Raw genomic sequence first — 56,878 nt, 5'->3', positions numbered from 1 at the left:
CTACCGGGAGTAGCGTCGAAGGTTGACAAAACTATAGGAACACCCAATGACTACCCATGTCGTGGCTGGCCGCCGTGCGGCGCTGGTCCGTGTGGCGGCGTATAATCGGCGGCAGATGACTTGGACGTTAGGAAACCATGACCGATAGCATGCAGCAGATGGCGCTCGACACGCTCGGCGCCTATTTTGGCTACACCTCGTTTCGCCCGGGACAGGACCGCATGGTCGATGCGATTCTTGCCGGCCGCGATGCGCTGGGCGTTATGCCCACGGGTGCCGGCAAGTCCATTTGCTACCAGGTGCCCGCGCTCATGCTTCCCGGCATCACCTTTGTGGTGAGTCCGTTGCTGTCGCTTATGGAGGACCAGACCCGCGCGCTGCTCGCGGCGGGTGCGCGCCCCAGTTATCTCAACTCCAGCCTTACTCCGGCCCAGCAAAACACCGTGCTCAAGCGGGCGCGCGAGGGCCGCTACCAGCTTATGTACGTGGCGCCCGAGCGCTTGCTCGAGCCACGCTTTTTGGCCTTTGCGCAGGAGGCCGCGGCGGACGGCGGCATTGGCGTGCCGCTCGTGGCCATTGACGAGGCCCACTGCGTGAGCCAATGGGGCCAGGATTTCCGTCCCGCCTACCTGCAGATTCGTGAGTTCATCGATTCCCTGCCGCAGCGCCCCATCGTGGCGGCCTTTACCGCTACGGCGACTGAGCGTGTGCGCGCGGACATTCAGCAGATGCTCGGCCTGCAAAATCCCGCGACGGTGGTGACGGGCTTCGATCGCAAGAACCTCTACTTTGGCTGCGAGGAGATGGGCGACAAGGCCAAGGCAGCGTGGGTGCGCGACTATGTGATTGCGCATTCGGGCGAGAGCGGCATCGTGTATTGCTCGACCCGCAAGACGGTCGATGCGCTGGCAGGCGAGCTTGCCGAGGCGCTGGGCCCCAGCGGCATTCGCGTTGGCCGCTACCATGCCGGCATGGGCAATGACGCCCGCCGCCAAAGCCAGCGTGCCTTTATTGACGACGATCTTCAGGTGATGGTTGCCACCAACGCCTTTGGCATGGGCATCGACAAGCCCAACGTGCGCTACGTGATCCACAACAATGTGCCCGAGAGCATCGAGGCCTACTACCAGGAGGCGGGCCGCGCCGGCCGCGATGGCGATCCGGCCAGCTGCCACTTACTGTGGAACGGCAACGATTTTCGCATGCGCCGCTTTTTAATCGACCGCGGCGATGCGGCCGACGAGGCGCTCGACGACGAGCAACGCGCGTGGGCGCTCCAAAATCGATATCGTCTGCTCAGCCAGATGGAGGGCTACTGCAATACCACCGGCTGCCTGCGCGAATATATGCTGCGCTACTTTGGCGACGAGGCCGCGGCCGAGCATGCTGCTGCGGCTGGTGCGGGCGCCACCGCCACGGACGAAGCCGAGGGCTGCGGCAACTGCAGCAACTGCCTCACGCAGTTCGAGGTCGAGGACGTCACCGATATGGCCCGCGCTGCCGTGCGCTATGTGGCCACGCGTCCCATGCGTTTTGGCAAGTCGCTGATCGCCGACGTGCTCCACGGCGGCAACACCGAGCGCATTCGCCAGATGCATCTGGACGAGGACCGCGGCTACGGTGAGCTGTCGAGCGAATCGGTCGGGCGCATCAAGGACATCATCGGGCAGCTGTGCGGCCGCGGTTATTTGGCCACCTCGCAGGGGCAGTACCCGGTCGTGGGGCTGGGCCCGCGTGCCGGCGAGGTCGAGGACGAGGCGTTCGCCTTTACCGTTAAGCGTCGCGCGTCCAAGCGCAAGGCCTCGGCCCGCGCCCGCCGCGCGGTGGATCTGCTGCGCGAGGAGGCCGAGCTGGATCAGCGCCCGCGCGTGGGCGACGATGCCGAGCTGTTCGAGCGCCTGCGTGCCTTGCGCAAGGAGATCTCGACCGAGCTTGAGATGGCGCCGTATATGGTCTTTTCCGACAAGGCTCTGCGCGGCCTGTGCCGCCTGCGCCCTCAAACGCGCGAGGAGCTGATCCGGGTCAACGGCATTGGCGAGAAAAAGGCCGACGCCTTTGGCGAGCAGTTTATGGCGGCGATTGAAGAGTTTGAGTCCGAGCATGCACGGGATGGAGCGTAATGATGGCAGCCGATAGCAAGACCGAACGTTCCGAGCGCGCCGAGGTGTCCGCCGTGCCGCTGTACCAGCAGGTTATGGACGACCTAAAGGGCGAGATCGCGCGCGGCGTGTACGCGGCCGGCTCGCGTATTCCTTCCGAGATGGAGCTCGCGAAGTCCTACGGCGTGGGACGCATCACCGTGCGCCGCGCCATCGAGGAGCTGTCGCGTGCGGGGTATCTCAGCCGCCAGCAGGGGAGGGGTACCTTTGTGTGCGCTCCCAAGCTCAAGCGCAAGATTCGCCAGAAGGGTGACGTCCAGAGCTTTACCGAGGGTTGTGCTGCCAACGACATGGTGCCGGGTGCGCGTCTGGTGTCGCGCACGGTGGTCGCAGCGACGCACGAGGATGCGGCGTTTTTTGGGGTGGAACCCGGCTGTGAGCTTATCGTGGTCGAGCGCGTGCGCACGGCCGACGGCGTGCCCGTCATGCTCGAGAACAACGCCTTTGTGCTCGCCGACCATCCCTACCTGCAGACGCTTGCCGATAAAGACCTCGCCGATAACTCGATCTTTGCGCTCGTTGCAGAGCATTCGGGCCGCGCGCCGCTCAAGTCCGATCCCTGCACCGTGGAGATTGCGCTTGCCGATGCTCAGGCGGCCCCGCTGCTGGAGGTGCCGGTCGGCGAGCCGCTCTTTTATATGGAGGCGTACTTTACCGATGCAGACGAGCGCCCCCTGCTGCTCGGGCGCCAAAAGATCGTGGGCTCGCGCTACGTGTTCGACATCTAACATCCACGAATAGAACAATATGGAACAAATTTGCCGCAATGACTTCACCTGCGACAGCTTGCGTGCTATAAATAGGACAACATAGAACGACCGCAGGTACGAGCTGTCGTCGCTCAAAGCCGCCCCACAAGGAGGAACATCAGGATGAACGCACATGATCTGGTTCAGGAAATTATCGAGCGCAAGGGCAAGATTGAGAACGTTTTTTGGATTGCCTGCGGCGGTTCGATGATCGACCTGATGCCGGCCAACGAGCTGCTCAAGCGCGAGGCGACCACGTTTACCTCGACGGTTTACACGGCGCGCGAGTTTTGCCTGATGGCCCCCAAGAGTCTTGGCGAGAAGTCACTCGTCATCGCCTGCAGCCACAGCGGCAATACGCAGGAGGTCGTCGACGGTTGCGAGATGGCGCTGGCAGCCGGTGCCGAGGTCGTGGCCATGACCGACTGCGAGGGCTCCAAGATTGATAACGGCAAGTGGACCACCTGGGTCTACCCTTGGGGCGAGGGCGTGTCGCAGGCCGAGGTGCCGCAGGGCATCGGCGCTCTGATCGCCGCCGAACTGCTCCACCAGCAGGAGGGTTACGAGGCGCTCGCCGACATGTACGCCGGCCTTAAGCAGATGGACGCGCTGCTGCCCGCCGCCCGCGAGAAGGTCAACGCCGAGCTGGGCGATCGCTTTGCCGAGCTCTGCCAGAAGCACAAGTTCTTCTACATCCTGGGCTCGGGCCCCAACTTTAGCCAGACCTACGCCATGGCCATCTGCTCGCTCATGGAGATGCAGTGGCAGCACTGCTGCTACATCCATTCCGGCGAGTACTTCCACGGTCCCTTCGAGGCCACCGAGCCCGGCGTGTTCTACTTTGTGCAGCTCGGATCGGGTGAGTGCCGCCCCATGGAGGAGCGCGCACTTGCGTTCCTCAACACGCACACCGATACGGTCATGGTACTCGATGCGCTCGAGTACGGCCTGGGCGACGTGCCCGCCAGCGTGCGTTCGTTCTTGGAGCCGATCTTCTTCTACGCGATGAGCTGCGAGCTGCGCGCCGCCCGCGGCAAGGTGTTCGACCACAGCCCCGAGGTTCGTCGCTACATGGGCATCGAGCAGTACTAAGTAACGGGAAAACCATTCATCTTCGATTCGCAAGGGCGCAGCGCGAGTCAAAAAAGCGGGCCGAGCCGGGGATTTCCGGCGCGGCCCGCTTGGTATCGCGCTTAGATTCGCGAGGTGTCGCGGCAACCGACGCTTACTTGGCGTCGTAGGCCTCGGCATCCCACCAGTCGAGCTGGGCGATGTTGTCGCGGATGTGCTGGCAGCTCTTGTGGAAGCCCTCGAGCTCGTGCTCGGAAAGGTCGAGCGTGTAGACCTCCTCGACGCCCTCGGCGCCGATCACGCACGGCAGGGAGGTGAAGATGCCCTCCTCGCCATACTGGCCGGTCATAAGCGTAGAGGCCGAAAGCACGGCGTGCTCGTTGTGCAGCACGGCGGCACAGACGCGCGCGGCGGAGTTGGCGACGGCGTACTCGGTGCACTGCTTGCCCTGGTAGGTTACGTAGCCGCCCTTGCGTGCGAGCTCCTCGACCTCCATGTGGTCGAAGGCGTACTTGTCGGGATTCTCGGCCTGAAGCTCGTTAAGGCTCTTGCCGGCGATGGTCGCGGCCTTAAAGGCGGCAAGCTGGCTAAAGCCGTGCTCGCCGATCATGTAGGCGTCGATGGACTTGGGGCTCACGCCGACCTTCTTGGAGATCTCGGTGCGCAGGCGGGCCGAATCTAGGCCGCAGCCCGAGCCGATGATCTTCTTGGGATCGTAGCCGGTCAGGTGCCACAGCTCGGTGCACACGACGTCGCAGGGGTTGGAGATGCTCACGAAGATGCCGTCGAAGCCGGCGTCGACAATGCGCTTGGCAAAGGTGCGCGCGGCGTCGGTGGTAAAGAACAGCTCGCCGTCGCGGTTACCGGCGGCCAGCGCGACCTTGCCGGCGGCGTTGACGATGACGTCGCAGCAGGCCAGCTCCTCGTAGTGGTCGTAGCAGTTGACGATCTTGGTGTTGTACGGGACAAACGAAAGGGAGTCGCGCAGGTCCTGGACCTCGGACGTCACCTTGGCCTCGTTGATATCGCACAGGTACAGCTCATCGGCAATGCCCTGCATGAGCAGGCTGTTGGCGACATGTGCTCCTACGTGGCCCTGGCCGACCACACCGATCTTACGCGTCTGGTACATATATGTATCCTTTCGGCCGAGTTTTTCGCGTCGAACCATTGTAGCCTCCTGCCGTCACTTTGCTAGGCTAAAGCGTCGTAGATTTTTGGGACATGCTTTAATCTCTACTTTTGGAGTGATTTGGGCCGCTGGTGACATCGCCGGGCGATGTGCTCGCGCGGATGGGGCCGCTCGTTGTACCATAACTGCAACTGACTCGTAAGGAGCATCCATGCCCATTCGCATTCCCGACGCCCTCCCTGCTGCCGCGCAGCTCGAGAGCGAGAACATCTTTGTCATGACCGAGTACCGCGCACTGCACCAGGACATCCGTCCGCTGCGCGTGCTCATCCTCAACCTCATGCCCACCAAAATCGCCACCGAGACGCAGATCATGCGCAAGCTCTCCAACACGCCGCTGCAGGTGGAGGTGGACCTGCTGCGTACCAAGACGCACGAGGCCACACACGTGAGCGCCGGTCACCTGGAGACGTTCTACCGCACGTTCGACGACATCCGCGACATCCACTACGACGGCCTGATTATCACGGGCGCGCCCGTGGAGCAGATGCCGTTCGAGGAGGTCGACTACTGGCCCGAGCTCTGCCAGATCATGGATTGGTCCACCACGCACGTGCACTCCACGCTTCACATTTGTTGGGGCGCGCAGGCGGGGCTCTACCATCATTACGGTATCCAGAAGTACGACCTGCCGGCAAAGGCGAGCGGCGTATTTGAGCATTATCTGGTGAAGCCGCAAAGCCCGCTGGTCCGCGGCTTTGACGATCGTTTCTATGCCGTGCATTCGCGCAACACCGATGTGCGCCGCGAGGACGTGGAGGCCGAGCCGCAGCTTGAGGTCGTGGCCGTGTCCGACGAGGTAGGCCTGTACATCGTCAAGTCGACCGACAGCCGTCGCTTTTTTGTCTTTGGCCATCCGGAGTACGATACCGACACGTTGCGTCTGGAGTACGAGCGCGACGTGAAGCGCGGGCTCAACCCTCAGGTGCCGGCGCATTACTTCCCGGGCGACGACCCCACCGCCGAGCCGCACAACGTCTGGCGTAGCCAAGCTCAGCTGCTCTACACCAACTGGCTCAACTACTACGTCTACCAGACCACGCCCTACGACCTGGCCCGCGCCGGCGAGGAGCACTAGGCCGCTGTCGTGGCTGTGGCTGCGGCGGTGGCAGCTGCTATGGCTGTGGCGGTTGCCGTATCTGTTGCCGTGACCGCTGCCGTGTCTGCTGCGTGATGAGCGTGGAAATCCGGACACACGAGCGTGGATAATCGGACGTTTGCAACGTGAGCGTGGATAATCTCCCGTTTTTGGCTCACAAGGGGTCTCAAAGCGGGAGATTTTCCACGCTCATTTTTTGCAGCTGCCGTACCGTCGGCATCATCACGCGTTGAGTACATGCGGACTACATCGCAAACTAGGTAGTTTTGATCCACGGCATATTTTCTTTCAATGAAGTCGGTGGCTTTTGAGGCTCAAAATGTGGAGACAGGGACCTCTGGACAACCGCTCTACCTGCAGATATGGAGCATTGGCCTAAAACATCCAAAACCGTCAAGCATTTGGTCAGCTGCTGGACAGCATTTGGTCAGACTTCGCATGAAACCGTCTGGTACGTTGGCGCCGTTCCAAGAGTTGGGAGGCGACATGGCAAACGCGACGGCGAATCAAAGACTTACAGGCCACATTAAAGCGTGCGAGCAGCAGATGAGCTGCGTGTACGCGCGCACGACGGCGGAGGCAAAGCAGATTGAGCGGCGGGTGGCGGCGGGAAGTCTCGAAGTGGTCATGCCGGGACTGTATGCGCGTCCGAAATACTGGTCCGAGCTCAAGTTTCGGCAGCGTTATCTGCATCGGGTGCGGGCGCTTGCGCAAAAGCACCCCGACTGGACGTTTTGCTCCTATACGGCGGCCGTTGTCTATGGTCTTTCGGTTTCGCATGCCAATTTGACGCACATCCATATCGCCGCGATGCCGGCGCAATCGACGACGCCAGGCTCTCAAGTCGTTCGCCATCGGTATGCTTATCGGACACGGGCCAGCGAGATGGATATTGCCGTGACCGATATCGATCAAACGATTGCGGATTGCCTGGTCGATGCATCGTTTGTCGAAGGGCTGATCATTGCGGACTCGGCGCTCCATGAGCAGCTTTTGTCGAAGGAACATCTCATTGAGGCAGTTAACAAGCTCGGCTTGAATCGCCGCGGTGTTGTGACGGCGCGCAGGGTTGCACGGTGTGCCGACGGCCTGTCGGAAAGCGGCGGCGAGTCCAAGGCGCGGGCGCTGATGATCGAACGAGGCTGGCAGGTTCCGGAGCTGCAAGTTGAGCTGTTCGATCCGGTTGAGCCGGGAAGGCCGTATCGCGTTGACTATTTGTGGCGCGTGGGTGACCGGTTGATTATTGGGGAGTTCGACGGATTCGTTAAAAGCGAGAAGGCGGCGGAGGAGGGCAAGCTTGCAAAGGCGCAATTTGATGAGCGCCAGCGCGAGTCGAGGCTTTCGCTGCTCGATAACTGTAAGATTGTGCGCTTGTGCTGGGATGATCTAAGGGACCCGACAAAGCTCGATCGCAAGCTCAAGGTTGCCGGCGTGCCGCGTGCATGCTGAGGCGGTGGCAGGGCGTTAGGCTGCACGAGCGTGGAAATCCGGACGGATGAGCGTGGGAATTTAGACGCGATTTGGTTGAGCGTGGATTTTCGGACACACGAGCGTGGATTATCGGACGTTTGAATAATGAGCGTGGATAATCTCCCGTTTTTTGCCCCCGAACAGGCCCAAAGTGGGAAATTTTCCACGCTCATTTTTGTGGGGTGCAGCGTGCCAGCCGTTAGGCGCTGATGATGTGGGGTAGCGGCAGGTCGTGGACGTCGGTGGGAACGTGGTCGACACGCTGCTCGTCAAAGGCGATGCCGATGATTTGGCATGCGGGTGAGAGCATGGGCAGGTAGCGGTCGTAGCAACCGCCGCCGTAGCCCAGGCGCGCGCCGGTTTGATCGAAGGCCACGAGCGGCACAACAATCATGTCGAGTGCTTCGGCAGGCACGATAGGGAAGCGGCCGCTGTCGATGTCCGTGGCTGCGAAGGCCCGCGTAGGGTGGCCGATAAACGGGGCCGCGTCCGCGTCGCCGGCAGCAACTGCCCGCATGCACATGCGTTGGCCACAAGCTGCGGCTTCGGCTGCCGAGAGCATGCACGGATAGGCCACGCGCCAGCCGCGTTTGGCGACAGCTGCGGCAAACGCGGCAGGGTCGACCTCGGAACCCATCGCGGCATAGACGGCAACGGTGTGCGGCGCCGCGGCATCCAAGCGGCCCAGCAGCTCAACAAGCCGCGCGCAAATGACAGCAGACTTCGCCGCCCGCAAGTCCAAATCAAGAGCATCGCGCCGAGCAATCACCGCCCGCCGCAACTCAGCCTTGTCCATCCCGGCTTCCTCTCCCAAACCTACCAAAAAGGGACAGGTTTATTTTGGCAGGTTTTATCTGGGCAAACACCCAAACCACCACACAAATCATCGCAAGGGGGCAGTTCATGGAGACCTTCGTAGTGGTTTTGACGAAGAGCGGGTGTTCGCGGCGGTTTGTCTCGATCTGTAACAGTAACTCGGCAAAATTGGACTTAGATGTTACAGATTGAGACAAAGGGCCGGCGTCATCCGGAAACGTCTCGATTTGTAACATCTGGAGCCGATATTGCCGTCTAGATGTTGCAGATTGAGACAAACCGCCGCGGTGGGCTGCGCCGCCCCACTCAAGCCGCAGAAAAAGGTAGATTTTCAAGCATGTTCCAAAAATCTACCTTTGTGCGTTAGCCCATCAGGTCGACTACGTTAAAGCCGGCGTTGCTCTTGGCGATGACGTCTCGGCCGCCAAAGACGCAGGTGGGCGACTCGGCTGCGATGCGCGTTACGTCGGTGCCGAGCGAGCGCAGCTCACCGGGCGTGGCGGCGAGCATCTGGGCGCGACGCTCCTCGCGCGCATGCGGATCGAGCCCGGCCAGGTAGGTCGTGTTGCGGCGCTTGGTGAGCGCATAGGGCTTCACCGGCGCGTCCATGCCGCTCACGCAGCTCACGATAAAGCCCTCAAAGGCGGCCTCGTCGGGCTCAAAGCGGCCAAGCCATGCGCCTGCACGCTCCACGCGCTCAATCGAAGGGTCGATCGCCGGGTCGCGGTAGGTGTAGAACGCCGTCTGGCGCTCGCCGGCTGCGCGGAATCCGCAGCCGTATGCACCGCCCTTCACGCGAATCTCGTTCCACAGGTAATCGTAGGAGAGCGCGTTGGCAGCCACGGCCCAAGCGCCTGTCACGTCAAGCCTCAGGCGACGCGGGTCGCACGCGCTTGCCGCAAAGCAGATGTCGCTGGGGATCACGAAAGCCTCGTGGCGGTCGCACGGCGCCGGCACCACGAGCGCGTCGCGGCCGGCACCATCGCCCGCGCCAAGCCCTAGGTTGCCCGCGGCATCCCAGTACGCGTCAAAGTCCTCATCGCTGCCGGTAAAGCTCGCCATGCAGCCATCGGCCACAAAGATGCGGCCTGCCAGCTCGGCAAGCTTGGCGCGCAGGTCGTCCAGGCGCTCGTCAAAGTGGTCGAGCAGATCGCGCAGGAACAGGTAGAAGTCCACGCCCGAAAGCTGCTCGCGCACCACGGCCGAAGGCGAGCTGTAGCTCATCGCGCGACCGAGCGCCGCCGAGTGACCGTTGTTGATAAAGCCCTGCTCAAGCCCAATGCGAATCTGCGTGAGCACGTCGCGCACGCGGTCGGCGTCGGCATCTGCCAAAAGCGTGCTCGACCACACCTCGCGCGGCAGGCTCGCCAGCGCACCGATCTTCTCGGACAGGGCACCGGCGCTCACCAGCAGGTAGGGGCGCGCGCCGTTTACGTCGGGCTGGGTCATGACCTCGGTCGTAAAGCTCAAAAAGCCTAGCTTGCCGGCGAGCAAGTTGTCGAGTTCCTCGGCCGAGTGCTCGCTCGTGGGCAGCTGCTTGAGCAGGCGGCAGAGCAGCGTTACATAGGGCAGGTCCTCAAACGCGACGCAGCTCAGGTCGAAATACTGCATGGCGTAGGCCAAACGGTTGGTAGGGATGCCGTGGCGCAGGCAGGGGATGGGCGCGGTCGTGTCTACGACCAGCGGCGGCTCGGGGCGCGCCTCGCCAATGTCGGACACGCGCAGGCGCGGCAGCGTGGCCTTGGCCTCGGGCGTGTCCTCCGCCTCCTGCGCGGCACGCAGCGCGGCCGTGCGCTCGACCACGTCGGCCAGCTCGGCATCGGTCATGGCGTCGCGTTTGGCTGCCAGCTCGGCGGCTCCGGCGCCCTCCGAACCCTCGGCGGCATCCACCGGTACCAGCTCGACCAGCGCCATGTGGTCGTTTTCCAGCACGAGCTCGCGCAGCAGGTCCTCAAAATAGCTGCCGTCCAGCTCGCCGCGCAGTTCCTCGTACACCGGACCGTACTTGAGCGCCAGCGTTGCAGCATCGTCATCGTAGAGCCAGGTGCTCAGCGCGTCGCACGCAATGGCCACGCCGTCAGCGATACCGTAGTCGCGCTGGCGCAGGTCGTATTCGTTGCTACTGATGATAGCTTCCAGGCGCTCGCGCGGAACGCCGTGCTCGCACAGGTCGCGGCAGGCGTCCTGGAACACGCGACGCAGCTCGCGCGCCACGCCGGGCTGCGCGTTTTGCAGCATGATGAGCTCGTAGGGCTGCAGGCTCTCGGCCGCGGTATAGCTCACCACGTTGCCGCCCAGGCCGGCGGCCAGAATGGCCTTCTTAACTGGCGCCTCGTTGGAGCCCAGCAGCGCCTCAAACAGGATATCCGCCGCGATCGTACGCTTGCGGTCGAGCGCGCTGCCCAGCACAAGGCCCAGGCCCACCAAGGCGTTCTCGGGTGTGGTGGACATCTCGATGCGTTTGTACTCGCAGGTCACGGGTGCCTGCACGACCAGCGGATTGGGCGCCAGCATGGACGGGTCCTCGCCGGCGGCAACGGCTGCGTCCATGCGGCAGCTCGCGGCACTCGGCTGCGACAGATAGCGCTCGTCCAAAAAGGCCAACGCGCGGTCCACGTCCAGGTCGCCGTAGAGCGTGATGTAGGAGTTGGAGGGGTTGTAGTGGCGCGCGTGCGTGTCCAGGAACTGCTCGTAGGTGAGCGCGGGAATCGCGCGCGGGTCGCCGCCGCTTTCGTGCGCATAGGCGGTGTCGGGATAGAGCGCGGCGTTGACGGCGTCGTCCAGCACGCTCATGGGGTCGGACAGCGCACCCTTCATCTCGTTGAACACCACGCCGTTATAGCGCAGCGTGCCCTCGCGCAGGCTGGCGGGGTTGCCGTCGCCCTCGCCCCCGGCGCCCTCTGGCAGGTCCAGCTCGTAGTGCCAGCCCTCCTGCTCAAAAATGGTGGGCTTGGTGTAGATGGCCGGGTTGAACACCGCGTCCAGGTACACGTCCATCAGGTTATACAGATCCTGTTCGTTGGTGGTGGCGACGGGGTAGATGGTCTTGTCGGGGTAGGTCATGGCGTTGAGGAACGTCTGCATAGAGCTCTTGATCAGATCGACAAACGGCTCCTTGACGGGGAACTTGGCCGATCCGCACAGCACCGAGTGCTCAAGAATATGAAACACGCCGGTGGAATCGGCCGGCGGCGTCTTAAAGCCAATGGCAAAGGCCTTGTTCTCGTCGTCGCACGCCAGGTACAGTAGGCGAGCGCCCGAGACGGTGTGGCGAAGCACGTAGGCGTCCGAGTCGAGCTCGGGTACGGTCTCGCAGCGCTCGACGGCAAAGCCGTGGCAGGTAGTGCCGGGCACCAGCAGTGCGGCGGCAGCGGCGCGCGGGTCGGTTGAGGTGGTGGGCATATGCAGTCTCCTTTGACGCCCTAGCGGGGGCGAATCGAGTCGAATCCCCGAGAGTATACCCATATGGGGCCTTCGACCAATCTGCCGCACGAGCGTGGATTTTCGGACAAACGAGCGTGGAAATTCGGACGCCCGCCAAATGACAGTGGATTTTCGGACGAAATCGGCCGTCAAAAGTTCAAAAACCGTCCAAATATCCACGCTCGTGCGTCAACTACGTGTCTCTCACCTCACATTCATTTCTACGACGAGGGATGACTGAGAGACAGACAGAAGATAAAAATCAATCGGCTTATCGGATGCATATACCGCCATCAGATTGAAGCTGTATGCGGAAATGGATGGACTCTACACCGCTTACGCAAAATAACCCCTCGTTTGCTGAAACATTATAGGAAATGGCGTGGAGTGCTAAAAAGTTCTAATACAATATAAGTCATTTATCTATAAGCTGCTGATTCCTTGTAAAGGTATGGTTGATATGGTTGAGGCAAATAGCGTTATCCCCCTGTACAAACAGATTGTTCGTGCGCTTTCTGATTCAATCGCCAACGGCACGTACCGCCCGGGAGATAAGCTTCCGACCGAGGCGGAGCTGATCGAGCAATTTGGCGTGAGCCGAATAACGGTTCGCTCCGCAATTAAAGAAATGGAAGATGCTGGGCTTGTTGAGAGGGCCCGCGGCAAGGGCACGTTCGTTTCGTCGGACACGCAGATGTATGCCGCGGACGACCGTGAGAGCTTTACCCATTCGTGCCAGCTTGCGGGCAAACAGGCGTCTACCAGGGTTCTCGAAATGGGCTGGGACTTCCCAAGTCTGCGAGACGCGAAGTTCCTGGGCGTAGACGATACCCAAAAGGTATTGCGTAGCCGTCGTCTGCGCCTTGTGGATGGCAAGCCCACGATGCTGGAAACCAATAGCTATTCCGCTGCGCTTTCTTTTTTGGAGCATGAGTCCCTCGATGATTCGCTGATGGCGGTACTCGATCGCCAGGGGATCAAGATGGGTCCCAACACGCGTACGCTCGAGGTCTGCTATGCGAGCGAGCTCGAGGCGGCATACCTTAACGTGGAGCTGGACTCTTCGCTGCTTCTGTTTGTCGATAGACGTTATGCCCCAAGTGGCGAGCCGCTTTTCATCTCCCGTCAGGTGTACTGCACCGAGCGACTGAAGTTCTATTTGTAAATTAGAGATAGATTGGTCGATTTACCGACCAATTGTTACCGTTCGCGGATTTGGAAAATAGACACACCACGTAGGGTAGATTGCTAATATACTTTGTTATGACAATATAGTACGTCCTATTGGTATTGGAGAACTATGAATAAGATATTGCTAGCGAGTCATGGTTATCTCGCCCAAGGCATGAAAAGCTCTCTGGAGATTCTGATGGGCACCAACGACCGAATCGAGTGCCTGTGCGCCTATGTCGATGACGATTCAAGGGACGTCGCGGCGTTGATTGATGCATGGATGGAGACGAGGGACCCTGCCGACTCTTGGTTTGTCGTGACTGACATCTTTGGCGGCTCTGTAAACAACGAATTCATTCAGAGGCAGACTGCCGGATCGTTTACGTTGATCGCCGGAATGAACTTGCCGCTGCTGGTGGAAATGGTTACACAGCTGGACTCTCTGGATGCGGACAAGGCCAAAGCCGCGGTCGAGGGATCGCGTTCGTTTATTCAGCTTTGCGAGGCGGCGGACATGCTTGCCGGCGCCGAGGAAGAAGATTTCTAGTTAGTTCTGGTTCGAGCCCTAGCTAGGGGTCGCACCTGTCATTCCCTTTATCACGTGCGGAGATGATAACGATGATTAAGCTTACGAGAGTTGATTACCGACTGATTCACGGCCAAGTTGCCATGTCCTGGACTCACGCTTTGGATGTAGATTGCATTCTGCTCGCCAGCGATGCTGTGGCAAAAGACGACATGAGGAAGGCGGCCTTGAGGCTCGCCCGCCCCAGCGGCGTTAAACTCGTCATCAAGGATGTTGACGCTGCTATCGAGGCGCTCAACAGCGGCGTTACCGACAAGTATTCGCTGTTTATCATCGCTGAGACGATTGAAGATGTCTATCGTCTCGCTAAGGGTTGCAAAGACATCAAAGAGATCAATCTGGGTGGAACCCGAAAGACCCCCGAGACCACGCTTCATCCGACCCCTGCAATCTTCGCGACCGAGAAAGATGCCGAGCATATCCAAGAACCCCTGGCGGTTGCCGTGGCCATCGAAATCCGTCAGGTTCCCAATGACGCTAAGGTGTTTGCCAAGGACGTTTTTTAGCCGAAAACATGCTGGTGCTCGGTATTTATTGAACCGATACTCTATGTCTAAGCCCGTCGATCATTTGATCGACGGGCTTTTTATTGAAGAAAAATCAAAAAAATTTGAAATAGTTCTTGCATAGTTAGTTATATAAAGTATTATAACGTCATGGGATGAATGAAGGGTTCATCCAAGTGAGTTAGGAGTAAGGGATGTTCAATTTCGATGAGCCTCGTTACGAGAAGGTTGTGAGCGATGCCCTCGCTCTCCGTCCTCAGATTGAGGCTGCCGTGGACGAGGTCTGCGAGCAGGGTTATTCCAACATCTTCTTCATTGGCTGCGGCGGCACCTGGGCCCACACGCTCCCGATGAAGTATTGGGTCGAGACCACCACGGCCGACGTCGACGTCCACTGCGAGATCGCCGCCGAGTTCCTCGCGTGCCCGCCCAAGACCTTCAACAAGGATTCGGTCTGCGTCTTCTCCACCCGTACCGGCACCACCCCCGAGATCATTGAGGCTGCCAAGTTCTGCCAGGAGCAGGGCGCCCGCACGCTGATGTATGTCTCCAACGACAACACCCCGGCCACCGAGTACGCCGATTACAAGTTCTTCAGCTTCGCCGAGGACGACGTTCTGTGCGAGGCCATCTACACCTACCAGATCACGCTGGTCGCCCGCTTCCTCAAGAACGCCGGCGCCTTCCCCAAGTACGACACCTTCATGGAGGAGTTCGGCAACATCGCTCCGTTCCTCATCAAGGCCAAGGACGCCCAGGACGAGCGCTGCGCCGCCATGGCCGAGGACTTCAAGGACACCGACTACCACATGGTGATCGGCTCCGGCATGCTCTGGGGCGAGGCCTACGACTACGCCATGTGCATCCTCGAGGAGATGCAGTGGATCAAGACCAAGTCCATCCACGCCGCCGAGTTCTTCCACGGCACCATCGAGCTGTGCGAGGAGGGCACGAGCCTCATCATGCTCTACGGCGAGGACGACACCCGTAAGCTTATGGACCGCGTGGACAACTTCACTCACATGCTCGCCGACGAGAAGGGCGTCAACGTCCGCGTGAACAAGTTTGACACCGCCGAGGTCGAGCTGCCGTTCAGCGACCCCGAGTTCCGCAAGATCGTCTCCCCGATGGTCACCTACACCATCACCGAGCGTCTGAGCTGCCATCTCGAGCACGTCCGTAACCACCCGCTCACCACGCGTCGTTACTATCACCAGATGAACTACTAATCCTCTCAAATTGCTGCGGTTGTCTGCAGGCGAGCTGCGCAGAATGCCTCGCCTGCAGACCTATTTCTGGGGTTGATCGAAATGGTTGTCCAGTATCTTCTAGTTGCACTGGTCGCATTTATTGCGTCCATGGACGAGCAATTATTTGGCATTACGATGCTTGGTCGTCCGCTGTTTACGAGCCTGTTTGTCGGCTTGATCCTTGGCGATGTCCAGCAGGGCGTTATCGTCGGCGCTGCTTTGGAGTCCATGTTCATGGGCGCCATCATGGTCGGCGCGGCGGTTCCTCCCGAGGTCTATGCCTCCGGCGTGCTTGGCTGCGCGTTTGCCGTCATTACGGGTACGGGCACGGCAACTGCCGTCGCGCTCGCCCTTCCCGTCTCCGTCTTCCTTCAGGTGTGGCGCAACTTCTGCTACGCCGTTCCGGGTGCCTTTGCCTGCAAGAAGATTGAGACCGCTCTGGCAAATCGCGATCTTGCCAAGGCGAATCTGTACCATCTGACTATCGTGCCGCTGTCGATTGGCATTCCGTCTGCACTGCTGGTGTTTGGCTCACTGTTCTTTGGTGCCGACCTCATCAACAATGCGCTCAACGCGATTCCGCAGTTTGTGATGGACGGCCTCAACGTTGCATCCGGCGTCATGGTCTGCATCGGCTTCGCACTTCTTATCAGGACCATGGGCGATAACAAGCTCCTTCCCTGGCTGTTCCTGGGCTTCATTATGGTCATCTATCTCAAGATGGACGTGGTCGGCGTCGCCGCAGCTGCCATTTGCGTCGCGCTGCTCCTGGCCTTCCGCGAGGGCTCGTCCGGTCCGCAGACGGTTGCTGCAGATGAAGAGGAGGACTTCTAATGGCTATCCAGAACACCGACCTCAAAGAGGCCAAGAAGGACGCGATTATGACTCCCGATATGTATCGGAGCATGTTCCTTCGCCAGTTTACGAGCCAGTGCTCGCAGTCGTACGACAAGATGATGGCAATGGGCTTCATGTACACCATTCAGAAGCCCCTGCGAAAGATCTATCCCAACGACGACGATTACTATGCGGCGCTCGATCGCCATACCGAGTTCTTTAACATCACGCCTCATGTGCTTCCGTTTGTAGCCGGCCTAACGGTTTCGATGGAAGAGCAGGCGGCTGCCGATAAGAACTTCGACACGTCCTCGATTAACGCCATGAAGGTCGGCCTCATGGGACCGCTTTCCGGCATCGGCGATTCGTTCTACTGGGGTACGTTCCGCGTGGTTGCCGCCGGCATTGGTATTGGCATCGCTTCGACGGGCAACCCGCTCGGCCCCATCGTGTACGCGCTCATCTACTCCGTGATTAACTTTGCAACGCGTATCGTCGCCGCCCATCTGGGTTACGACTTGGGAACCAAGTTTTTGCAGCAGTCCGAAGAGAGCAACCTTATGTCTCGCATGACGCATGCTGCCGGTGTCCTCGGAATGACCGTTATCGGCGCCATGATTGCGGCACAGGTCTCGCTGTCCACGGCTTTGACCTTTGACGTGGGTGGTTCGGAGATTGTCCTGCAGGATCTGTTCGATTCGATCTTCCCCGGTCTGCTGCCCTTGCTGGCAACGTTCGCTTGCGTTGCCCTCTATAAAAAGGGCGTCAAGACCATTTGGATCATCTTGGGCATCTTCGCAATCTGCATCATCGGAACGGGCTTGGGAGTGTTCGCGGCGGCGTAATGTTGACTGCTATGCTCGCGCGTTGGATAACTAACTGACCGTTTGAAAACGGGGCTCGGCGTAAGGCCGACCCCGTTTTTTGTTTGAGGGATTTTCCGACCGTCCAATAATCCACGCTCATGCATCACTCACGCATCTCTCGTCTCTCATTCGTCACTAACACGAGAGATAGATTAAAGACGAGAGATAATTACGAGAGATAGCTCAGCAGCAAAGAGACAAGCAACCATGGTATTGTCTCAATATCGATTGTTCCACCAGCAAAAACATGATTTAATGAAGCAGGTAGAGATATCTTATCTCTCATCTTTCACTCATATCTAATACGAGAGATAACAGAAAGACGAGAGATAATTACGAGAGATAACTGAGAGACGAGGGAAATCCGTCTGCGGCATTCTCCGCAGGACCAAGCGAAGGGACGTGCAGATGAACGAAAACGAGCTGGCCGGTTTGCTCGAGTCTTTAAGGCGCATGGGCTCGGACGATCTTAACGTCGAGGTCAAGGAGAGCGCCACGACACTTTCCCGCGACGTATGGGAAACGGTCAGCGCTTTCGCAAACACCGCCGGCGGCATCATCGTACTCGGAGTGAGCGAGCACGCGGGTTTTGTCCCAGTTACAAACTTTGAGACCGAGAAAGTGCTCAACCAATTCGTGGCGGGCATGGGCGATGCCGGCGGTCGCGGAAAGCTGGCCAATCCGCCCAAATACACCATTGAGCGCGTGGAGCTCCAGGGCACCGTGGTTCTGGTCATCACGATTGAGGAGCTCGACCCGTCGAGCAAGCCTTGCTATGTCATAGAGCGGGGCGCTCAAGGTGGCAGCTACAAACGCATCGATGACAAAGATGTCCCGCTTTCGTCGACCGAGGTTTTGGCACTGTCGTCATATGAACGGACGAGTCCTAGCGATCGCGATGCGGTGCCCGGTACGAGTGTGGGCGATCTCGACGAGTCGATGGTCGACCGCACGATAGAGCGTGCCTATTCGCTGACGCCTCGAGCGATGCGCGGTGCGGCGGACAAGAAGACAAAGATGGAGCGTCTGAATTTCCTCGACTTCCAGGGCAATGTTACCAAGGCCGGCCTCCTTGCCGCGGGCGTTTACCCTCAGCAGTTCTATCCCAAGCTCTTCATTGATGTGGCTGTCCACGTGGGAACTCAAAAGGGAGCTGCGGGGCCACTAAGGTTTATGGACCGCACAATCTGTGAGGGAACGTTGGGCGAGATGATCTCGGATGCTGTCGCGGCCGTCGCCAAGAATTTGCGGCGAACCTCGACCGTCCAAGGCGTCTCGCGTGTCGACTCGCTGGAGATTCCCGAGGAGGTTCTGCGCGAGGCAATCGCCAACGCCGTAATCCATCGAGAATACGGGGATCGGTTCTGTGGACAATCGATTGCCGTCGACGTCTTTGACGATCGTGTCGAGGTGACGAATCCTGGCGGCCTTTACGGGGGAAAGACTCGCGAGAACTTGTTTGACGGCAGCTCCCGATGCCGTAACGCGACGCTCGTGAAACTCATGTCGATTGTCCCGCTGCCGGATGGCGCAGGTTCGCCGGCTGAGGGCAATGGCTCGGGCATCCCGATGATGATCGATGCCATGCGCGCGCATGGTCTGGCCGAGCCCCTGTTCTGCCCGGGGTTCGATCGGTTCAAGGTCGTACTTTACCGTCCAAAGATCGAGCCGGTCGATCATGGCGGGGACTTGATTATGACGGCACTCAAGCGCTACGGCGAATTGGGGACGCGCGAACTGGCGGAGCGCACGGGACTCACGGTTTCCCAGGTTAGGGCACGCGTCAATGCGCTCATTGAGCAGGGTGAGCTTGAGCCGACGGCGCCGTCGACAAGCCGCAACCGCAAATATAGACTGTCAGAGCGCGTGGAATAAATGCGTTAGTGGACGAGGCGACCCAATAATCGACCCTCGATTGGCGCCCACTAAGGTAAAGCGGTTGTTGCCCAGTCGACGGTGATGCTAAAGACTCGGCTTACGCCGGCATGGCCCCGAACCCGTCCATCAGGAACAGCCTGAGAACCAGCTTGATGACATTTCCCGGTTTGACTTCAGCCGTGCCAAAGACGCTGCGCTCGGCGAGCTCGCTGCAGTATGCGTAGATATCGCGGATAAGGTCCGCGCCCGAAAGCGTAAACATGTAGCCTGCGTCCGAAAGCGCATTGGGCGCGGCGGGCAACTTGGCCATGTGACAGAACGTTTGCAGGTCGGGCGCCATAACATTCTGGTAGTCGAGGTGGCCGCTGGCATCCTGCGCGGCAAGCTCCAATTGGCGCACAAAATCCAGCGCCGCCGCTAACACAAAGCTCGGCGTAGGCGCATTGACGTCCTGAGTGGTCGCCACAAGCCTGCCCGCCGCCTGCGTGACAAGCCAGGCGACCTCGCGCTGGCAACGCACGGCCTTGCGCGTAACCGGCTTGATGGACGAAGAAGAAACGCTCCCCTTAGGCGGATTCGAAGCAGCCATAAGACCCTCCCATGAACAATCCGGCCCAACAAGCCCGGATGAAACACTTGCTACATCAGTATACAGGGGAGTGGGGTAGCGGGGTACAAGCGCGCCAGCGGCAAACCGAGAGCATCAACAATGTGCCTCCGCTCTATTTGGACGATGGTACGTGGGTCATTAAGTACTCGGTTCAAGCGCCGGGTACCGTTGGTTTTCGAGACCAGAATTACAACCGTAAAATGCTCAACTGCATGGAATGTGACGTCCCAGTCGGAGTCATATTTGCAACCGAGGTGGGCTATAAGGTGCTCGGCCTTGCGTTTGTTGAGCGGTTCGAGCCCGAAAACGGATGGTTTGTTCTGCACGGTCCTGTTCATAAAGGCGGACCGGACCCTCGTTTTGCGCCCGACATGAGTTATCTGAAGCACATACCCGTCGATATTGAGTTTGCCGGACAGGGTGCGACCGACGATGAAATTTGGCTTTGGCGGTCTTTTACGATCGTGCTGTTTGATCGGATCGCGTGGCGATGCAATCTCGCACACGCCTGCCGGTGCATGCTCTTCCTGATTTGTATAGCGAGAGGGGAGCGAACGTGAGCTGGCGAGGCGATATTGCGATGGGGAAGTACGGAAAACTGCCGTGCGCCCTTATAGACAACAAAATGTTTCCGAGCGTAGAAGTTGATTGCGGGTCGTTTGTCGTCGCCTGTCCTTGCTGCGGCTCGCAAATACCGTGCCTCGACATTCGGTTCATCGATGCGTGCGACAGACTTAGCGACGAAGTGAGAAAACGGACAGGCGTTCATATGCCGGTGTATCAGGAGAAATGCCCTGTTTGTGGCCTCGATATCGTGTACGACGCCGGCGACGAGGGATAGGTGATGCGGAGGAGCTGGCTGTGAAGGCATCTCTGTCCCTATAAATAAATCCCCTCACCGAGCTGCTTGTGGAACTTGGCGTGATGGTCGCGTGCCCAGGTAAAGAGCGCCTGGTCAAAGTCGGTGCGCGTGGCCGGGACGCCAAAGACGCCGGCAACTTCGACGCGTACAAACTCCAGTGCCGGCAGCTTGTTGATGGCAGTGAGGGCAAACGGGGACGAGGGCTCCTCGAACAGATAGCGGCTGCCTTGCAGCGCGTCGCAAATGGTGCACGTGTTGCCGAGCGACGGGGCTTTGGAGGCTCGCGCGCCTACGGGCTTGTAGCCGCAGCGCTTATGAAGGTAGTCGCGGATCTCGCCCGGCACGCAGCCAAGAGCGGGCACGATGGCGAGTGCGTTGGCGTTGGCCGTGTCGATGGCAATGTGCCCGGCTTCGTTGGGCGCGTGCGCGATGGCGATGCTCTCGTCGTTATCGGTTCGATAGGGAATGCCGAAGGCCGCGACCGAGGTCTCTTTGTGACACTTCCAGCACTCGCGCTTGCCCAGTACTAGATATATATACGGCGCTGAGGGGTCGGATCGGTCAACACCGGGCAGCCACTCGGCAAAGGGCTCGGGGTTGACGCCGCTGGGTACATACCAGATCTTCTTGGTCCGGTCCCATTTGGCGCCCAGCGCTTTGGCTTCTTCTTTGTGCGAAAAGGGGACATCGAGCTCGGTGCGCATGGCGGCTCCTTGGTGCTGCAGGTGCGAGTGGCTCAAGGATACCGCAGGGCGCAGACATCGCGGCGTTTTGTTGAGAAGTTGCGGCGCGGACTGCTTGGTTACGCCGTTAGATAAATTGGCAAGTAGATGGTCGGCTTTTGACCAGTTGGGCGGTTGGAGCAGCTTGCGGCGCAGTTTTGTGCCTGGCTATTGTTGATGTTGGGGTATTGAATATATTTGGCTGCCATTCGTCAGGTGAATTGTTGTTACGTTGCGATGACGGTTGGAACTGCCAGCGGATTTAGCGACAAAAAACAAAACAGCCCAGAGTACATAGCCTCTGAGCTGCGAACATTTGGTGGGCGTTAGAAGATTTGAACTTCTGACCTCTTCCGTGTCAGGGAAGCGCTCTCCCCCTGAGCTAAACGCCCGATCAAGGGTGCGCAAGCGCGCAAGGGATAATATAACGGAGCCTGAACTCGGTGGCAAGAACATTTTTAAAAATCGCTTACATTGTGGAATTCGGGGGCTTTGTCATATCCATTTCAAAAGAGCCTGCTGCCGCGATTTGACTGTCGCATAATGCAAGGCCATTGCGGTATCGAGCTATGGAAAGACGTCTGCGGAATTGTCCTACCGATAAGCGGACAAGCCTCCAGCTGGTGCCTTCGCCGTGGTAAGGTAAGCCGAATTGTTTCCAGGCTGCTTCGAGGGAATGGAATGAGCAAAGAGCGTGTCGAGCAGGTCGAAGGCGCAGGGGCTTCGGTGCCGATGACCGATATATCGAACATTGATGTGCCCGAGGGCACCGATGAGCTCAGCCGTAGCACCCGCCGCGCTTGGCGCGAGCGCCTGAACAGCGCTTCGACGCGCAAGATGATCACGGGCGTCTTGGCTACGCTGGTGGGCGGTTCGTTTTGGGGCTTCTCGGGCACCAGCGCGAGCTTTCTGTTCGATACCTACCACGTCGACACCTTGTGGCTTATGAGCGTGCGTCAGATTCTCGCCGGTCTACTCTTTATGGCCGTGGTTGTTACGCGCGACCGCGAGCGCCTGATTAAGCTCTGGACCACACCCGCCGATCGCAAGCAGCTGCTGCTCTTTACCGCCTTTGGTCTGCTGTTCAACCAGTTTTGTTATCTTTCGGCCGTGCGCCTGACCAATGCCGGAACCGCGACGGTGCTCCAATGCCTGCAACTGGTCATCATTATGGGCTACACCTGCGTGATCGACCATCGCATGCCTCGCGTGCGTGAGGCCGTTGGCATTGGGTTGGCCCTGGGCGGCACCTTTTTAATCGCTACCGGCGGCGACCCTACCAGTCTGAGCATATCGCCGCTTGGCCTGGTCGCAGGCCTTATGTGTGCGGTCAGCGCCACGTGTATGGCGGTGATTCCCGCCAAGATCCTGCCCGAATACGGCAGCCCCATCGTCACGGGCTCGGCAATGCTCACGGCGGGCGTGGTCTCGTGCGTCTTCGTGCAGCCTTGGGCGCATATGCCGGCACTCGACGCTGCCGGCGTCGAGGCGCTCGCGGTATTCGTGGTTATCGGCTCGTTTTTTGCTTACATGCTCTATATGCAGGGCGTTAAGGACATCGGCTCGGTGCGTGCGAGCCTCATCGGAACTGTGGAGCCGGTTTCGGCGACCATCACCAGCGCCGTTATGCTGGGCACGGTGTTTTTGCCGACCGACCTTATCGGCTTTGCCATGATCATCGTGATGATGTTCCTCACGGTGTAGCTGGCGCCGCCGCCAAGACAGAAAAGGTGTTGTGCCGCATTTTCGCCAATTGACGTCCGTGTCTGGAGTTTAGCTGTCGATGCTCAAAATGCCATAAACTAGTAACGTTATGGATTTTTTCATTGCGACTCAATTGCGAGGATTTCTTTATGGCTGGTAATCACTTTAAGGGCAGCGATAACGGCCGTCCTGCAGTTCCGCCGCGTCCGAACGGGGCTGGTAAGGCCGGCACGCCGGGCGGCGCTGGACAGGGCGGTTCCGGTAAGCGCGTGTCCCCGGGCGAGACGGCGATGTTTACCGCTCTGTACGAGCAGTCTCAAAAGGCGAAAAAGACCGGCCGTGCAAGAGGGAATGTCTTTGCGGGCGGTGCAACCTCCGCGTCGCAGCCGAGCGGGGCTCCTTCGGTACCTGCGAACAACGCAGGTGCTGCCAACGCCGCAAATGCCGCCGGCAACGTTAATGCCGGCAAGGCCGCCAACAATACTCCCTCTGCCGGTGGCGCGGGGCTTACGGGTAACCTTGGCACGATTTACACCGGTGCCTCCGAGACTGGCACGTTCGCCCGCCTGGATGATAGCGGTGCCGAGTTTGCGGGCTCGGGTTCCAAGGAAGATTATTACGATTTTGGCTTGAACTACGGTAGCGACGCTTCGTCGAGTTCGACCTCTGACGGTCTGGTCCGTCATCGCCATCGCAAGGGCGAACGCAAAAAGCGTCACACCGGCGCCATTATTGCCGCTGTAGTCGCGGTGCTTCTCGTTGCGCTTGGCGCAAGCGGCTTTATGCTGCTTAACTCGGCAAAGACCGTAAAGAGTGAAGCGAAGGAGGCCGTCGAGATTGTCGGTGGCCTTAAGGACAAGGTCACGTCGGGCGATTTTTCGACGCTGCCTGACGACGCGAAGAAGATTGATGAGCTTTGCGACAGCATGAAGGCGGAGACCTCGAGCCCGCTGTGGACGGCGGCTTCGTTTATCCCGGTGTATGGCAGCGACATCAATGCGGCCCGCACCATGATCGACGCCCTGTCCGATGTCTCGAGCAATGCGCTGGTTCCCATGGCCGATAACCTTTCGCAGGCCACGCCCGGCAAGCTGTTTCAGGACGGCATGATTAACGTGTCCGCGCTGCAGGCGGTCGCCGATTCGCTTTCCAGCAGCTCGAAGGTGTTCAAGAGCGCCAACGAGAAGATCCAGGGCATTGGCGATACTCATATTTCCCAGGTAACCGAGCTGGTCGATAAGGCCAAGGACGGCTTTGCCACCCTCAACGGCGCGGTTGACGCGGCGGAGAAGGTCGCCCCCGTCCTTCCGCAGATGCTCGGCGCCAACGGCCAGACGCGCAACTACCTTGTGTACGCCATGAACAACGTCGAGATTCGTGCCTGCGGCGGCTTTGGCGGTTCGCAGGGCCTGATTTCGGTCACCGACGGCCAGATGTCGATTGGCGAGTTTGTTCCCCGCATTGGACTCAGCGAGGATGAGGCAGTCGAGAGCGTCGACGAAGAGGATGAGGCGCTGTTCGGCAACCACAGTAACCTGTACAACTCGGGCAATACCTATTCGCCTGATTGGCCCCGCAACTCGCAGCGTGTCGCAGCCCTGTGGAAATCTCAATATGGCCAGGACGTTGACGGCGTCGTGGGTATCGACCCGGTGTTCCTGCAGTATCTGCTGGGCCTGGTCGGTAACGTGTCGCTGCCCGACGGAACGGTTGTCGACGGCACCAACGCCGCAAAGGTCCTCATGCACGATGTGTACTGGAACTATCCGGTCGAGGAGTCGGACGGCATCTTTGCATCCGTCGCCAGCGCTGCCTTCGACAAGATCCTTGGCGGTATCGGCGATGTCGATGTTACGAAGCTTGTCAGCGCCGTTGAGCGCGGTGCCGAAGAGGGCCGCCTGATCGCGTGGATGAAAAACGATGACGAGCAGAACGCTATCAAGGAGATGAACATCGACGCCTCGCTGCCCGATCCGGATGACCCGAGTGAAGATCCCGTTGCTGGTGTCTACTTTAACAACCTGAGCTTCTCCAAGCTCGACTGGTACCTGAATGCCGATACGCAGATTGGCCAGGGCATCAAGAACGGTGACGGCACATGCTCGTATCGCATCACCGTTACCCTGACGAACATCATGACGCAGGAGGAGGCCGGCAAGCTGCCCGACTACGTCGCGGCGAGCGCGCCCGATGCCGCGCGCGACGACGAGCGTCTGAATGTCTCGTTGTTTGCCCCGACGGGCGGCAACATTACTGATCTGACCGTCGAGGGCACCCAGTTTGGTCTTGGCGCCGCTACGTGGCATGGAATCCCCTTCTATTCGGGCACCGTTGACCTGCATGCTGGCGAGACGACGACGATCACATATACGCTGACCACGTCAGCCGAGGCGGGGGACAAGCCGCTTACGCTGCGTCAGACTCCTACATGCCAGGCGGCTCGCGACAGCGCGTCGGCGTAGGGTTTTTCTGGTAGCGCAGATAATCGAGTACCATTTTGGGGCGGACAGGCAATCTGTTCGCCCCTATTTTGTAAGGAGAGCGCATGAAGTACTTTGGCACCGACGGCTTTCGCGGTGAGGCTAACGTTGGGCTGACGGTAGAGCACGCTTATAAGATTGGCCGTTTTGTGGGCTGGTATTACGGCGCCAACCGCGAGCGCAAGGCGCGCGTCATCGTGGGTAAGGACACGCGTCGCTCGAGTTATATGTTCGAGGCGGCGCTGGTGAGTGGCCTGGTCGCGAGCGGTGCGGACGCCTATATGCTGCACGTGATCCCCACGCCGGGCGTAGCACATCAGACCGTGGAAGGCTGCTTCGATTGCGGCATCATGATCAGTGCGAGCCACAACCCGTTTTGCGATAACGGCATTAAGCTCGTCAATAGCGACGGTTTTAAGATGGACGAGGACGTACTGGAGCTCATCGAGGACTACGTCGATGGCAAGAGCGAGGTGCCGCTGGCCACGGGCAACCACATCGGCGCCACGGTGGACTACATGCAGGGCCGCAACCGCTACATTGCCTCGCTCATCGCCAGCGCGAACTTTTCGCTGCAGGGCGTCAAGATCGGCATCGACTGCGCCAACGGCTCGGCGTCCTCGGTGGCCAAGCCGGTGTTCGACGCGCTGGGCGCCGACGTGCGCGTGATCAATGCCGCGCCTGATGGTTTTAACATCAACGTCGACTGCGGCTCCACGCATATGGAGCGTCTGCAGCGCCACGTGGTGGAGCAGGGCTTGGACGTGGGCTTTGCCTATGACGGCGATGCCGACCGCTGCCTGGCCGTGGACGAGCGCGGCCGCGTGGTCGATGGCGACCAGATCCTGTACGTGTGCGGCGTGTACCTGAACAAGCACGGTCGCCTTTCGGGCGGTACCGTGGTTCCGACGATTGCCAGCAACTTTGGCCTGATCAAGTCGTTGGAGCTTGCCGGCCTAAGTGCCGTGACCAGCGGTGTGGGCGACCGTCACGTGTATGCCAAGATGCGCGAGGGCGGTTACAGCCTAGGCGGCGAGCAGACGGGCCATACGATCTTTGGCGATATCGAGCGCACGGGCGACGGCATTATGACCTCGCTGCGCGTGATGGAAGTGATCCGCGCCGAGCGCGAGACGCTCTCGCAGCTCACGGCTCCGTGCAAGCTGCTACCGCAGGCGCGGGTGGCCGTGCGCGTGGCGGACAAGGACGCCGCGCTCGAGAACATGGGCGTGCAGAACGCCATCGCCGAGGCCGAGGCTGCGCTGGCAGGCGAGGGCCGCGTGCTCGTGCGCAAGAGCGGAACCGAGTCGGTTATCCGCGTGCTGGCCGAGGCGCCCGACCAAGCATCCGCCGATGCCGCCATGAAGCGCATCGCCAACGCACTCGAGGCTCTGTAGTTACGCGGCTTTACCAAACCGCGTAACTGCTCGACGCTGCAAACGCCCCTAAGCGGCAATCTGACGTTCAATTTCAAGGGCGCGACCAGAAGGTCAGCGCCCTTTCATTTCACGTCACCTTGCTCGCTTAGGGTCGTTTTCGCTGACGTTGCCAAGACATTGGCGTCAACATGGTTGGCGTTGGCGATGGCGTGCTGGTCAATCCTTACAGCTCGTACAGCGTGGTGAACTTGTCCTGCAGGTAGCTGCAGTAGTAGCGGGCGTCAAAATCCATGCCGCAGGCACCCTTGATGAGTTCCGGCGCGTCCTTGGCGCGGCCCCACTGCCAAATGTGCTCGCCCAGCCACGCGCGGACGGGTGCCAAGTCGCCGCTCGCGCAGGCACCGGTAAGGTCGACGCCGTCGCGGCACATGGCCGGCACAAACATGGCATCGTAGGCGCTACCCAGCGCATAGGTGGGGAAGTAGCCAAACGAACCGCCGCTCCAATGCGTATCCTGCAGGCAGCCGTGCGTGTCGTCGGGAACTGGAATGCCCAGGTACTCGTCCATAAAGCGATTCCAAAGCGCGGGGATGTCCTTGGCCGTAGCCTCGCCGGCAAACAGCATGCGCTCGATCTGGTAGCGCACCATAATATGCAGCGGATAGGTGAGCTCGTCGGCCTCGGTGCGGATCAACGACGGCTGCGCGATGTTCACGGCGCGGTAGAGCGTGTCTTCGTCGACGTCGCCGTAGACCTCGGGCGCGTGACGACGCAGCACCTCGAGCAGCGGGCCCATAAAGGCGCGGCTGCGACCCACGGTGTTCTCGAAAAAGCGGCTCTGGCTCTCGTGGATGCCCATGGAGGTGCCGCCCTCCAGGCACGTGCGCGCATAGGCGGGATTGACGCCCAGCTCGTACATGGTGTGCCCCGCCTCGTGGATGATGCTGTAGACGTTGGAGATGCAGTCGTCCTCGTAGATGTGCGTCGCGATGCGCGCATCGCCCACGGCAAAGCCCTCGCTAAACGGATGCTCGGTAAAGGCAAGCGCGGTGTCGTCCAGGTCCAGGCCGACAAGCTTCATAAGGTCGAAGCTCATGGCGCGCTGGGCAGCCTCGGGCACGTGGGCGTGCAAAAAGTCGGCAGCCGGCTGCTGGCCGCGCTCGCCGATGGCGTGCACGAGCGGCACGACCGTGGCCTTGACCTCGTCGCAAAACGCGTCGAAGCTCTTGGCGGAAAGGCCGCGCTCGTACTGGTCGAGCCAAACGTCGTATGGATCGCGCTTGGGGTCCATGAGCTCGGCCTGATGCTTAAGTTGGGCGACGATTCTATCCACATAGGTCTCAAAGCTCGCCCAGTCGTTGGCTGCCTTGGCCTTGTGCCACACGGCGTCCGCCTCGCAGGTGAGCCTGGTCCAGGCCTCGGCTTCTTCGGTGGGGATGGCACTGGCCTCACGTTGATCGCGGCCGAGCACACGGATCTCGTCGAGCAGCTGAGGGTCGTCGATTTTGCCGCCGGCGACGGTCTCGCGCGCTAACGAGCGTACGAGCTCAACGGACTTCTCGCTGGTCAGCAGCTTGTGATGCTCGCCGGCAAGCGTGCCCATGGCGTCGGCACGCGCTGCTGCGCCGTTGGCAGGAGCAATCGTCGCTCCATCGAACTCGGCAATCTTGAGCAGGTACTCGCGAGTCCACAGCTTGCCTTCGAGCTTGCGGAGCTTCTTGATGCTCTTGCCCGCCTTGGCCTTCTTATCGAGTTTCTTTCCCATACCTATATCCTTGATCTCGCAGGTCGAGCGCCACGGGTGGGCGTGCGGCCAGTTTGCACAGCTACCTGCCTTGTACCCAGTGCGAACAAAACGGAACGCGGCGATGCACACGCAGAATGTGTTATCCTATAGCCCAATGCGTTGACGGAGAGGGTTTTGCCCGCCGCGTCGCCGGCAAGAGAGGGAAGGTCATGGGCTGCGAGCCTTCCTGTGGTGACAAGGGCCAAGCGTTCACTCCCGAGCAGCGACCTCAACGGGCACGCGGCCAGCGGCGGCGAAGCCCCAGTAGGGAAGCCGTGAGCCTCGCGACAAGGGGTACAGAGTGGGCGCGGCGGGCCAGACATCCGCCGGGTCAAACAAGGTGGTACCGCGGAATTCAACCGTCCTTGGGCAATGCACATGCCCGAGGGCGGTTTTTTGTTACCGAACCGGGCCGCGTTTTCACAACGCCAGACGGTGGCAGCCGCCTCGGCAAACGGAGAGCGCGAGAGACGAAAGGGAAGACATGAGTCTGATTGATGATCTGGTCAAACTCGAGGAAGAGGCCAAGGAGCTCGTCGCAGGCGCCGACGACGCAGCCAAGCTCGAGGCTGCGCGCGTTGAGCTGCTCGGCCGCAAGGGCCGCATCACCGGCCTGATGCGCATGATGGGCAAGCTCGCCCCCGAGGATCGTCCCGTGATGGGCAAGCGCGCCAACGAGATGCGCCAGCTGATTGAGGGCATGCTCGACGAGCGCAACACCGAGATGAAGGCCGCCGCCCTCAAGCGCGCACTGGAGCACGACGCCGTCGACATCACGCTGCCGGGCATCCGTCCGCAGATCGGCCACCAGCACCTGATCAAGCAAATCATCGAGGAGGCCGAGGACATCTTCTGCGGCATCGGCTACACCGTCGAGTCCGGTCCCATGGTCGACACCTCCTACTACAACTTCACCGCGCTCAACGCCCCTATGGATCACCCGAGCCGCTCGGCCCGCGATACCTTCTACGTGGTCGACAATAACCCCGGCAGCGTCGCGCACCCCGAGGCCCACGCCCACGGCGAGTCCGACGTGCTGCTGCGCACCCAGACCTCGGGCGTGCAGATCCACACCATGGAGTCGCAAAAGCCGCCCATCTACATGATTTGCCCGGGCACCGTCTACCGTCCCGACACGGCCGATGCCTGCCACCTTCCGCAGTTCAACCAGATCGAGGGTCTGGTCGTCGACGAGGGCATTACCTTTGGCGACCTTAAGGGCACGCTCGACTACTTTGTTAAGTGCATGTTTGGCGAGGACCGCAAGACGCGCTATCGCCCGCACTTCTTCCCCTTCACCGAGCCCAGCTGCGAGGTGGACGTGAGCTGCCACGTGTGCGGCGGCAAGGGCTGCAACTTCTGCAAGCACAGCGGCTGGATCGAGATCTTGGGCTGCGGCATGGTCGACCCCAACGTCCTGATCAACTGCGGCATCGATCGCGAGAAGTACACCGGCTTCGCCTTTGGCATTGGCGCCGAGCGCGTCGCGGCCCTGCGCTACGACCTGCCGGACCTCAGAACGCTCATGACGGGCGATATGCGCTTCTTGAACCAATTTTAAGTTGACCTGTCCCGGCGGCTTCCCGAGCCACCGCACCTTGCCTTTCAATCGTCGGTTGCGTACCTAAGTACGCGGCCCTCCTCTTTCAAGGCAATCTGCGGCACCTCGGAAACCCGTCTCCGTAGCTGGAGTTTTCCGTCTGTTTATTGCAGGCGTTACAGATGAAAGGAGACCAGTTAGATGCGCGTTTCTTACGACTGGCTCAAGACCATGATCGATATTCCGGAGGATCCCAAGACCCTTTCGGACGAATATATCCGTACCGGCACCGAGGTCGAGGCGATCGACACCGTGGGCGAGTCCTTCGACCACGTGGTGACCGCCAAGGTGCTCACCAAGACCCCGCACCCCGATAGCGACCACATGTATGTGTGCTCGGTCGATGTGGGCGACAAGAACCTCGATGCCGACGGCAATCCCGCTCCGCTGCAGATCGTCTGCGGCGCGCAGAACTTCGAGGCCGGCGACCACATCGTCACGGCCATGATCGGCGCTGTCCTGCCCGGCGACGTCAAGATCAAGAAGAGCAAGCTTCGCGGCGTCGTGTCCATGGGCATGAACTGCTCTGCGCGCGAGCTCGGCCTGGGTGGCGACCACTCCGGCATCATGATTCTGCCCGAGGACACGCCCTGCGGTATGCCGTTTGCCGAGTACGTGGGCTCGAGTGATACTGTGCTCGACTGCGAGATCACGCCCAACCGTCCCGATTGCCTGTCCATGATCGGCATGGCCCGCGAGACCGGCGCCATCTTCGACCGCGATTTCCACGTTGAGCTGCCCGCCATCAAGGCGGAGACCGGCCGCGCGACCGACGACGAGCTTTCCGTCGAGATCGCCGACGAGGGCCTGTGCGACCGCTACGTCGCCCGCATCGTGCGTAACGTGAAGGTCGGCCCGTCGCCCGACTGGATGGTCAAGCGCCTCAACGCCCTGGGCGTGCGCCCGCACAACAACATCGTCGACATCACCAACTACGTGATGATGCTCACCGGTCAGCCGCTGCATGCCTTTGACCTGTCTACCTTTGCCGAGCGCGACGGCCACCGCCGCGTGGTGGTTCGCGCCGCCCAGCAGGACGAGAAGTTTACGACGCTCGATGGCGAGGAGCGCGTGCTCGACGCCGGCATGGGCCTCATCACCGACGGCGAGCGCCCCGTGGCGCTGGCCGGCGTTATGGGCGGCATGGATTCCGAGATCGAGGACGACACCGTCGACGTGATGGTCGAGAGCGCCTGCTTTAACGCCGGCCGCACCTCGCACACCAGCCGCGATCTGTCGCTGATCTCCGACGCCTCCATTCGCTTTGAGCGCCAGGTTGACGAGACTGGCTGCGTGGATGTCGCCAACGTTACCTGCGCGCTCATCGAGGAGATCGCCGGCGGCGAGGTTGCTCCCGGCTATGTCGATGTTTTCCCCGCGCCCAAGACCATCGACAGCATCAAGCTGCGCCTGGCCCGCGTGCATGCCATCTGCGGTGCCGACATCGAGCCCGATTTTATCGAGCGTTCGCTTACCCGTCTGGGCTGCACCGTCGAGCGCGACGGCGAGGACTTTATGGTTACCCCGCCGAGCTTCCGTCCCGACCTGCCGCGCGAGATTGACCTGATCGAGGAGGTCCTGCGCCTATGGGGCATGGGCCGTGTGACGGCGACCATCCCGGCTGCCAAGAACCACATCGGCGGCCTGACCCGCGAGCAGAAGCTCACCCGCAAGGTCGGCGAGATCCTGCGCGCCTGCGGCCTCAACGAGACCACGACCTTTGGCTTTGCCGCCCCGGGCGACCTGGAGAAGATCGGCATGCCCACCGAGGGTCGCGGCTGCCCCGTGGTGCTCATGAACCCGCTGGTGGCCGAGCAGACCGAGATGCGTCGTTCGCTGCTGCCGGGCCTGCTGCAGTCCGTGGCCTACAACGAGGCGCACGGTACGCCCAACGTGCACCTGTACGAGGTCGGCAGCCTGTTCCACGGTCGCGAGAACGCCAGCCTGCCCAAGGAGACCAAGTCCGTCGCGGGTGTGCTCTCGGGCCAGTGGAGCGAGCAGTCTTGGAACATGAAGTACCGTAAACTGCGTTTCTTCTTTGGCAAGGGTATCGTCGAGGAGCTGCTCGCCCAGCTGCGCATCGAGAAGGTTCGCTTCCGTCCCGTCGAGGGCGAGGGCTATGCCTTTTTGCAGCCGGGTCGTGCGGCCGAGGTTCTGTCCGGCGGCACCGTGCTGGGTTGGGTCGGCGAGATCCACCCCGAGGCGCGCGAGGCCTGCGGCATCGACGAGGTTGTCGTTGCCTTTGAGCTTGACCTGGACAAGCTGATCAAGGGCGCCCGCAACCAGGAGAACTACCGCGAGTTCTCGCAGTACCCGGCCGTTGAGCACGACCTTGCCATTGTGGTCGACAATGCCGTGACCTGCGAGGATCTTGAGCGCCGTATTACCAGCGCCGGCGGCAAGCTGCTCGAGGGCGTGCGCCTGTTCGATGTCTACCGCGATCCGGTTCGTATCGGCAAGGGCAAGAAGTCCATGGCCTTTGCGCTCACGTATCGCTCGGACGACCACACGCTTACTAGCGAAGAGGTCGAGAAGGCGCACCAGAAGATCGTCACCAAGGTGTGCAAGGGCGTAAACGGCGAAGTCCGCTCGTAATCTTTGCTGTTCGGAACCCGCCCCCTGCGGGGTTTTCACGGCAACGTCCTCGCCACTTCGCGGCTGCGGGATGTTGCCTTAGAAAACCCCTCTCGGGGGCGGGTTCCTGCGTTAACCTTGTTGCGAGCGGATCGCACCTTCTTCCGGGTGACCGGAAAGTTGGGAGTGCATGGGCCCTTTATTGGGCGGTGCGTGGACCTGGGCTAATAACGTACGTATTGCAAGGGCGTGCTGCGTTGTGGGCGGTGCGCCTTTTTGTTAGTATGCAGAGTCGGTGTTACGGATTGTTGGAAACGTAACACACAACGTTCTGATTGAGAGGGCTCATGCATATTCCCGATAATTATCTGTCCCCGCAGACCGATGCCGTTATGGCGGTGGCGATGGTGCCCGTATGGGTTCACTGCATCAAAAAGGTGCGCGCCACGCTCGATCGCGAGCATATGGCGTTCCTGGGCATCTGCGCCGCATTCTCCTTCTTGCTCATGATGTTCAACGTTCCGCTGCCCGGCGGTACCACTGGTCACGCCGTCGGCGGCGCACTCATCGCGCTGCTGCTGGGCCCCGAGGCCGCGGCTATCGCTGTCTCGGTCGCTCTGGCGCTGCAGGCGCTGCTGTTTGGCGACGGCGGCGTTCTGTCGTTTGGCGCCAACTGCTTTAACATGGCCTTTGTGCTGCCGTTTGTCGCTGCTATCGTGTTCCGTGCGCTCAACAGCCGTCTGCACGACAAGAGCTGGGGCACCTCGGTTTCTGCCATCGTGAGCGGTTGGGTCGGCCTGTGCCTGGCGGCCCTGTGCGCGGCAATCGAGTTTGGTATTCAGCCGATGCTCTTCACCAACGCTTCGGGCGCCCCTCTGTACTGCCCCTTCCCGCTGTCCGTGGCTATTCCGGCCATGTTGATCCCGCATATGCTGGTTGCCGGCGTGATCGAGGGCGTGGCGACGGCCGCCATCTACGGCTTCATTAAGAAGACGGCGCCGAGCATTATCGTCGGCCCCGAAGCCGCCGATGGCCAGCTTGCCGCCGATGGTACCGCCAAGAAGACTTCCCTGATTCCCACGCTCATTCTGGTCGCCGTGCTTGTCGTGGCTACGCCGCTCGGCTTGCTCGCCACCGGTGACGCCTGGGGTGAGTGGGACGCCGAGGGCGCCGCGACCGCCGTTCAGGAGGCTGGCGACGACAGCCTGCAGGCTTCGGTCGGCCTCGACACCCCGACCTTTGCCGACGCCCTGCCCACGGGCGATTATCTGCAGGCCTATTCCGAGGAGCAGGGCCTTGGCTTTGCCGGCCAGGCTGCGATGTATATTCTTTCGGGCGTGATTGGCGTGGCGGTGCTCACCATCACATTCCGCCTGGTCTCGCTGACGGTCAAGGAAAGCGGTGCTCATGGCAATAGCCGAGCTGCCTAGTTGGCTTGCGGCCGAGGAGCGATATGAGCCCGTGGGGGCTCGGCATCGTGTGATGCAAAAGAATGTCCTGCACCTGGCGAGCCTGCTTGAGCGGGTTCGCCTGGGTGGAGGCGCGCACGAGGGCGGGTCGATGGTCGACCGCGCCCTTTCTTGCGTTTCGGCTCCGGTGCGCCTGGTGGGGATGTTCGTTTGCGTTCTGTGCGTGTGCCTGACACAGAGCCCGCTTTACCTCATGTTGATGGCGGCTATCGCGCTGGTGCTCGTTGCCGTGCGCCCCGTACGCGGGCTGCGGGCAACCTTTGTGCCGGCACTTGGCGCTGCGGGGCTCGCGGTGGTTTTGGCACTGCCCGCCCTGCTGCTGGGCGCGTCTGCCACGGGCGCCATGCTCAAGATTGCGCTCAAGACGTTCATTAATGTGTCGCTTGTGCTGGGCGTTTCATGGACGCTTACCTGGAGCCGCATGTCGGCGGCGCTCAAGACGCTGCATCTGCCCGACGAGGTCATCTTTACCTTTGATATGGCACTCAAGCATATCGAGGTGCTGGGACGCACAGCGCACGATCTGTGCGAATCGGTCATGCTGCGCAGCGTTGGCCGTACGCCTGAGGGATTTTCGCGTACCGATTCGATCGCGGGTATCATGGGCATGACCTTTATCAAGGCGATGGAATGCAGCCACGCGATGGACGAGGCTATGCTTTGCCGCGGCTTTGCCGGTGCGTATCCGGCGCCCGCACGGAGCGGACTGAGCTGGCGCGATGCGGTTTATGCGGTCGCCGTGGCGCTGTTTGCGGTGCTGTGCGCTGTGCTGTAGTGCGGACGGCGGGCTGTTGATGTGAATAGGGAAGGGCGACGTTTTGACGATTGATATGAATAATGCGGCGGGCACGAACGGTGCGGGCGCCGAGGTCGCGCCGCTCATCGAGCTACGCGACGTGGTGTTTTCCTATGCGGGGCATACGGTTGTCGATGGTGTGTCGCTGCAGGTCGATCGTGGCGAGCTCGTTGCCCTGCTTGGCCCGAATGGCTGCGGCAAGACGACGATCATGCGCCTTATTAACGGTCTTGAACTCGCGGACGCAGGGGCATACCTGTTTGACGGGCACGTGATCGATGCAACATTTCTAAAGGATTCCGTGGCTTCCCAGCGCTTTCACCAGCGCGTAGGCTTCGTGTTTCAAAATGCCGATGCCCAGCTGTTTTGCGCCACGGTAGGCGAGGAGGTCGCGTTTGGTCCGGCTCAAATGGGGCTGTCGACAGACGAGCTCAAGTGCCGCGTTCGCGATGCCATGGAGCTGTTCCAGGTTGCCGACCTGGCCGATGCCTCTCCCTATCAGCTATCGGGCGGGCAAAAAAAGCGTGTGGCGCTGGCGGCCGTCGTGTCGATGAACCCCGATATCCTGGTGCTCGACGAGCCTACCAACGGACTCGATGAGGATTCGTGCGACATCGTGGTCAGCTTTTTGCTGGCTTATGTTGCTGCCGGCAAGACGGTCTTAATGAGCACACACCATCAGGATTTGGTACGACGCCTGGGTGCCCGCGCCATCTATATCGACCGATATCATCACGTGGTCGAGGCGTCCGTGCCATCGTATGGAACCGAGAGCGCCGCCGCGGAATAGTTGCCGGATAGTAGGGGTGCGGCTGCGTGCGTGGCCCGCTGTGAATGGTATAGTTATCCGGGTTTTTACGGGGGTGGCTATGCCAAGTTGGAATATTCATATCGCTCAGACGGAACGACTGCTGGCGCGTGCTGGCACGCTTGCCGATAAAGTGCGCGACCGCAATGCCTTTTTGTTTGGCAGCGTGGTTCCGGACATTTTTGTGGGCTATATGGTTCCCGGCATTGCCGATCCCATCCCGTATCGTATTACGCATTTTGCCAAGCCCGAGCCTATCCCCAAGCCGCGTGAGCAGGAGTTTTGGGACACTTATGTGGCGCCGCTGCTCAAGGGCATGCCGATAGGTGCGCCGGCTGCGGCGACGTCGATTGTCGAGGAACGCGAGCGACTCAATCGGGTGCATTATCCGCAGCGATATAGGGATGCGGAGCCGATCGCTGGTCCCGCTGCTGACGAGCTTTCGCTCGCGCCCGAGAACGTGGCACAGTCGTTACTCGATTTGACGTTGGGTGTTTGGTCGCATCTGGTGGCCGACACCGTGTGGAACACCCGCGTAAACCAGTACCTCGAGGCGCATGGCGGCAAGCCGTGTGAGGAGTTCCGCATCAAGAAGCAGGGCGACTTTGACTGGTTTGGCAAAACCCTCGGCATCGTTTCCATCCCGCGTGCGACCGATCGTCTCTATACCGCGGCGGCCCAGTTTGGCCAGTATTCGATCCCGCAAGAGTATGTGCTCAAAACCATTGGCGTCATGCACGAGATTGTGCGCGAAAACCCCGGCGAGCCGGATCACCCGCCGTACCGCCTGCTGACCGAAGCGTTCTTTGACGCAACGTTTACCGAGGTCGTCGAGTTAACCGAGGCAGGTTTTGCCGCCCGCGTCGCATTGCCCAGCGCGCCCGCGCTGCCTCTGATCGCTAGCTGCTAGCTGGCCTGCCTGGCAGCGAATAGGTCATCCCAATCGACAAGCAGTTCTTGCCGCAGAGCATCTTCGGCGTCGCACTCCTGTTTGATCTTTGGGGTGTAGGGAAGCCCGGCCTTTTTATGGATGAGTTCGGCAAGGTTGCCAAAGCTCCTTTTGTCCTTGATCTGGCCATAGGTAATTTGGATGACGTCGTAGCCCATGCTTGTGAGTGCGGTAGTGCGCTCGGCATCGGAGAGACTCGCAGCTTCGCTGTCATGAGCGGAGCGGCCTTGGCATTCCAGAATGACGCCCATGCTGTCGGTGACACTTTCGATGAGGATATCGGCATAACAGCAGGTTTTGTCATACAGCGAACGTGCGGCTTCGCTGAGCGGGATGCGTGCGTTATTGGTGATGCCTATACCCAGACCGCCTTCGTCGCGGGGGAGTGAGACGAGCATGGACGTCTGGACCTCGAAGGGCGAGGCGGTCTGCCCTGCCATGCGTTCGGCGGCCCAGCGGAGCTGCTTAACACCGCGCAGGCCTGCGGCCTGCTTGGCGAACGCGGCGATATCCGCCGCGCTGAGGAGCGGCGCGCGTTTCCACAAGTTGGTGTCATTGCCCTTGGTGTCGACAATACGCTTCCAACCACAGTCGGGCGGAATGAACTTAAGAGATATTGCCTCATCAAGTTGCTGTTGCGTACGTTCGCAGGGCGTAAACACTGCAAATGAGCTGCACATCTCGTAGCAAGCCATGAGTAGCTGGTTGCGGGAGACCTGCGTAGCAAGGCTGAGCAGCGTGAATTCCGGTGAAGTGACATCAAATCCATGTTCAGTCTGCCTAAACGACCCAGGAGGCGGCTCTTGGGTCAGGAGGTGCGATTTAAAGAGGCTTCGCGACCCCGATTGTGCCCGAGTGAATACAAGCCTGTGAAGCGGTGCGTGAAGCAGGTCTTTTACAACTGCATGACTTCCGAGGCCGCAACATCTGCGATCTATATTGCCAAGGCTAATGGCGGGGTAAAGGCCTAATACCTGCGGCGGGATACGGTAATAGTAAAAAGCGGATTGACCGCAGAGCGTCAGGTCCATGACGTCCTCCAGATCGAAATGTGCTTTTGGACCGTGCGATGCCAGCGTCAATTCGGAAGTATGCGGCAAAATCTGAACCCTGTGAGCAGACCTGGCTTTTGAGGCTAGTTTATCAGGCATTTTGTTGTAAAAAAACGGGGTGTGTTCGAAGGTCTCAGAATTTGCCGCATACTTCCGAAAACTAGGTCGATCTGGCTCTTGCTAAAACGATTTATCAGCGTCGGTTAAGGTGTGGGTTTGCCACCGGGCGAACACTTTTAGCGCTTGGGACTTTATTTTTTGGGCCTCGAAGGGTGGATTTCGCGCTTTTGGTAAAGAAATGAGTGCGTGTTTTGCCGTGCGCCGACATTGGCACAGAAAAAGGGCCCGGAAGGCGAAGCCTTCCGGGCCCTTTGCAATGCAAGCATGCTTGCAAGTGCGATTTAGCGCACCTGAGCGACGTAAGCGACGTTGGTCGAGGAGACCTTGTCCTCGAGCTGAACACTCATGCGGGGATCGCCGGCGGTAGCGACGGTCAGATCGCCGGCCTCGACGTAGCCGAGCTCCTTAGCGGTCTCGATCGCCTTGACGATCGTGCCGTTGACGGTGCCCTGGGTAATCTCGGCCTGGTGCGGGATAACGCCCCAGTACATGATCATCTGCTGGACGGCCCACTCGTGGCGGGAGAACGCGCAGATCGGCATGTTGGGACGGAAGTGCGAGATCAGGCGTGCGGTACGACCGGTGGTCGTCGGCACGGTGATGCACTTGGCGCCAACGGTGGTGGCCATGTTCACAGCGGACATACCCACAACGTTGTTGACGACGCGGGTGCCGTGAGCGTCGGCCGGAACCTCGAGCGGAGCGTGGGCCGGGAGGTACTTCTCGGTCTCGAGAGCAATGCTGGCCTGCATCTTAACGGCCTCGACCGGGTACTTACCGGCAGCGGACTCGCCAGAGAGCATAACGGCGTCGGTGCCGTCGTAGATGGCGTTAGCAACGTCGGCAACCTCGGCGCGCGTCGGGCGCGGGTTCTGCTGCATGGAGTCGAGCATCTGCGTAGCGGTGATAACGGGCTTGTAGGCCGCGTTGCACTTGGCGATGATCTCCTTCTGGATGTGCGGAACGAGCTCGGGCTTGATCTCGATACCCAGGTCGCCACGGGCGACCATGATGCCGTCGGAAGCCTCGAGGATCTCGTCGAAGTTCTCGACGCCCAGGGCGCACTCGATCTTCGGGAAGATCGTCACGTGCTCGCCACCGTTCTCGCGGCAAAGCTTGCGGATGCCGCGGACGGACTCGCCGTCACGGATGAAGGAAGCGGCGATGTAGTCGATGTTCTCGGTCAGGCCAAAGAGGATGTCCTGACGATCGCGCTCGGTGATGGCGGGCAGCGAGATGTTGACGTTGGGCATGTTGACGCCCTTGCGCTCGCCGATCAGGCCGTCGTTCTTAACGACGCAGGTCATGTCCTGGCCGCTGACGGACTCGACCTCGAGGGCAACCAGGCCGTCATCGATCAGGATGAGGGAGCCCTTCTCGACCTCGGAAGGCAGAGCCAGGTAGTCGAGGGAGATGTGCTCAGAGGTGCCGTGGAAATCCTCGGACGTGGGCTGAGCGGTGACGACGATTTTATCGCCGGTCTTGACGGCAACCTTCTTGCCGTCGACCAGAAGGCCGGTGCGGACCTCGGGGCCCTTGGTGTCGAGCAGGATGCCGACGGGCAGACCGAGCTCCTTGGAAATACGGCGGACGCGCTCGATGCGACCGTGGTGCTCGTCGTAGGAGCCGTGCGAGAAGTTAAAACGGGCGACGTTCATGCCCGCCTTGATCATCTCGCGGATGGTCTCGTCGCTATCGCAGGCGGGACCCATGGTGCATACAATCTTAGTGCGCTTGTACATTCAGACCTCCATCTGACATCGTCTTGCGCTGATAGATAAACCATAAGAAATAAAACCGTGTTGATTATAACGAAATGCTGACCGAATACCCCATAAAATCGACCGTATGCCGAAATGGAAGTTCATTTTTTGCGGGAAAAACGGTATATGAAAAATCTTTACCAACCACTCCAACCGCTGCTATCTGGGAGATATGTCAGTTTGGCGATGTGCCGAAGAAAAAACGTTTTACCAATGTTGAGCATCACACGGTCTGCACCGTTGCGTGCGGACCATATTTCCAAACCGATTGTTTTGGCTAGACGCGTCGCTTTGGGGTACCATAGCTCCACTATCAACTGCCGCTCAGCACGGCAGCCTTGATGAGCCCTTGCCCTTCTCCTGGGAATTATGATCGGGCATCAATCTGCTGAGTGGCCCGAATCCCAGGAGGGGACTCTATATGCAAAAGGAATACCTGTCCGCCGCGGCGGAGGTGCTCAGCGACCAAGGTGTCGATGAGAACCTCGGCCTGAGCAACGACGAGGCGTCTTCGCGCCTCGCCAAGACAGGCCCTAACAAGCTCGAGGAAGCCGAGAAGACACCGCTGTGGAAGCGTTTCTTTGAGCAGATGGCCGACCCCATGGTCATCATGCTGATCGTTGCCGCCGTCATCAGTGCGCTCACGGGCATGGTCAAGGGCGAGCCCGACTTTGCCGATGTTGCCATCATCATGTTCGTCGTTATCGTCAACTCGGTGCTGGGCGTGGTCCAGGAAGCCAAGAGCGAGGAGGCCCTCGAGGCCCTGCAGGAGATGAGTGCGGCGCAGTCCAAGGTGCTGCGCGACGGCAAGCTCGTGCACCTGCCGAGCGCCGAGCTCGTGCCCGGCGACGTGATCATGCTCGAGGCGGGCGACTCCGTCCCGGCCGACTGCCGCGTGCTCGAGAGCGCCACGATGAAGATCGAAGAGGCCGCGCTCACCGGCGAGTCCGTGCCCGTAGAGAAGCACGCCAACGTGATCGAGCTCGCTGCGGGCACCGATGACGTGCCGCTCGGCGACCGTAAGAACATGTGCTATATGGGCTCCACCGTCGTGTACGGCCGCGGTCGCGCCGTCGTGGTCGGCACCGGCATGAACACCGAGATGGGCAAGATCGCCGGCGCCCTGGCCGAGGCCAAGGAAGAGCTCACGCCGCTGCAGGTGAAGCTCGCCGAGCTCAGCCGCATCCTCACCATCATGGTTATCGTCATCTGCGTCGTCATCTTTGGCGTTGATATCATCCGCCACGGCGTGGGCAACGTTCTTACCGACCCGACTGCCCTGCTCGACACCTTTATGGTTGCCGTCTCGCTCGCCGTCGCCGCCATCCCCGAGGGCCTGGTTGCCGTCGTGACCATCGTCCTCTCGCTTGGCGTGACCAAGATGGCCAAGCGCCAGGCGATTATCCGCAAGCTCTCTGCCGTCGAGACTCTCGGCTGCACACAGACCATCTGCTCCGACAAGACCGGTACCCTTACCCAGAACAAGATGACCGTCGTCAAGCACGAGCTCGCTGCGCCCAAGGAGAAGTTCCTGGCCGGCATGGCGCTGTGCTCCGATGCCCAGTGGGACGAGGAGCTGGGCGAGGCCGTGGGTGAGCCGACTGAGTGTGCGCTCGTCAACGATGCCGGCAAGGCGGGCCTCACTGGCCTGACTGCCGAGCACCCGCGCGTGGGCGAGGCCCCGTTTGACTCGGGCCGCAAGATGATGTCCGTGGTCGTCGAGACCCTTGACGGCGAGTATGAGCAGTACACCAAGGGCGCGCCCGACGTGGTGATCGGCCTGTGCACCCATATCTACGAGGGCGATAAGGTCGTCCCCCTGACCGAGGAGCGCCGTGCCGAGCTCGTGGCCGCCAACAAGGCCATGGCCGACGAGGCCCTGCGCGTGCTGGCGCTGGCAAGCCGCACCTACACCGAGGTCCCGAGCGACTGCAGCCCCGCTGCGCTCGAGCACGACCTGGTCTTCTGCGGCCTGTCCGGCATGATCGACCCTGTCCGCCCCGAGGTCGCCGACGCCATCCGCGAGGCCCACGATGCCGGTATTCGCACCGTCATGATCACGGGTGACCATATCGACACCGCCGTGGCCATCGCCAAGCAGCTGGGCATCGTCGCCGATCGCAGCCAGGCCATCACCGGCGCCGACCTCGACCGCATGAGCGACGAGGAGCTCGACGCGCACATCGAGGATTACGGCGTGTACGCCCGCGTCCAGCCCGAGCACAAGACCCGCATCGTCGAGGCTTGGAAGTCGCGCGACCAGATTGTGGCCATGACGGGCGACGGCGTCAACGACGCCCCGTCCATTAAGCGCGCCGACATCGGCGTTGGCATGGGCATCACCGGCACTGATGTCACCAAGAACGTCGCCGACATGGTGCTCGCCGACGACAACTTCGCCACCATCATCGGCGCCTGCGAAGAGGGCCGTCGCATCTACGACAACATCCGCAAGGTCATCCAGTTCCTGCTCTCGGCCAACCTTGCCGAGGTGTTCTCGGTGTTTATCGCCACGCTCATCGGCTTTACCATCTTCCAGCCGGTGCAGCTGCTGTGGGTGAACCTGGTTACCGACTGCTTCCCCGCGCTTGCGCTGGGCATGGAGGATGCCGAGGGCGACATCATGAAGCGCAAGCCGCGCAACGCCAAGGACGGTGTCTTTGCCGGACATATGGGTCTGGACTGCGTGGTCCAGGGCCTAATCATCACCGCGCTGGTGCTGGCGAGCTTCTTTGTGGGCGTGTACTTTGACATGGGCTACATCCACATCGCCGATATGATCGCCGGCAATGCCGACGAGGAAGGCGTGATGATGGCGTTCATCACGCTCAACATGGTCGAGATCTTCCACTGCTTTAACATGCGCAGCCGTCGCACGTCGCTGTTTAAGATGAAGAAGCAGAACAAGTGGCTGTGGGCTTCCGCCGCGCTGGCACTGGTGCTGACGGTGATCGTGACCGTGCAGCCGACGCTTGCCGAGATGTTCTTTGGCCCCGTGACGCTTGAGCTCAAGGGCGTTGTCGCTGCCCTGGGCCTGGCCTTCCTGATCATCCCGCTGATGGAGATCTACAAGGCGATCATGCGCGCGGTCGAGAAGGAGTAAGTTAACCTGTCCGGGCCCGCCCCTGCGTGTTTTCTTCTTCGCTGGTCCTCGCGCTTCGCGCTGCGGGATCGCTCAGAAGAAAACACTCCCAGGGTGGGCCCTACGGTATCCTTACTGGCTTTTCTCCCGCGCGGATGAAAAAGGGCTGAGGGAAAGAAGGTGAGCGGCCGAGCAATTGCTCGGCCGCTCGTTTTGAATAAAGGATGTGCCCTTTGGAAACCCCTCTCGGCGGGCGGGCCCTGCGGTGACGTTGCTGACTTTTCTCCCGTGTGGATGATAAAGGCTGAGGGAAAGTGTGTGAGTCGGTCGAGCATTTGCTCGACCGACTCTTTTTTGTGGGAAAATACCTGCTCAGTTGTGATTTTTGGTGCTGGGAGGCGTTTGTGGCTAAGGCTAAGGCTAAGGCGAAGAAAAAGACGACGGGGGCGCGGGCTAAGCGTGATCGTCGTCGGAAGCTCGCGACCGAACCCCCTGCATCTGCTGAGGAGTTGCTGGCGAGTGTACCGGGGCTTGACGCGCTGCAGGATGTTCCGGCGTTTGATGACCTGCCGGTCGATGAAGCTCAGCAGGCTGCCTTTGATGATTTCTGCGCACATGCCGAGGAGCCCGAGCAGATGCAGCTTGGCGCCGTGGTGCGCCTGGACCGCGGGTTTCCGCTGGTGGCGACTGCCGATGACACGTTTCGTGCCGAGCATGCCGTGGGGTTTGCCAAGTCGCGCGGCGAGGATGAGGTCCTGCTGCCTGCCGTGGGCGACCGTGTGGCGGTGCGCCGCGCTCCCGGGCACGATATGGGCGTGATTGAGTGCGTGCTGCCGCGCCGTACGAGTTTTGAGCGCTGGCGCGGACGCGCTCGCGGTGAGCGTCAGGTGCTCTGCTCCAACGTGGATAGCGTGCTGATCGTGCAGGCGCTCGGTGCCGGCGAGGTGCTGCTCGACCGCGTGGCGCGCTCGCTGGTGTTGGCGCTCGACTGCGATGCCGAACCGGTGGTGGTACTCACCAAAGCTGACCGCTGCGATGCCGGGGAGCTCGAGCGCGATCTAGACCGCGTGCGCCGCCTGGTGGGTCCGGACGTGCGCGTGATCGTGACGTCCTCTGCCGAGGGCCGCGGCCTGGACGAGGTCCGTGCCTGCGTGCCTGCCGGGAGCTGCGCCATGATTCTGGGCGAGTCGGGTGCCGGCAAGTCGACGCTGCTCAATGCGCTGCTGGGCCACGATACGTTGGCGACCGGCGGTGTGCGCGAACGCGACGACCAGGGCCGTCACACTACCGTCGCGCGCGTGATGGTAGCGCTGCCGGGCGACGCCGGCGTGATCGCCGATGCCCCGGGCCTGCGCAGCTTACCGCTCGTGGGTCACGAGCGGGGTCTGGCGCGCGCCTTCCCCGAGATTGTCGAGGCATCGCGCGCGTGCCGGTTTGGCGATTGCACGCATACCCATGAGCCGGGTTGCGCCGTTCGCGAGGCCGAGGACGCCGGGCAGATCGACAGTCTGCGTTTGGAAACGTTCCAAAACCTGGCGTCATCCATGCGCGTGAGTGCTCAAATGCTCGATCCCGATGTCCATCTGTAATTGATTTTTCCTATGACTGCCGTCTCCCAACTGTTCGGGAGACGGCTTTTTTGCTGCGGAAAAGCCTCGAAACATGCAGTTTGCTGACGTGCTGACCAAAACCTTGCCACGAGCTTGACGGGCTGGTCAGCTTTTGGTCAGCGATTGGTTTGACATCGAAAACCAAGATTGCGATTGCGCCGCTTTGCACTCTGACCGCCCAGACAATGGTGGTACGGGCATTCGCCCGGCACTGCCATGAGAGGAGCGGCCGTGAACAAGAGCAAGCGCATCGCCATCAGTCTGGTCGCGGGCGTGCTCGCTGCTCTGCTCTGCATGGTTTACGGCTCATCGATCCGCTCACAAGCCGAACAGGTCCAGGCTGAGACCTTGGCCAAGTACGGTGGCGATCGCGTCGAGGTATGCGTCGCGGCGCGCGATATCGATGTGGGCGAGACCCTCGATGAGACCAATGTCATAACCCAGGAGTGGCTGACGAGTCTGCTGCCGCGTGACGCGGCGACCGAGCTGCGCCAGGTGCGCGGCGACGTGACGACTTCGCGTATTCCCAAAAACGCCGTGATCTGCAATGTCTACACCAAGGTCGAGAGCCGCAAGCTCGAGGTGCCTAAGGGCAAGGTCGCCGTTTCGGTGGCGGTCGATGCCGAGCACTCGGTCGGCGGTGCCACGGGCGTGGGCAGCTACGTGGACGTGTACGTGCAAAAGGACGGCGTGACCGATCGGCTGTGCGGCGCGCACGTGATCGATACCAGTGAGGATTCCGGTGCCACGCGCGAGGGCAAGATCGAATGGGTGACGCTGGCGGCTGACCCCGAAGACGTCAAGGAACTGCTGGGAGCCTCGGGCAAGGGAACGGTCAGCTTGACGATTCCCGCCACGGCGCGCGGCAAAAAGAGCGGAGGCGACGAGTGATGAAGGCGATCTGGCTTGCGTGCTGCGCGTGCGGCGATTACGGGCTGTTGCAGCGGGAAGTCGAGGGCCGTGATGCGGGTGCACAGGTGCTTCGCGTGGGTGACCTGGACGGGCTGGTTTCCATGGCGCGGGCGTTTCCGTCGCGCCGCGGGGCTGCCATCATCGCGGCGTCTCTGTTTGATACCGAAGATGTGCGCAAGACTGTTGCGCGCCTGACGGCCGAAGGCCGCGTGAGTCGCGTGGTCGTGTTGATAGAAGCGCTCGATCCGTCGGATATCGAGGGGCTGTTTCGCGCGGGGGCGACCGAGGTCATCGCTGCACACAGTATATGCGGCAACGGGCGCGCGGGCGAGGGAGCGGTTGATTCCGATCGGCGCATGACGATTGAGCCCGATGCTTTTGTTGATAGGGAACCCGGGGCGCCTCGCGCTACAAGAGGCCCGCGTGTTGATGATTATGGAAAAGCGGAAGCCGAGCATGGTCGGCGCCCCCGGAACCCCCTTGTAGACGATGACGCTGGAGGGCCGGCGCAGCATGCTGGCGACTCCCCGGCTGTAGATATGGGATACGTGCACGGCGTGAATCTGGCGGATGAACTCGACGAAGTTGAGGGCTTTGCCGGGTGCGGCGAGTTGTCGCTAATGCAGCATGAGCAGATTGCGCAGAACGAGCCTGCCTCGCAGACCGAACAAGCTGCTATGCCGGCTTGGACGCAGCGTGTGGTTGCGGCGGGGGAGACGGGGGCGCTGCCACCGACGCCCGCCCCGCCGCCTCCGATGCCGCCGGCAGACGCTGCCGCTCCGCCGCATCGAGCTCCGGTCATCTGCGCTATTTCGGGTTCGGGCGGTTGTGGCAAGTCGACGATCGTTGCCACCATGGCACACACATCGTCGCTGTTGGGCTTGCGTGCCGCCGTGCTCGACCTGGACCTGATGTTTGGAAACCTTTACGACTTGTTAGGCGTCGATGCTCCGCGCGATATGGCGGCACTTATCGAGCCGTCGGCGGCGGGCACGCTCACCGAGCCGGATATCGTAGCCACATCGATGCGCGTGGCGCCGGGCGTTACGCTCTGGGGTCCCGTCGCGGCGCCCGAGCAAGCCGAGCTCATGGCGCGTCCGGTGGAGCTACTGCTTGATGTTCTGCGTCGCGAATCCGACGTGGTCTTTATCGATACCTCGGTCTTTTGGGGCGACGCCGTGGCGGCTGCGGTGGCGGCGAGCGACCGTTGCCTGGTCGTTGGCGATGCGGCGGTGTCGTCCGCGACATCGGCGTCGCGCGTCATCGAACTGGCAAGTCGAGTAGGTGTGCCGCGCACGCGCATGAGCGCCGTGTTCAACCGGTTCGGTGCGCGCGGGGCAGACGAGGACGTCGCCATGCGCTTTGAGATTGCCTGTGCGTTAAGCTCCAAGATTCGTATCGCCGATGGCGGGCAGGATCTCGCCGCGCTCATGGCGTTTGGGCGCGCTGACGAGGCAGTGGGGCAGACCAGCGCTTTTGCGACTAGCGTGCGCGAGGCCACGCGCGAGATGCTCGTGGAACTGGGGTGCGCCGTCGGCCCTTGGAGCGATATGGTCGCCGACCGTGCAACGCGCACCGAACGCCCACGTATCCGCCTTCCCTGGTCGCGCGAGGGTGATCAGCGATGAGCCTGCAAACGAGGATTAAGGCTGCCGGCGCTGCGGCGGCGGCAGCGCCTGTAGATGTGGGGCGTCGCCGCGCCGTGAAACGACACACCAAGCGCGCCGTGATGGACCGCATGGGTTACGACGAAGTGGCGCGTATCAGCGCCTATATCGACCCGGCACTTGCCCGCTCGGAATTGCGTCCTGCGGTGGAGGCGGCGCTCAATGTTGAGGAGCCGACCGATCTCGCGACGCCCGAGCGCGAGACCATCATCGACGAGATTTTGGATGACGTGGTGGGCTTGGGGCCGTTGCAGCCGCTCATCGAGGACGACACCGTTACCGAGATCATGATCAACGGCTGCCGCTCGGCTTTCTTTGAACGCGGCGGCGTCTTGTACCCCATCGAGCATGCGTTTGAGGATGATGAGCAGATCCGTGTGCTTATCGACCGCATTATCTCGCCACTTGGCCGCCGTATCGACGAGCGCAGCCCCATCGTCAACGCCCGCCTCAAAACGGGCTATCGCGTCAACGCGGTGATTCCGCCTGTGGCGATTGACGGACCGATTCTCACCATCCGAAAGTTCTCGGACCGTATCTGCTCGCTGGACGAGCTCGTGGGGTTGGGATCGCTGCCGCTTTGGTATGCGCAGCTGCTGTCGTGTGCGGTGTCGCTGCGACAGGACCTGGCGGTTGCGGGAGGCACGGGATCTGGTAAGACCACCCTGCTCAACGCGTTGTCATGTGAGATTTCCACCGGCGAGCGCATCGTGACGATCGAGGACTCTGCCGAGCTCAAGTTTGCGCATCATCCGCACGTGGTGCGCCTAGAGGCGCGCGAGGCTTCAATTGAGGGCGAGGGCGCGGTGACGATCCGCGACCTGGTGACTAATGCCCTGCGCATGCGCCCCGACCGCATCGTGGTGGGCGAGGTGCGCGGTGCCGAGTGCTGCGACATGTTGCAGGCCATGAACACGGGCCACGACGGGTCGCTCACCACGCTTCATGCGGGTTCAGAACAGGAGACCGTGGTGCGTCTGACGTTGCTTGCACGTTATGGCATCGATCTGCCGAGCGAGCTCATCGAGGAGCAGATTGCCATGGCACTCGACGGTATCGTGATGTCCGAGCGCCACGCCGATGGCAGGCGCTTCGTCTCCTCGTATTCGGGGGTGCGACGCGCCGCATCGGGCGGCGTAGAGCTCGAGCGCTATGTGACGTTCGATGCCGCCGAGCGCACCTGGACGCTTGACCGCGAGCCGCCGTTTATCGCAGAAGGCCTGCAGTCGGGGACGCTCACACAAGAGGAGGTGGACGAATGGAGATCACTGTGCCCCTCGTCGTAGGGGGCTTGGCAGGGCTTTCTGTCGCGACGGCGTGCGGGGCGGAACCTCGTGTGCCGCAGGTACCGCCGGCGGAGCTGGCACGTCAGGCGCTCGAGACGGTGGCAGAGAAGCTGCCGCGTGAGCTGGTGGAAAACGATCTGCTGAAAAAGATCGCCCGTTCGTGGGCATCGCTGGCTCCGGCGCATCGCCTTGGCCTCGTGATCGAAGATGCTTCGGGACGTTTGGCGTTTCTGCTGCTATCGAGCGGTGTCTGCTGCGTTTTACTAACGATGGTGTCGTTATCGCCCCTCGGATTTGCCTTGGGACTTGTTGCTCCGTTTGCCGTTGGTGCCGCTCGGGATGGCTTTGAGAGCCGGCGCGAGCAACACGATGCAGAAGAGGCAATGCCCGAGGCGTTTACCGCACTTTCCATGTCGCTTGCCTCGGGACATTCGCTGGCCCAGGGCATGCGCTTTGTGGGCGCTCATGCGCAAGAGCCAGTGCATACCGAGTTTTTGCGGGTGGCGGCGGCGATCGATTGCGGCATCTCGGCGACCGACGCGCTCGATGACTTGCTCGTGCGTATCGACGCCCCCGGTCTTTCGCTTGTGACCTTGGCGCTTAAGGTGTCTCAGCGCACCGGCGCTCCGCTTGCCGACTTACTGTCCGAGGCGTCGAGCATGGTGGGGGAGCGCATTGAGCTCAAGCGCCGCCTGGATGTTAAGACGTCGCAGGCTCGCATGTCTGCGCATATGGTCGCGGCGATGCCGGCGGGCATGTGCGCGGTGTTGGCGCTGCTTTCGGCAGATTTTCGTCGCGGTCTTGCGACGCCTGCCGGCGCGGGCGCTGTGGTGCTGGGTCTTGCCCTCAACGCCGTTGCCCTGGTGGTTATCCGGCGCATTATGCGGGTGGAGCTATGAGCGCCCCGGTTGCAGTTGCGGCTTGCCTGTGCGCCCTGAGTGTATTTGTCGCGACGGGTTTGGATCGGGCGGATGCACGCAAGATCGCAGGGGCCTGCAAGCGCGAGGCGGTGCTGGTCGCTGCCGCGGGTCGCTCGGTGGTCGATGCTCTGACCGCGCGAGTGAAGGGCGCGGTTGGAGCGGGCGGCCCGGCGCGAGTGTCGCTCGGCGAAGTGTCCGAGATGATCGATGTTGTGCGCTTGGGTCTTTCGGCCGGTCTTTCGTTTGATGCGGCGCTTGAGATTTTCTGCGCCAACCGCCGGTCAGTGCTGGCTCTTCGCCTTGAGCGCGCCTGCATGGCGTGGCAGGTGGGCGTGGGCACGCGTGAGGACGAGTTGTTGGCCGCCGCGCGCGACCTGGACGTGCGAGCGCTCGAGACCTTTGCCATCACGGTGGGGCAGGCGCTCGCCCTGGGTGCCCCACTTGCCGAGACGCTGGCCGCTCAAAGTCGCGAGATCCGTGCGGCTCATCGCGCCGCGGTCGAGCGCGAGATCGAGCGTGCACCCGTCAAGCTGCTGATTCCCACCGGCACGCTCATCTTGCCGGCGTTGCTTCTGTCCATATTGGGCCCGCTGCTGGGAGCAGGCGGGATGATGTAGGGAGGAATACATGAACACGATGACTGACGCTGCTGGCAAGGTCCAGGGCTGGGCGTTTTGCCGGGCGGCACATGTTCGTCAGCGCGCCAAGGAACTATTGCAGGAGGAGAGTGCACAGGGTACCACCGAGTATGCCATCTTGGTCGGCGTGCTCGTGGTGATCGCGATTATCGCCATCGTCGCATTTAAGGGCAAGGTCCAAGATCTATGGAACGCTATCAGCGAGGGCATCAACAGCCTGTAGAGGGCGAGCGCCCCATCGGGGTGCTGCTGGTGTTTGCTTGCCTGACCGTGGCGATAGCGGCGGTGCTTTGGGGGCTTAACGCCGCGCGGCAGCAGCGTCCTGGGACCGCCTCCGATTTGGGCTCAGATTCGGCGGTGGCGTCTCAAAAAGATGAGATGCGAGATGCGGACGATTCGGATGTCGCTGTCACGGCGCAAACCTTTCTGCGGACGCTCGACAAGCGGTCTGGCACTGCGACGGATTCGCCTGAGGGCAACGCGATTGCGGTCCGGCTTGCATGGTCCGAGGACCGACCGATGACCGAAGCGGCGGCGGATATGCTGCGTGCCTATCGCGAGGTACCCACGGCGCAACTTGCTCTGAGCGGCTATCTCGACATCAAGGGAAACGTGTGGGGCGCCATCGTGCGCGACGAACGCGGCTGGGTCGATATGGTGACAATTGCCGCGGATGCTGGCGATGCTTCGTGTCGTCTGCGCGCCGTGCGCCTGAGCCCGCAGGCAACGGACTCAAAGGAGGGATCGTGAAATGCATGATGTCCTGCGTGAGGAATCTGCCCAGGCGACGGTCGAATACGCCATCGTCACGGTGGCGCTGTTATCGATCGTGCTGGCGATCGCGGGACTTTGGCGTGCCGGCACCGATGGGCGCTTGGCGGCGCTGGTTGAGCGGGCGGCATCCCATGGCGTTGCCTCGACGTCGGTTATCGACGCCGCTGCGGCCGCTAAGGACATCGCGTTGTATTGATGCCGCGCGCGAGGACCGGGCGCAGTCTACGGTCGAGGCCGCTTTTTTGCTGCCGACGTTTCTGACACTCATCCTTCTCGCGCTGCAACCGGTGTGCCTGCTCTATACGCGCGCGGTCATGGAGTCTGCCGCCGCCGAGACCGCGCGGCTCATGACCACGACGACGGCGGAGGACGACGATCTTAAGGAGTTCACCCGCCGCCGACTTGCCGCAGTGCCCAACGTTTCGATCTTTCATGCCGGCGGGCCGTTGTCGTGGGATATCGAGCTTGGCCGGGCCGGTGCGGGTGGCGTCTCGTCCGTGTCCGTTTCCGGCGAGGTCAAGCCGTTGCCTGTGATCGGTGCGTTTGCGCAGGCTATGGGTGGTACCGCCGAGGGCGGCTACGTTGAGCTCAAGGTCGATGTCTCGTATCAATCGCGTCCCGAATGGCTGGAGGGAGATTATGATTCGTGGATTGCTGCATGGGATTAGGCGCTGCCTGTTGCGGGTGACGCAAGGGTTTGCGGCCCGCCGTCGACCAGGCGCTCTCCGCAAACGAGGCGGCTTTATGGGTCGAGCCGGTATCGACCTGTTTATCGAAGACGGTGCCTACACCACGCTCTCCTCTGCGGTGGTCATCTTGGTGGTGCTCACGCTGCTGTTTTCGTCGACCGCGGCGATATGGAGCATGTCGCGTGCCGGGGATACCCAGGTGGCGGCTGATAGCGGCGCGCTGGCGGGTGCCAACGTAGTGTCGTCCTATCACACGGCTGCCACGGTGGTTGATGCGAGCATCTTGAGTCTGGGGCTGGCGGGGTTTGCCACGATCGGGACGGGCCTGGTCGCCATCCTCATCCCGGGTGCCGAGCCGGTTGCCGGCAATATGGTCGACACCGGGATTGAGATCATTAAAACGCGCAACAAGTTTGCCAAAAGCGCATCGGAAGGCTTACAGAAAATCGAGACGGCTCTGCCGTATCTGATCGCCGCGCGTGCCGCGCAGGCGGTGTCGGCGCAGGATACCAATAGTGTGGCCTATACCGGTACGGCGCTTGCCGTGCCCAGGACATCCGAGTCTGACTTCGCTGCGCTCGAGGGGTCCGAGATCTCGACCGATGCCATTAAAGACACATCAGATGATTTAGAGTGTGCGGCCGAGGAGCTGCGGAAGGCTTCTGAGGACACGGCGAAGGCTAAAGAGCGTGCTTGGCTGGCGGATTGTGGTGGGTCTGACAAGGGCTCGGTCGGCAGCTGTTCTTGCATGTGGGAGCGTGCGAAAAGCCTAACGGATCTCTCCGGTGTTCAAAATCCGCATTACTCATCGAGCGTTACGTGGGAGCCCCAAGTTGCCCTTGATCGCGCGAAGGACTACTACCATTGGCGTCTGACAAATGAGAAGCCCCACGGCTCGAGTGTCGAGATGAAGGCAGAGTCTGCGGCGCGTAAGGCGTTTTATACCTATGCGAGCGCGGAGGTCGATCGGGCACATATAACCGAGAACGGAGACAGGGTCTCCTCCTATATTCCGCTGCTGCCGCGCAACTCTGATGAGGTTCGGGCGACGGAACTCTATACCGATGCGGTGTGGCCGACGAGCGTGAACGATGACAAGGCGTATCTGCATTACGGGACGACCTGCCCTAACTATAAGAAAGGGACGCCGAGCGGATTTGCTTCGGTTGCCGATTACGATGGACAGGATAAATGCAGCAAATGCCATTTTGGCATTTCGTCGCTTGGTGCTGTTGCGGCGCCTTCAACCTCTATCGAAAACGGCTTCGAGTATCACTTTGACAAGTTTAAAGACGCCCTGGAAGGCTACGTCGAATGCCGCAACAAAGAGCTCGAGCTCGAACGTCAGACCGAAGACGAGACCGACCGTGCGAGCAATGCGTTTGACCAGGCCATCAAAGCGCTTTCGGGCGAGCGTCCGCGTATCGCTCCGCCCGGTCGCAACGGCGTGGTTGCCTTTGCGGTTTCGGGTGCCATCTCGAGCCCCGATGAGCTCAACTCTTCGTTTAACACGGCAGTCAGGCTTGGCGATCGCGGTGCCATCTCTGCCGCGGTGCTGGCGCCCGATGAGGCGACGGCGCAAAACAACGTGCTTTCGCGATTTTTCTCGACATTGAAGGAACGCTCGGGTGGCGTTGCCGGCGTACTCGATGGCGTCATGGATGTCTGGGGACGGCTGCTTGTGGGATACGGAGACATCCAAGGTTCGGCCGACGAACTTATGGACGAGATGATTAAAGGCCTAGGAGGGGGCAGCGGCGCGTTGGGCTCCATCGCATCGTGGCTCGGCGATACCGTTTCGGCGTCCGTGGCGGCGCTGGGTTTGGAACCGTGCGACTTGCGCCTGCGAAAGCCGGTGCTGACTGATTCCGCCAACGTCATTAAGAGCCCGGGGTCTGACATTGCTGGTCTCTCTCAAGCGCAAGACAAACTGCGAAGTATTCCGTTGGGCGTGACCGATCCCAAGGCGCTTTGCGAGGCGTTGGAATATCAAGTCGAACGCACCATCAGCGGTACGGTGTTCACGCTTGCGGAGATTCCTCTGCCCGGCGGCGGCTCCATCCCGCTCACCGTCGATGTCGCCACGCTGGTTGGCGCTCTGGGCGGTGGGTCGTAATGAGTATCCGCATGCGTCTGCGCGAGGAGCGCGCCCAAGCGACGGTGGAGATAGCAGTGGTTACGCCCGTTTTGCTGGTGCTGGCACTCATCGTATACAACGTCATGATCTATGCCAGCGCTGTCGCGCGCTTCGACCGCGTGGTGCCCGACATCGTGTTGGCGCACGCCGTGGCGCCGAGCGGGGAGGGCGACGAAAGCTCTGTCGATGCCTCGGCGACGGTCCGGACTCAAATTCTGAATGCCATGGAAGGCTATGACTTGCAGATCGAAGTGTCGAGCGAGCAAGGCGCGGAGGCATCGGATGGTGGCCTGCTCTCCCTATCCGGTACGTTTAGGACCTACACCTGCACCATGCACTATGAGCCGTGGCCGACTTCTCTCAGCATCGCTGGCGTTCCGCTGGGGGCGCCGACAACGTTGTCGCACGAGCGCGCGGTGACGGTCGATCCATGGCGCCCGGGGGTGGTCATGTGACCGCGGTCTCGTCCTACATCGCCTACGCGCGGGCACTCAATAGGCTGGGTTGGACGCCGGCCGAGTTTGCGGTGGCGGAGTCGTTTGTCATGCGCCTGCGCGGCATGCTGGGACGGCGTCCGGTTGCCGCCAACGGCCTGCCGCTCGTCATGGCGTTTCCACGCTGCTCTTCGGTCCACACGTGTTTTATGGCCTATCCCATCGACATCGCCTTCATCGATCGCGACGGCAATATCCTCGCGCGCTACGAAAACGTATGTCCCTGGCGTATGTGTTCCTACCCCGGCGCCTGGGCCGCACTAGAACGCTCTTCAATCATTGTTTCGACCCCTGCTCTCCAACGCGTGCCGACTTAAGAATTGGCGACAGCGGACTTTCGTCATACGAAATTGGGTAAGTTTGGCAGGAGATTGAACAGGCTCGGCAAAGGGGTCGATGATGGGCAAGACGTATACGGCCGCTAATGGTCAGGTTGTAACGGATGAAATGATTGACGCGTGGTGTGAGTCGTACGAGCGCGGAGAGTTTCCGGATGGCGAACACACCGTTGGTGGGATCGTGCTTGGACGGCCCCCGCTCTCAGGTGAGGGGACGGCAACGCTGTCGGTCAAGATTCCTCTGGGAATGAAGGAGGCCATTCGTCGACGGGCGGCTGCCGAGGGGATGACGCCAAGTGAGTTTGCCCGTGCGGCTCTGAGCGAAAAACTTCTTGCTGCCGGCTGATGCCTCTGACGTGCCGATTTAAAGAACCGAGGCTGTGCTCAAAAACTTTTTTAAAATTCTCGGTTGACCGGAACGCGTCCTTGGTTATACTAATCAAGCCTTGAAACAAGGCACACCTCAAATGGCTGGGTAGCTCAGTTGGTAGAGCAGAGGACTGAAAATCCTCGTGTCAGGGGTTCGATTCCCTTCCCCGCCACCTTGAATTGACTAGGACCTCTGCAAAGGGGTCCTTTTCTTTTATGTAGCCCTCGCACGGAATCGAACCCCGTGAGGGCGCGGAGCTGAGTAAACGCGTAAGCGTTTGCCAGCGCAGCTCGCAAGGCGCGTAAGCGCCGCAGCGGTCCGTCCGCGCAGCGCGCGGACGCGATTCCCTTCCCCGCCACCTTGAATTGACTAGGACCTCTGCAAAGGGGTCCTTTTCTTTTATGTAGGGTTCTGCGGAAACTGCGTCCCAGAATAAGGGCTCAGAACGGGACACACTTTCCGGTGCCTGCCTCCGGCGCGCGTACACACCTCGTCGCACCATTCCGAGTCCGTCTGCTCCCAGACATTCCTCCCACTTTCGCGTCACTTTGCAGACCGTTCGGTCGCCTGTCCGCACACGCGGGTATACTCAAAACGATACTTATCCTACGCAATACGATGCGGGTTCGACCTGCATGATCCGAAGGGGGCAGTGATGGAGAGGATACTCGGCGTTAATCTCTCTGGCTGGTTTATTCCCGAGCCTTGGGTGACCCCGTCGCTGTACGCGGCGACCGGTGCATCCAACGCGGCCGAGCTACAGGAGGCCATGGGTAGCGCCGCCTATAACGAGCGCATGCGCCGCCATTACGAGACGTTTGTGAGCGAGGACGATTTTCGCCGCATGGCGCAGATTGGCCTCAATGCCGTGCGTCTGCCGGTGCCCTGGTATGCCTTTGGCTCACAGGGGTCCGATGCGTCCTACATCTCGGTTGTCGACTACATTGACCGTGCAATTGAGTGGGCTGCCAAGTACGACATCCGCGTGCTGCTCGATCTGGCAACCGTGCCCGGTGGCCAGGGCGATTCCAACGATTCGCCCACCACGCCGGAGGCTGTCGCCGAGTGGCATTCGTCCACCAACGGCCGTCATGTCGCACTCGACGTGCTCGAGCGCTTGGCCGATCGCTATGGCGAGGCCGAGAGCCTGCTGGGCATTGAGCTGCTGGACACGCCGCAGATGAGCGTTCGCAAGAGCCTCTTCACCATGACGGATGGCATTCCGGCCCACTACCTGCGCAATTTCTATCGCGATGCCTACGAGCTCGTTCGTTCGTATATGCCCGAGGATAAGATCGTCGTCTTCTCGTCGTCGGGGCATCCCAGCGAGTGGAAGCATTTTATGCGCGGCGCCAAGTACAAGAACGTCTACATGGACCTTCACCTGTACCATTACCGCGACGAGTATGCGCTCGACATCACGAGCCCTCGCGGGCTGACGACGGCGATTTCGCGTAACAAGCGCGAGCTTAAAGAAGCGATTTCGACTGGGTTCCCCGTGCTGGTGGGCGAATGGTCGGGCGCGGCGATCTTTGCCAACTCGTCGGTTACGCCCGAGGGCCGCAATGCCTACGAGCGCGTGTTTATCGCCAACCAGCTGGCTTCGTTTGCGCCGGCTGCCGGTTGGTTCTTCCAAACGTGGAAGACCGAGAAGCGCATTGCAGCATGGGACGCCCGCGCGGCGCTCGGTACGCTCGAGCGCGGCATGATTGAATAGGTTGATATGACGCAAAACAGCGCCCATACGGGCAAACTCTATGTGGTCGGCACGCCCATCGGCAACCTGGGTGACCTGTCCCCGCGCGTTGGCGAGGCCTTTGCCGCTGCCGATGTCATCTGCTGCGAAGACACGCGTGTGACGTCAAAGCTGCTGATGCACCTGGGCATTTCCAAGCCGCTTGTCCGTTGCGACGAGAATGTGATCGCTAGCCGCGCTGCCGGCCTGGTCGACCGTCTGCTGGCGGGGGAGACCCTCGCCTTTGCCTCGGACGCCGGCATGCCGAGCGTGTCCGATCCCGGCCAGGCGCTGATCGAGGCGGCGCGTGAGGCCGATGTGCCCGTCGAAGTTATTCCTGGGCCCTCTGCTTGCGTCACGGCGCTTGTTTCGTCCGGCATTCCCTGCGAGCATTTTTTCTTCGAGGGCTTTTTGGGCCGAAAGCACGGCGACCGTGTGCGCCGTTTGCAGCGCCTTGCCGTGGTGCCCGGCGCACTC

At 61.0% G+C, this 56,878-nt stretch carries 47 protein-coding genes and 2 tRNA genes (1 of these 49 only partly in view); 40 read left to right on the top strand and 9 right to left on the bottom strand.

Translation table 11 applies throughout. The features are described from left to right. Nucleotides 1-137 precede the first annotated feature (137 nt). The 3 genes from DXD48_RS01705 (at nt 138) to DXD48_RS01695 (ending at nt 4,000) form a co-directional block, all read left to right on the top strand. The gene (locus tag DXD48_RS01705; RefSeq protein WP_117563736.1) at nt 138-2,120 is read left to right on the top strand and encodes an ATP-dependent DNA helicase RecQ; all 1,983 of its coding nucleotides are present in this window, start codon (nt 138-140) and stop codon (nt 2,118-2,120) included. Between the two features lie 2 nt (nt 2,121-2,122). Next, complete coding sequence (locus tag DXD48_RS01700; RefSeq protein ID WP_117563752.1) at nt 2,123-2,887, top strand: GntR family transcriptional regulator; 765 nt, start codon at nt 2,123-2,125, stop codon at nt 2,885-2,887. Between the two features lie 144 nt (nt 2,888-3,031). Beyond that, the gene (locus DXD48_RS01695) at nt 3,032-4,000 is read left to right on the top strand and encodes an SIS domain-containing protein (RefSeq protein ID WP_117563735.1); all 969 of its coding nucleotides are present in this window, start codon (nt 3,032-3,034) and stop codon (nt 3,998-4,000) included. A 133-nt stretch (nt 4,001-4,133) separates the two neighbouring features. Here the strand turns inward: DXD48_RS01695 and DXD48_RS01690 are convergent, their stop codons facing one another. After that, nucleotides 4,134-5,111 carry an L-lactate dehydrogenase gene (locus DXD48_RS01690; RefSeq protein WP_117563734.1) on the bottom strand — a complete coding sequence of 326 codons (978 nt, stop codon included), beginning with the start codon at nt 5,109-5,111 and terminating at the stop codon, nt 4,134-4,136. A gap of 211 nt (nt 5,112-5,322) precedes the next feature. On the opposite strand from DXD48_RS01690, the gene metA reads away from it, so the two are divergent. Both metA and DXD48_RS01680 read left to right on the top strand, forming a co-directional pair. Further along, a complete protein-coding gene (metA, locus tag DXD48_RS01685; protein WP_117563733.1) occupies nt 5,323-6,249 on the top strand; it encodes a homoserine O-succinyltransferase in 927 nt (308 codons plus the stop codon). Between the two features lie 507 nt (nt 6,250-6,756). Further along, complete coding sequence (locus DXD48_RS01680; protein ID WP_117563732.1) at nt 6,757-7,719, top strand: hypothetical protein; 963 nt, start codon at nt 6,757-6,759, stop codon at nt 7,717-7,719. A 220-nt stretch (nt 7,720-7,939) separates the two neighbouring features. Here DXD48_RS01680 and DXD48_RS01675 read toward each other — a convergent pair whose 3' ends face one another. Further along, nucleotides 7,940-8,536, bottom strand: a complete 597-nt coding sequence (locus DXD48_RS01675; protein ID WP_117563731.1) for a 5-formyltetrahydrofolate cyclo-ligase — start codon at nt 8,534-8,536, stop codon at nt 7,940-7,942. A gap of 383 nt (nt 8,537-8,919) precedes the next feature. Beyond that, the gene (locus tag DXD48_RS01670; RefSeq protein ID WP_117563730.1) at nt 8,920-11,958 is read right to left on the bottom strand and encodes an insulinase family protein; all 3,039 of its coding nucleotides are present in this window, start codon (nt 11,956-11,958) and stop codon (nt 8,920-8,922) included. Nucleotides 11,959-12,439: 481 nt separating this feature from the next. On the opposite strand from DXD48_RS01670, the gene DXD48_RS01665 reads away from it, so the two are divergent. The 7 genes from DXD48_RS01665 to DXD48_RS01635 all read left to right on the top strand — a co-directional run bounded on the left by DXD48_RS01665 (nt 12,440) and on the right by DXD48_RS01635 (nt 19,072). After that, the gene (locus DXD48_RS01665) at nt 12,440-13,144 is read left to right on the top strand and encodes a GntR family transcriptional regulator (RefSeq protein ID WP_117563729.1); all 705 of its coding nucleotides are present in this window, start codon (nt 12,440-12,442) and stop codon (nt 13,142-13,144) included. Nucleotides 13,145-13,279: 135 nt separating this feature from the next. After that, the gene (locus tag DXD48_RS01660; RefSeq protein WP_117563728.1) at nt 13,280-13,699 is read left to right on the top strand and encodes a PTS sugar transporter subunit IIA; all 420 of its coding nucleotides are present in this window, start codon (nt 13,280-13,282) and stop codon (nt 13,697-13,699) included. A 71-nt stretch (nt 13,700-13,770) separates the two neighbouring features. Then, entirely contained in the window at nt 13,771-14,244 is a 474-nt protein-coding gene (locus tag DXD48_RS01655; protein ID WP_117563727.1) for a PTS sugar transporter subunit IIB, read from the top strand. Between the two features lie 194 nt (nt 14,245-14,438). Continuing rightward, complete coding sequence (locus DXD48_RS01650; protein WP_117563726.1) at nt 14,439-15,473, top strand: SIS domain-containing protein; 1,035 nt, start codon at nt 14,439-14,441, stop codon at nt 15,471-15,473. A gap of 81 nt (nt 15,474-15,554) precedes the next feature. Beyond that, complete coding sequence (locus tag DXD48_RS01645) at nt 15,555-16,328, top strand: PTS sugar transporter subunit IIC (protein WP_117563725.1); 774 nt, start codon at nt 15,555-15,557, stop codon at nt 16,326-16,328. Beyond that, nucleotides 16,328-17,176, top strand: a complete 849-nt coding sequence (locus DXD48_RS01640) for a PTS system mannose/fructose/sorbose family transporter subunit IID (protein WP_192924133.1) — start codon at nt 16,328-16,330, stop codon at nt 17,174-17,176. The genes DXD48_RS01645 and DXD48_RS01640 overlap by 1 nt, the downstream gene beginning before the upstream one ends. A 429-nt stretch (nt 17,177-17,605) precedes the next feature. Next, nucleotides 17,606-19,072 (top strand): ATP-binding protein, encoded by a 1,467-nt coding sequence (locus DXD48_RS01635; RefSeq protein ID WP_117563724.1) that lies wholly within the window; start codon nt 17,606-17,608, stop codon nt 19,070-19,072. Between the two features lie 100 nt (nt 19,073-19,172). Here DXD48_RS01635 and DXD48_RS01630 read toward each other — a convergent pair whose 3' ends face one another. Further along, entirely contained in the window at nt 19,173-19,664 is a 492-nt protein-coding gene (locus DXD48_RS01630) for a hypothetical protein (RefSeq protein WP_089572732.1), read from the bottom strand. 11 nt (nt 19,665-19,675) lie between these two features. Here DXD48_RS01630 and DXD48_RS01625 point away from each other — a divergent pair, with 11 nt between their 5' ends. After that, on the top strand, nt 19,676-20,245 hold the full coding sequence (locus tag DXD48_RS01625) for a hypothetical protein (RefSeq protein ID WP_117563723.1): 570 nt from the start codon (nt 19,676-19,678) through the stop codon (nt 20,243-20,245). Nucleotides 20,246-20,564: 319 nt separating this feature from the next. Here the strand turns inward: DXD48_RS01625 and DXD48_RS01615 are convergent, their stop codons facing one another. Continuing rightward, on the bottom strand, nt 20,565-21,251 hold the full coding sequence (locus DXD48_RS01615) for a DUF5710 domain-containing protein (protein WP_117563722.1): 687 nt from the start codon (nt 21,249-21,251) through the stop codon (nt 20,565-20,567). A gap of 335 nt (nt 21,252-21,586) precedes the next feature. Continuing rightward, a tRNA-Val gene (locus DXD48_RS01610) sits at nt 21,587-21,661 on the bottom strand. Between the two features lie 289 nt (nt 21,662-21,950). Here DXD48_RS01610 and DXD48_RS01605 point away from each other — a divergent pair. The 3 genes from DXD48_RS01605 to glmM all read left to right on the top strand — a co-directional run bounded on the left by DXD48_RS01605 (nt 21,951) and on the right by glmM (nt 26,850). Next, the gene (locus DXD48_RS01605; protein ID WP_172674587.1) at nt 21,951-22,973 is read left to right on the top strand and encodes a DMT family transporter; all 1,023 of its coding nucleotides are present in this window, start codon (nt 21,951-21,953) and stop codon (nt 22,971-22,973) included. Between the two features lie 149 nt (nt 22,974-23,122). Continuing rightward, a complete protein-coding gene (locus DXD48_RS01600; protein ID WP_117563721.1) occupies nt 23,123-25,435 on the top strand; it encodes a DUF4012 domain-containing protein in 2,313 nt (770 codons plus the stop codon). Between the two features lie 83 nt (nt 25,436-25,518). Further along, nucleotides 25,519-26,850 (top strand): phosphoglucosamine mutase, encoded by a 1,332-nt coding sequence (gene glmM / locus DXD48_RS01595; protein WP_117563720.1) that lies wholly within the window; start codon nt 25,519-25,521, stop codon nt 26,848-26,850. A 205-nt stretch (nt 26,851-27,055) separates the two neighbouring features. On the opposite strand, the gene DXD48_RS01590 is transcribed toward glmM, so the two are convergent. Next, a complete protein-coding gene (locus DXD48_RS01590; protein ID WP_117563719.1) occupies nt 27,056-28,597 on the bottom strand; it encodes a carboxypeptidase M32 in 1,542 nt (513 codons plus the stop codon). A gap of 505 nt (nt 28,598-29,102) precedes the next feature. Between DXD48_RS01590 and pheS the strand changes: the two genes are divergently transcribed. From pheS to DXD48_RS01560, 6 genes are all read left to right on the top strand, one after another. After that, nucleotides 29,103-30,179, top strand: a complete 1,077-nt coding sequence (gene pheS, locus DXD48_RS01585; RefSeq protein WP_117563718.1) for a phenylalanine--tRNA ligase subunit alpha — start codon at nt 29,103-29,105, stop codon at nt 30,177-30,179. Between the two features lie 180 nt (nt 30,180-30,359). Beyond that, a complete protein-coding gene (gene pheT, locus DXD48_RS01580) occupies nt 30,360-32,813 on the top strand; it encodes a phenylalanine--tRNA ligase subunit beta (RefSeq protein WP_117563717.1) in 2,454 nt (817 codons plus the stop codon). Between the two features lie 326 nt (nt 32,814-33,139). Next, nucleotides 33,140-34,222: a cobalt transporter CbiM gene (gene cbiM / locus DXD48_RS01575; protein ID WP_117563716.1), complete on the top strand. Its 1,083-nt coding sequence runs from the start codon at nt 33,140-33,142 to the stop codon at nt 34,220-34,222. After that, on the top strand, nt 34,200-35,036 hold the full coding sequence (locus tag DXD48_RS01570) for an energy-coupling factor transporter transmembrane protein EcfT (protein ID WP_117563715.1): 837 nt from the start codon (nt 34,200-34,202) through the stop codon (nt 35,034-35,036). Before cbiM ends, DXD48_RS01570 begins: the two co-directional genes overlap by 23 nt. Nucleotides 35,037-35,079: 43 nt before the next feature. Further along, complete coding sequence (locus DXD48_RS01565; RefSeq protein ID WP_147326342.1) at nt 35,080-35,847, top strand: energy-coupling factor ABC transporter ATP-binding protein; 768 nt, start codon at nt 35,080-35,082, stop codon at nt 35,845-35,847. Nucleotides 35,848-35,926: 79 nt separating this feature from the next. Further along, nucleotides 35,927-36,775: a hypothetical protein gene (locus DXD48_RS01560; protein WP_117563713.1), complete on the top strand. Its 849-nt coding sequence runs from the start codon at nt 35,927-35,929 to the stop codon at nt 36,773-36,775. Here the strand turns inward: DXD48_RS01560 and DXD48_RS01555 are convergent. Both DXD48_RS01555 and pyk read right to left on the bottom strand, forming a co-directional pair. Further along, on the bottom strand, nt 36,772-37,845 hold the full coding sequence (locus DXD48_RS01555; protein WP_147325422.1) for a hypothetical protein: 1,074 nt from the start codon (nt 37,843-37,845) through the stop codon (nt 36,772-36,774). The two genes, DXD48_RS01560 and DXD48_RS01555, sit on opposite strands and share 4 nt — an antisense overlap. A 422-nt stretch (nt 37,846-38,267) precedes the next feature. Next, nucleotides 38,268-39,728, bottom strand: a complete 1,461-nt coding sequence (gene pyk / locus DXD48_RS01550) for a pyruvate kinase (protein WP_117563711.1) — start codon at nt 39,726-39,728, stop codon at nt 38,268-38,270. Between the two features lie 442 nt (nt 39,729-40,170). On the opposite strand from pyk, the gene DXD48_RS01545 reads away from it, so the two are divergent. The 18 genes from DXD48_RS01545 to rsmI all read left to right on the top strand — a co-directional run. Further along, nucleotides 40,171-42,852: a cation-translocating P-type ATPase gene (locus DXD48_RS01545; RefSeq protein ID WP_117563710.1), complete on the top strand. Its 2,682-nt coding sequence runs from the start codon at nt 40,171-40,173 to the stop codon at nt 42,850-42,852. 383 nt (nt 42,853-43,235) lie between these two features. Further along, nucleotides 43,236-44,420 carry a ribosome small subunit-dependent GTPase A gene (gene rsgA / locus DXD48_RS01540; RefSeq protein WP_233502294.1) on the top strand — a complete coding sequence of 395 codons (1,185 nt, stop codon included), beginning with the start codon at nt 43,236-43,238 and terminating at the stop codon, nt 44,418-44,420. A 252-nt stretch (nt 44,421-44,672) separates the two neighbouring features. Then, nucleotides 44,673-45,332, top strand: a complete 660-nt coding sequence (cpaB, locus tag DXD48_RS01535; RefSeq protein ID WP_233502824.1) for a Flp pilus assembly protein CpaB — start codon at nt 44,673-44,675, stop codon at nt 45,330-45,332. Continuing rightward, nucleotides 45,332-46,981: a P-loop NTPase gene (locus DXD48_RS01530; protein WP_117563708.1), complete on the top strand. Its 1,650-nt coding sequence runs from the start codon at nt 45,332-45,334 to the stop codon at nt 46,979-46,981. The genes cpaB and DXD48_RS01530 overlap by 1 nt, the downstream gene beginning before the upstream one ends. After that, nucleotides 46,978-48,306 (top strand): CpaF family protein, encoded by a 1,329-nt coding sequence (locus DXD48_RS01525; RefSeq protein WP_117563707.1) that lies wholly within the window; start codon nt 46,978-46,980, stop codon nt 48,304-48,306. The genes DXD48_RS01530 and DXD48_RS01525 overlap by 4 nt, the downstream gene beginning before the upstream one ends. Further along, a complete protein-coding gene (locus DXD48_RS01520) occupies nt 48,279-49,205 on the top strand; it encodes a type II secretion system F family protein (RefSeq protein ID WP_117563706.1) in 927 nt (308 codons plus the stop codon). The genes DXD48_RS01525 and DXD48_RS01520 overlap by 28 nt, the downstream gene beginning before the upstream one ends. Then, nucleotides 49,202-49,843: a type II secretion system F family protein gene (locus DXD48_RS01515; RefSeq protein ID WP_055250542.1), complete on the top strand. Its 642-nt coding sequence runs from the start codon at nt 49,202-49,204 to the stop codon at nt 49,841-49,843. The genes DXD48_RS01520 and DXD48_RS01515 overlap by 4 nt, the downstream gene beginning before the upstream one ends. A gap of 10 nt (nt 49,844-49,853) precedes the next feature. Next, entirely contained in the window at nt 49,854-50,087 is a 234-nt protein-coding gene (locus DXD48_RS01510; RefSeq protein ID WP_089572694.1) for a hypothetical protein, read from the top strand. Then, nucleotides 50,051-50,614 (top strand): hypothetical protein, encoded by a 564-nt coding sequence (locus tag DXD48_RS01505; protein ID WP_128620524.1) that lies wholly within the window; start codon nt 50,051-50,053, stop codon nt 50,612-50,614. The genes DXD48_RS01510 and DXD48_RS01505 overlap by 37 nt, the downstream gene beginning before the upstream one ends. 1 nt (nt 50,615) lies before the next feature. After that, nucleotides 50,616-50,834: a hypothetical protein gene (locus DXD48_RS01500; protein WP_117563704.1), complete on the top strand. Its 219-nt coding sequence runs from the start codon at nt 50,616-50,618 to the stop codon at nt 50,832-50,834. Then, nucleotides 50,770-51,306 carry a TadE/TadG family type IV pilus assembly protein gene (locus tag DXD48_RS01495; protein WP_117563703.1) on the top strand — a complete coding sequence of 179 codons (537 nt, stop codon included), beginning with the start codon at nt 50,770-50,772 and terminating at the stop codon, nt 51,304-51,306. The genes DXD48_RS01500 and DXD48_RS01495 overlap by 65 nt, the downstream gene beginning before the upstream one ends. Nucleotides 51,307-51,382: 76 nt before the next feature. After that, nucleotides 51,383-53,443, top strand: a complete 2,061-nt coding sequence (locus tag DXD48_RS01490; RefSeq protein ID WP_117563702.1) for a hypothetical protein — start codon at nt 51,383-51,385, stop codon at nt 53,441-53,443. Then, nucleotides 53,443-53,919, top strand: a complete 477-nt coding sequence (locus DXD48_RS01485; RefSeq protein ID WP_117563701.1) for a TadE/TadG family type IV pilus assembly protein — start codon at nt 53,443-53,445, stop codon at nt 53,917-53,919. Before DXD48_RS01490 ends, DXD48_RS01485 begins: the two co-directional genes overlap by 1 nt. Next, nucleotides 53,916-54,275, top strand: a complete 360-nt coding sequence (locus DXD48_RS01480; RefSeq protein ID WP_055250533.1) for a DUF192 domain-containing protein — start codon at nt 53,916-53,918, stop codon at nt 54,273-54,275. Before DXD48_RS01485 ends, DXD48_RS01480 begins: the two co-directional genes overlap by 4 nt. An 82-nt stretch (nt 54,276-54,357) precedes the next feature. Further along, a complete protein-coding gene (locus DXD48_RS01475) occupies nt 54,358-54,642 on the top strand; it encodes a ribbon-helix-helix domain-containing protein (protein ID WP_117563700.1) in 285 nt (94 codons plus the stop codon). Between the two features lie 123 nt (nt 54,643-54,765). Beyond that, nucleotides 54,766-54,838: transfer RNA gene (locus tag DXD48_RS01470), tRNA-Phe, on the top strand. A gap of 483 nt (nt 54,839-55,321) precedes the next feature. Next, a complete protein-coding gene (locus tag DXD48_RS01465; protein WP_117563699.1) occupies nt 55,322-56,383 on the top strand; it encodes a glycoside hydrolase family 5 protein in 1,062 nt (353 codons plus the stop codon). A 6-nt stretch (nt 56,384-56,389) separates the two neighbouring features. After that, a protein-coding gene (gene rsmI, locus DXD48_RS01460) for a 16S rRNA (cytidine(1402)-2'-O)-methyltransferase (RefSeq protein WP_117563698.1) crosses the window boundary here: on the top strand, nt 56,390-56,878 show its 5' portion. It continues 390 nt past the right edge of the window; 489 of the gene's 879 nt are visible here — the first part of the coding sequence; the start codon lies at nt 56,390-56,392; its stop codon lies off the right edge, out of view.

This window comes from Collinsella sp. TM05-37, assembly GCF_003436455.1.
Lineage (GTDB): Bacteria > Actinomycetota > Coriobacteriia > Coriobacteriales > Coriobacteriaceae > Collinsella.
Note: the sequence above shows the minus strand (reverse complement) of the source record. Positions and strands in the feature narration are given on the sequence as shown.

Bases quoted from the DNA above. Each gene is read 5' to 3' on its own strand.
- DXD48_RS01705 (WP_117563736.1), top strand. From the start codon at position 138: ATGACCGATAGCATGCAGCAGATGGCGCTCGACACGCTCGGCGCCTAT.
- DXD48_RS01700 (WP_117563752.1), top strand. From the start codon at position 2,123: ATGGCAGCCGATAGCAAGACCGAACGTTCCGAGCGCGCCGAGGTGTCC.
- DXD48_RS01695 (WP_117563735.1), top strand. From the start codon at position 3,032: ATGAACGCACATGATCTGGTTCAGGAAATTATCGAGCGCAAGGGCAAG.
- DXD48_RS01690 (WP_117563734.1), bottom strand. From the start codon at position 5,111: ATGTACCAGACGCGTAAGATCGGTGTGGTCGGCCAGGGCCACGTAGGA.
- metA (WP_117563733.1), top strand. From the start codon at position 5,323: ATGCCCATTCGCATTCCCGACGCCCTCCCTGCTGCCGCGCAGCTCGAG.
- DXD48_RS01680 (WP_117563732.1), top strand. From the start codon at position 6,757: ATGGCAAACGCGACGGCGAATCAAAGACTTACAGGCCACATTAAAGCG.
- DXD48_RS01675 (WP_117563731.1), bottom strand. From the start codon at position 8,536: ATGGACAAGGCTGAGTTGCGGCGGGCGGTGATTGCTCGGCGCGATGCT.
- DXD48_RS01670 (WP_117563730.1), bottom strand. From the start codon at position 11,958: ATGCCCACCACCTCAACCGACCCGCGCGCCGCTGCCGCCGCACTGCTG.
- DXD48_RS01665 (WP_117563729.1), top strand. From the start codon at position 12,440: ATGGTTGAGGCAAATAGCGTTATCCCCCTGTACAAACAGATTGTTCGT.
- DXD48_RS01660 (WP_117563728.1), top strand. From the start codon at position 13,280: ATGAATAAGATATTGCTAGCGAGTCATGGTTATCTCGCCCAAGGCATG.
- DXD48_RS01655 (WP_117563727.1), top strand. From the start codon at position 13,771: ATGATTAAGCTTACGAGAGTTGATTACCGACTGATTCACGGCCAAGTT.
- DXD48_RS01650 (WP_117563726.1), top strand. From the start codon at position 14,439: ATGTTCAATTTCGATGAGCCTCGTTACGAGAAGGTTGTGAGCGATGCC.
- DXD48_RS01645 (WP_117563725.1), top strand. From the start codon at position 15,555: ATGGTTGTCCAGTATCTTCTAGTTGCACTGGTCGCATTTATTGCGTCC.
- DXD48_RS01640 (WP_192924133.1), top strand. From the start codon at position 16,328: ATGGCTATCCAGAACACCGACCTCAAAGAGGCCAAGAAGGACGCGATT.
- DXD48_RS01635 (WP_117563724.1), top strand. From the start codon at position 17,606: ATGAACGAAAACGAGCTGGCCGGTTTGCTCGAGTCTTTAAGGCGCATG.
- DXD48_RS01630 (WP_089572732.1), bottom strand. From the start codon at position 19,664: ATGGCTGCTTCGAATCCGCCTAAGGGGAGCGTTTCTTCTTCGTCCATC.
- DXD48_RS01625 (WP_117563723.1), top strand. From the start codon at position 19,676: ATGAACAATCCGGCCCAACAAGCCCGGATGAAACACTTGCTACATCAG.
- DXD48_RS01615 (WP_117563722.1), bottom strand. From the start codon at position 21,251: ATGCGCACCGAGCTCGATGTCCCCTTTTCGCACAAAGAAGAAGCCAAA.
- DXD48_RS01605 (WP_172674587.1), top strand. From the start codon at position 21,951: ATGAGCAAAGAGCGTGTCGAGCAGGTCGAAGGCGCAGGGGCTTCGGTG.
- DXD48_RS01600 (WP_117563721.1), top strand. From the start codon at position 23,123: ATGGCTGGTAATCACTTTAAGGGCAGCGATAACGGCCGTCCTGCAGTT.
- glmM (WP_117563720.1), top strand. From the start codon at position 25,519: ATGAAGTACTTTGGCACCGACGGCTTTCGCGGTGAGGCTAACGTTGGG.
- DXD48_RS01590 (WP_117563719.1), bottom strand. From the start codon at position 28,597: ATGGGAAAGAAACTCGATAAGAAGGCCAAGGCGGGCAAGAGCATCAAG.
- pheS (WP_117563718.1), top strand. From the start codon at position 29,103: ATGAGTCTGATTGATGATCTGGTCAAACTCGAGGAAGAGGCCAAGGAG.
- pheT (WP_117563717.1), top strand. From the start codon at position 30,360: ATGCGCGTTTCTTACGACTGGCTCAAGACCATGATCGATATTCCGGAG.
- cbiM (WP_117563716.1), top strand. From the start codon at position 33,140: ATGCATATTCCCGATAATTATCTGTCCCCGCAGACCGATGCCGTTATG.
- DXD48_RS01570 (WP_117563715.1), top strand. From the start codon at position 34,200: ATGGCAATAGCCGAGCTGCCTAGTTGGCTTGCGGCCGAGGAGCGATAT.
- DXD48_RS01560 (WP_117563713.1), top strand. From the start codon at position 35,927: ATGCCAAGTTGGAATATTCATATCGCTCAGACGGAACGACTGCTGGCG.
- DXD48_RS01555 (WP_147325422.1), bottom strand. From the start codon at position 37,845: ATGGACCTGACGCTCTGCGGTCAATCCGCTTTTTACTATTACCGTATC.
- pyk (WP_117563711.1), bottom strand. From the start codon at position 39,728: ATGTACAAGCGCACTAAGATTGTATGCACCATGGGTCCCGCCTGCGAT.
- DXD48_RS01545 (WP_117563710.1), top strand. From the start codon at position 40,171: ATGCAAAAGGAATACCTGTCCGCCGCGGCGGAGGTGCTCAGCGACCAA.
- DXD48_RS01530 (WP_117563708.1), top strand. From the start codon at position 45,332: ATGAAGGCGATCTGGCTTGCGTGCTGCGCGTGCGGCGATTACGGGCTG.
- DXD48_RS01525 (WP_117563707.1), top strand. From the start codon at position 46,978: ATGAGCCTGCAAACGAGGATTAAGGCTGCCGGCGCTGCGGCGGCGGCA.
- DXD48_RS01520 (WP_117563706.1), top strand. From the start codon at position 48,279: ATGGAGATCACTGTGCCCCTCGTCGTAGGGGGCTTGGCAGGGCTTTCT.
- DXD48_RS01515 (WP_055250542.1), top strand. From the start codon at position 49,202: ATGAGCGCCCCGGTTGCAGTTGCGGCTTGCCTGTGCGCCCTGAGTGTA.
- DXD48_RS01510 (WP_089572694.1), top strand. From the start codon at position 49,854: ATGAACACGATGACTGACGCTGCTGGCAAGGTCCAGGGCTGGGCGTTT.
- DXD48_RS01505 (WP_128620524.1), top strand. From the start codon at position 50,051: ATGGAACGCTATCAGCGAGGGCATCAACAGCCTGTAGAGGGCGAGCGC.
- DXD48_RS01500 (WP_117563704.1), top strand. From the start codon at position 50,616: ATGCATGATGTCCTGCGTGAGGAATCTGCCCAGGCGACGGTCGAATAC.
- DXD48_RS01495 (WP_117563703.1), top strand. From the start codon at position 50,770: ATGGCGTTGCCTCGACGTCGGTTATCGACGCCGCTGCGGCCGCTAAGG.
- DXD48_RS01490 (WP_117563702.1), top strand. From the start codon at position 51,383: ATGGGTCGAGCCGGTATCGACCTGTTTATCGAAGACGGTGCCTACACC.
- DXD48_RS01485 (WP_117563701.1), top strand. From the start codon at position 53,443: ATGAGTATCCGCATGCGTCTGCGCGAGGAGCGCGCCCAAGCGACGGTG.
- DXD48_RS01475 (WP_117563700.1), top strand. From the start codon at position 54,358: ATGGGCAAGACGTATACGGCCGCTAATGGTCAGGTTGTAACGGATGAA.
- DXD48_RS01465 (WP_117563699.1), top strand. From the start codon at position 55,322: ATGGAGAGGATACTCGGCGTTAATCTCTCTGGCTGGTTTATTCCCGAG.